The organism is Amycolatopsis sp. FBCC-B4732, assembly GCF_023008405.1.
Taxonomy (GTDB): domain Bacteria; phylum Actinomycetota; class Actinomycetes; order Mycobacteriales; family Pseudonocardiaceae; genus Amycolatopsis; species Amycolatopsis pretoriensis_A.
On sequence record NZ_CP095376.1, the window covers coordinates 6,271,200 to 6,327,840 of the forward strand.

The window sequence follows — 56,641 nt, forward strand, 5'->3', positions numbered from 1 at the left end:
AACGCTTTCTCGGCGGCGTCCTGCATCCCGCGGTCCAGCGTCGTCTCGACCGTCATGTTCCCCTGCTGGAGCCGGCCGAGCGGGAAGCCTGCCCGGTCGAGCTCGGCGAGCACCTGCTGCTTGACGTGGAATTCGTCGTAGGTCACGCGGCCCGCCCGGGTTTCCGAGGGCGGCTGGATCTCGGGGCCGGGGTACGCCATCGCCTCGCCGCTCTTGACGTACCCGCGGCCGCGGAGCTTGTCGCGCACGTACTCCCAGCGCCGCCCGGCGTGCGCGTCGCCGGACGCGGCCGGGTCGTGCACCGACGGCGACTGGATCATCCCGGCGAGGAAAGCCGCTTCGCTCCAGGTGATCGAGTCGTCGAGCTTCTTGCCGAAGTAGGCGTTCATCGCCGCCGCGGGCCCGAACGTGCCGCGGCCGAAGGAGATGATGTTGACGTAGCTCTCGAAGATCTGTTCCTTGCTCTGCTCCTGCGTGATCTTCGTGGCCAGCACGAGCTCGGCGAACTTGCGGCCGATCGTGGCGTCGTCGTCGCCGGTGGACTTCTTGATGTACTGCTGGGTGATCCCGGACCCGCCGCCGACGCCGGTGAGGAACGCGCGGCCGATGCCGGTCGGGTCGAACCCCTGGTTGTCCCAGAAGGTCGGGTCCTCGGTGGCGATGATGGCGTCCCGCAGCTTCGCCGGCACCTGCGCGTAGGGCACGAACATCCGGTCGCCGTCGGCCGGGATCACCTTCAGCAGCTCGGAACCGTCGGAGTACCGCAGCACGACGGTCTTGTCGAGCCCGGCCAGCACCTCCTGCGGGCTGCGGACGTCGAGCACGAGGTAGGCGACCCAGAACGCGATCAGCGGGACGCCGGCCAGCACGCCGAACGTCCGGTACGCGGTCCGCCGGACGCGCCGCCACCGCCGCCGTCGCGGGGTTTTGACGGCGGGTTCGTCGGTCGGCTCCTCGTTCGGCAAGGTCACGAACGGATGACGGCCGGACGGGTGAAAAGGTTCTGTGGAGAACTACCGCGGGTTGTTCGAATCCTGTCAAGACACGCCGTTAGCCGCCGGCTCGCCTCCGGGGAGCCGCCGAGCGCGGTGGCGTCGAGCGCATGTGGTCCCGGACCGGGGCCAGCAGGCCGGCGAGGGTTTCGACGTCGGCGCGGGAGAGCGGCTCGAAGAGCAGGCCGCTGACCACCTCGATGTGCCCGGGCAGCACCTGCGCGAGCCGCTCGCGCCCGGCGTCGGTGAGGGTGACCGTGGTGCTCCGCTCGTCGTCCGGCGACGGCGACCGCACCACCAGGCCGGCCTTCTCGAGCAGGCCCGCCTGGTAGGTCAGGCCGCTGCGGCTGTAGACGACGCCGTCGGCCAGGTCGGTCATGCGGTGACTGCCCGTCGGCGAGTCCCCGAGCCGGGCCAGCAGCTGGAACTGAACGTAGCTGAGCTCGCCGGCCTCGCGCAGCTGCTGCTCGACCGCGTGCCGCAGCAGGCTGGTCACCTCGACGAGGTCGAAGTAGGCGCCGAGCTGCACGGGGTCGAGCGACGGTTGCGGCATGCCCGAAGTCTACTGCTTCGAATTCGAAGGAGTCCGGTGGTGCAGACTGGCGCCATGTCGCTGTCCGAGCTGGGCGCCGCGGTCCGCCGGCTGCGCGAGCGGGCCGAGCCGCCCGCCGGGCCGCGGACCGGGCGGCGGGTCCGCGGGCTCCGCCGGGAAGAGCTCGCCGAGCTGGCCGGGGTGTCCGCGGACTACGTGCGCCGGCTGGAGCAGGGCCGCCGCCACCCGTCGGCCGGCGTGGTGACCGCGATCGCCCGCGCGCTGCGGATCAGCCGGGCGGACTACGAGCGGCTGTGCGCGCTCGCCGGGTACGCGGCCGCCGACGGGCAGGTGCCGCGCGAAGCCGGGGCGGCGGCGATCCGGCTGCTGGAGCGGTTCGGCGGCACCCCGGCGTTCCTGACCGACCGGGCGTGGAACGTCGTCGCCGTCAACGGTGCATGGCTGGCGCTCGGCGGCGGGGCGGCGACCGGGAGCGGCCGGGACTGGAACGTCGCGTGGCGCACGTTCCGCGACGCGCGCGGGGAGATCTCCCGGACCGACGAGCACCAGGCCGCGTTCCGGGCCGCGCTCGCCGCCCGGCTCCGCGACACGCACCTGCGATACCCCGCCGACCAGGGACTCGCCGGCCTCGTCGACGAGCTGCGGAGCACCAGCCGGGTGTTCGACGCGTTGTGGCGCGCCCCGGAAACGGTGTCGGCGTACGAAAACCGCGCGGTGTTCCGCACGCCGGACGGCGAGGACATCGCGCTCGACGGCAGCCTGCTCGACGTGCCAGGGGACGACCTGATGGCGGTGGTCCTCACCGCGGCGCCGTCCTCGCCCGACGCGGCCCGCCTCGCCGAGGTCGTCCGCGCCGCCCGCGGGCCGGCCGTACTCAGGGTGGGCCAAGCCGGCCCAGGCTGAGCCCGGCCGCGACCACGATCCTGAGCCGTGTGGATCAAGGGTGACCGGCACCACTTGCTTTGAATTCGAAGCAGTTGTAGCGTGGTCCGCAGTTGCTTCGAATTCGAAGCACATGGCTCTCACCGAAAGCGAGAACTCCGATGAAGGCAGTGCGTTTCCACGACTACGGCGGCCCGGAAGTCCTGCGCTACGAGGACGTGGACCTGCCGGTGCCGGGCGCGGGGCAGGTCCGGCTCCGGGTCGCCGCGACGTCGTTCAACTCCGTCGACGGCAACATCCGCGGCGGCTTCATGCGCGGCCCCATCCCCGTCGAGCTGCCCCACACCCCGGGCATCGACGTCGCCGGCACGGTCGACGCGCTCGGTGACGGCGTCGACGGCCTGGCGGTCGGCGACCGGGTCGTCGGCTTCCTGCCGATGGACGGCGCCGGCGCGGCCGCGGAGTACGTCGTCGCACCGGCCGAGGCCCTGACGGCGGCGCCCCGGGACGTCCCGCTGGCCGACGCGGCCGCGTTGCCGCTGGTCGGCCTGACCGCGCGGCAAGCACTCTTCGACCACGGCGGGCTGCGCTCGGGGCAGCGCGTGCTGATCAACGGCGCCGGCGGCGCGGTCGGCGGCTACGCCGTGCAGCTGGCCAAGGGGGCCGGCGCCCACGTCATCGCGACGGCGAGCCCGCGCAGCACCGACGCGGTCAAGGCCGCCGGCGCCGACGAAGTCGTCGAGCACACCACGACGCCGGTGACCGCGGCGGTGACCGAGCCGGTCGACCTGGTGCTCAACCTCGCCCCGGTCGACCCGGCGGAGCTGGCCGCGCTGGTCACGCTGATCCGGCCGGGCGGCGCGCTGGTGAACACGACGGTGTGGATGCCGGCGCCGTCCGACGAGGAGCGCGGCGTGCGCGGCATCGACCTGTTCGTCCGCAGCGACGCCGATCAGCTGGCGAAGCTGGTGGCCCTGGTCGACCAGGGCGAGCTGCGCGTCGACGTGGCCGAGCGGGTGCCGCTGGCCGAGCTGCCGGCGTTGCACGCACGGGCCGCCGAGGGCGCGGTGCACGGCAAGGTCGTCGTCGTCCCGGCCTGAGCGCTACCCGAGCCAACGACGGTCCGAGCGTCAGGAGAGGAAGGCGCGGAGGAGGGACGCCGTGCCTTCGATGTGCTCCGCCATCGCCTGGCGGGCGGCGGGGGCGTCGCCGGCGAGGATCGCGTCGACGATGGCCTCGTGCTGGGCGTTCGAGTGCTCGAGGTTGGGCGGCAGCAAGGGGATCCGGTCGAGCAGCTGGTTGACCCGGGTGCGGGCGTCGGCCATCGCCGTGGTCAGGGAGCCGGATGCGGTGACCTCGGCGATCGCCAGGTGCAGGCGGGAATCCTTGCGCCGGTAGTCCTCGAGGTCCGCGCCCGCGGCCTCGGCGAGCGTGCCGGTGAGGTGCTGCCGGTCGGCGGGGCTCAGCGACCGCGCCGCGGCCATCTCGGCGGCGCCGGTTTCGAGGACGTACCGGAGGCTCAGCGCGTCCTCCAGCCCGACCGCGTCGACCTTGCCGCTGGGTGACTTCTCGGAAGGTGCGGGGAGGCTCTCGTTCACGAACGTGCCGCCGTACCGACCTCGGCGTGACTCCACGTAACCGGCGTCGGAGAGCGCCCGGATGGCTTCCCGCAACGTCACGCGGCTGACCCCGAGCCGCTCGGCGAGCTCCCGTTCCGACGGCAGCCGCTCCCCCGCGCCGACCACGCCGAGCCGGATGGCCTGCAGCAGCCGCTCGACCGTCTCCTCGAAGGCGTTGCCCGTGCGAACCGGCCGGAACAGCGCTTCACCGGCATTCGCCACCGACGTCGACTCCATCCCGCGAGTCTAGGCGCCGCACGCCGGCCGCGGTCACCCTGCGTTCCCGCGCCGGTGTTCGCCGGGCGGAAAACCGGTGGATCCGGACGGCCACGGTGAGCGACGATGGGGCGACCGACACCGAACATCGACGCAGGGGGCGATCCGGTGCACTTCCTCATGGCGGAGGACTTGGTCCACGAACGGGAGAACGAGTTGCGCCACGGCGTGCGCAACCGCCCACCCGGCCGTGCGACGCCGAGACGCCGCACGGGCACGAGAAAGCAGCAATTCGGCTGGACCCTGGTCGAAGTCGGCCTGCGGCTGGCGGTCGAGCCGGAAGACGAGCCGCGCTGACCCGAAGCGGCACTTTCCCTACGAAAGTGCGGTGCCACCCCAGGTCCGCACTTTCCCTATGAAAGTGCGGCTTCGGGTCAGCACTCGATGACGTTCACCGCCAGGCCGCCGCGGGCGGTTTCCTTGTACTTGACGCTCATGTCCGCGCCCGTCTCGCGCATCGTCTTGATCGCCTTGTCCAGCGTCACCACGTGGCTGCCGTCGCCGCGCATCGCCATGCGGGCCGCGTGGATCGCCTTCGACGCGCCCACCGCGTTGCGCTCGATGCACGGGATCTGGACCAGGCCGCCGACCGGATCACAAGTGAGCCCGAGGTGGTGCTCCACGCCGATCTCCGCCGCGTTCTCCACCTGGGCCGGTGAGCCGCCGAGGACCTCCGTCAGGCCCGCCGCGGCCATCGCCGACGCCGAACCGACTTCGCCCTGGCAGCCGACTTCGGCGCCCGAGATCGAGCCCGTCTGCTTGAGGATCGAGCCGATCGCGCCCGCCGTGAGCATGAACTTGACGATGCCGTCGTCGGTCGAGTGGCGGATGAAGCGCTGGTAGTAGTGCAGCACCGCCGGGATGATCCCCGCCGCGCCGTTGGTCGGGGCCGTCACCACGCGGCCGCCCGCGGCGTTCTCCTCGTTGACCGCCAAGGCGTACAGGCTCACCCAGTCCATCGCGTACAGCGGGTCGTCCAGGCCGTCCTCGGCCAGGAGCTTCTCGTGCAACGCCTTCGCGCGCCGCGGCACCTTCAGGCCGCCCGGGAGCACGCCTTCGTGGGTGCAGCCGTTGCGGACGCACTCGGCCATGACGGCCCAGATGTCCAGGAGCCCGTCGCGCACCTCTTCGCGCGAGCGCCAGGCCAGCTCGTTCGCCAGCATGACCTCGCTGATCGGCAGCCCGGTTTCCGCGCAGTGCCCGAGCAGGTCCGCGCCCGTGCGGAACGGGTACGGCACCGGCGTCGAGTCCTCGACGAACACCGCGTCGGTCTCGTAGGACTCGTCGCGCACGAATCCGCCGCCGACCGAGTAGTACGTCCGTTCGCGCAGCAGCTCACCGGCGGCGTCGAACGCGCGGAAGACCATGCCGTTCGGGTGCGCGGGCAGCGACTTGCGGCGGTGCATGGTGAGGTCGTTGTCCTCGTCGAACGCGATCTCGTGCGTGCCGCCGACTTTCAGCCGCCCGGACTCGCGGATCTCCGCGATCTTGCCCGGCACGGTGTCGGTGTCGATCTCTTCGGGACGCTCACCGGAAAGCCCGAGCAGGACGGCTTTGTCGCTGCCGTGGCCGAAGCCGGTCGCGCCGAGCGAGCCGAACAGCTCGGCCTGCACGCGGGAAGTCCGCGCGAGGTCGTCACCGAGTCCGTCCACAAAGGTCAGTGCCGCCCGCATCGGCCCGACGGTGTGGGAGCTCGACGGGCCGATGCCGATGGAAAACAGGTCGAAGACGCTGATCGCCATTGATCCGCCCCTTCCTATCGCGCCAGCAGAGAGCTGGCTTCTTGCGCGGCCGGGCCCTGGTCGGCGAGGTGCTGCAGGTTCGACGGCAGCTCCTCCCCACGGTAACCCTTGGTCTGCGCGTAGAGCCGTCCCGCGCGGTAGGACGAGCGCACCAGGGGCCCCGCCATCACGCCCGCGAAGCCCATCGCCTCGGCAGCCTTCGAGTGCTCGACGAACTCTTCGGGCTTCACCCACCGGTCCACCGGGTGGTGGCGCGGGGAGGGCCGCAGGTACTGCGTGATCGTCAGGATCTCGCACCCCGCGTCGACCAGGTCCTGCATCGCCGGAGCCACCTCATCCGGCGTCTCACCCATGCCCAGGATCAGGTTCGACTTCGTCACCAAACCCGCCTCACGCGCGGCAGTGATGACCTCGAGCGAACGCGCGTAGCGGAAGCCCGGACGGATCCGCTTGAAGATCCGCGGCACCGTCTCCACGTTGTGCGCCAAGACTTCCGGCCGCGACCCGAACACCTCGGCCAGCTGCGCCGGATCCGCGTTGAAGTCCGGGATCAGCAACTCGACACCCGTACCCGGGTTCAACGCGTGAATCTGGCGCACGGTCTCCGCATACAGCCACGCGCCGCCATCCTCAAGGTCATCACGGGCGACGCCGGTGACCGTCGAATACCGCAAACCCATCGCCTGCACCGACTCCGCGACCTTCCGCGGCTCAGTCCGATCCAGCTCGGCGGGCTTACCCGTGTCGATCTGACAGAAGTCACACCGACGGGTGCACTGGTCCCCACCGATCAGGAACGTGGCCTCCCGGTCTTCCCAGCACTCGTAGATGTTGGGACAACCAGCCTCTTCGCACACGGTGTGCAGACCCTCACGGCGCACCAGGCCCTTGAGTTCGGTGAACTCCGGCCCCATCCGCACCCGCGTCTTGATCCACGGCGGCTTCTTCTCGATCGGCGTCTCACTGTTGCGTACCTCGAGACGCAGCAGCTTCCGGCCTTCGGGCAGCGCGCTCACCGGGACAGGTCCGCGTACAACGGGTGCTTCGCGGCCAGCGCCTCGACGCGGTCGCGCAGCTTCGAACGCAGGGCGTCGTCGAAGTCCGGCTTGAGCGCCTCGGCGATGACGTCGGCGACCTCGGTGAAGTCCTCGGCCTGGAACCCGCGGGTGGCGAGCGCCGGCGTGCCGATGCGCAAGCCCGACGTGATCATCGGCGGGCGCGGGTCGAACGGGACGGCGTTGCGGTTGACCGTGATGCCGACCTCGTGCAGCCGGTCCTCGGCCTGCTGACCGTCCAGAGTGGACTGGACGAGGTCGACCAGCACCAGGTGGACGTCGGTGCCGCCGGTCAGCACCCGCACACCGGCGTCGGCGCAGTCCGCCTGGGACAACCGCGAAGCCAGGATCCGCGAGCCTTCGAGGGTGCGCTGCTGGCGCTCCTTGAACTCCTCGCTCGCGGCGATCTTAAGCGCGACGGCCTTGGCCGCGATGACGTGTTCGAGGGGCCCGCCCTGCTGGCCGGGGAACACCGCCGAGTTGATCTTCTTCGCCAGCTCCTGCCGCGACAGGATCAGGCCGCCGCGCGGGCCGCCCAGGGTCTTGTGCGTGGTCGTGGTGACAATGTCGGCGTGCGGCACCGGCGACGGGTGCAGCCCGGCCGCGACCAGCCCGGCGAAGTGCGCCATGTCGACCATCAGCTTGGCCTCGACCAGGTCCGCGATCCGGCGGAACTCGGCGAAGTCGAGCTGACGCGGGTAGGCGGACCAGCCGGCGATGATCAGCTTCGGCTGGTGCTCGACGGCCAGGCGCTCGATCTCGGCGAGGTCGACGATGCCGGTCTCTTTGTCGACGTGGTAGGCGACGACGTTGTAGAGCTTGCCCGAGAAGTTGATCTTCATCCCGTGCGTCAGGTGCCCGCCGTGCGCCAGGTCGAGGCCGAGGATCGTGTCGCCCGGCTTGAGCACGGCGAACATCGCGGCCGCGTTGGCCTGCGCGCCCGAGTGCGGCTGGACGTTGGCGTGCTCGGCGCCGAACAGGGCCTTCGCGCGGTCGATGGCGAGCTGCTCGACGACGTCGACGTGCTCGCAGCCGCCGTAGTAGCGGCGGCCGGGGTAGCCCTCGGCGTACTTGTTGGTCAGCACCGACCCCTGCGCCTCGAGCACGCCCACCGGGGCGAAGTTCTCCGACGCGATCATTTCCAGGGTGGACTGCTGGCGGGTCAGTTCGTCGGCGACGGCCGCGGCGACCTCGGGGTCGACTTCGGACAGGTGCTGGTCGAACGTCGTCATCAGTTCTCCTGGGTGAGCGCGGCGTACGCGGCGGCGTCGAGCAGGTCCGGCACGTCCCCGGTCAGACGCACCTTCAGCAGCCAGCCTTCCGTGTACGGGTCGGAGTTGATGACCTCGGGGGTGTCGGCTGTGGTGCCGTTCACCTCGACGACCTCGCCGGAGACGGGCGCGTACAGCTCGCTGACCGACTTGGTCGACTCGACCTCGCCGAAGACCTCGCCGGCGGTGATCGCCGAGCCGGCGTCCGGCAGCTGGACGAACACGATGTCACCGAGCGACTCGGCGGCGAAGGCGGTGATGCCCACGGTGGCGACGCCGTCTTCGACGGACAGCCACTCGTGTTCCTTGGTGTACTTCAGGTTCTCGGGGATGCTCACAGCTGGGAGTCCTTTACGCGCGGGAGTAGAAGGGAAGGGCGACGACCTCGACGGGCTCGATCCTGCCCCGGATGTCGACGGAGAGCTCGGTGCCGGGCTCGGTGTACGCCCGATCGACGTACGCCATGGCGATGGGGTGACCCAGCGTCGGCGACAGCGCGCCGCTGGTGACCTCGCCGATCTCCTTGCCGTCGGCCAGGAGCTTGTAGCCGTGCCGCGGGGCGCGGCGGCCGGCGCCCTTGAGCCCGACGCGCACGCGCGAGACGTCCTGCTTGGACCGTTCCTCCAGCGCCGCGCGGCCGACGAAGTCGCCCGGCTTCTCGAACTTGACGACGCGGCCGAGCCCGGCTTCGAACGGGCTCTGGTCGAGGGTGAGCTCGTTGCCGTACAACGGCATCCCGGCTTCCAGCCGCAGCGTGTCGCGGCAGGCCAGGCCGGCCGGGACCAGGCCGTGGCCTTCGCCGGCCTCGGTCAGGATCCGCCAGACCGCCGGGGCCTCGTCGGCGTTCACGAACAGCTCGAAGCCGTCTTCGCCGGTGTAGCCGGTGCGGGCGAGCAGGACGTCGTGGCCCTTCACGACCGCCGGGACGCTGGCGTAGTACTTGAGCGCGGCCAGGTCGGCGTCGGTCACCGAGCCGAGGATCGCCGCGGCGTTCGGGCCCTGGACGGCGATCAGCGCGGTGGTCTCGCTCCGGTCGTCGACGACGGCGTCGAAGCCCGCGACCCGCTCGGCGAGGGCGTCCGCGACGACCTTCGCGTTGCCCGCGTTGGCGACGACCAGGTAGTGCTCGTCGGCGAGGCGGTAGACGACGAGGTCGTCGAGCACGCCGCCGTCGGCGTCGCAGATCATCGTGTACCGCGCGCGGCCGGGCTTGACGCCGGTCAGGTTGCCGACCAGCGCGAAGTCCAGGACGTCGGCGGCCTGCGCCCCGGTGACGTGGATTTCGGCCATGTGCGAGAGGTCGAACAGGCCGGCCGCCTCGCGGACGGCCTTGTGCTCGGCCAGCTCACTGGCGTAGCGGACCGGCATGGACCAGCCGGCGAAGTCGGTGAACAGCGCACCGAGTCCCTTGTGGACGCCGTGCAGGGAAGTTTCGCGTGACACGGATCAGCCTTCGTAAGCGTTGAGGGGCGGGCAGGAGCACACGAGGTTACGGTCGCCGCGGGCGCCGTCGATGCGACGCACCGGGGGCCAGTACTTGTTCTTGCGCGAAACACCCGCCGGGTACACGGCCAGCTCGCGGTCGTACGCCTTGTCCCACTCCCCCACCAGCGTCTCGGCGGTGTGCGGGGCGCCCCGCAGCGGCGACTCCTCGGCGCTCCAGCGACCGGCGGCGACCTCGTCGATCTCCGCGCGGATGGCGATCATCGCGGCGATGAACCGGTCGATCTCGCCGAGGTCCTCGGACTCGGTCGGCTCGACCATCAGCGTGCCGGCGACCGGGAACGACATGGTCGGCGCGTGGAAGCCGTAGTCGATGAGCCGCTTCGCGACGTCGTCGACCGTCACGCCGGTCTCCTTGGTGATCTGGCGCAGGTCGAGGATGCACTCGTGCGCGACCAGGCCGTCCTGGCCGGTGTAGAGCACCGGGTAGTGCGGGGCCAGCCGCGAAGCCACGTAGTTCGCGGCCAGCACGGCGACCTTGGTGGCGGCGGTCAGGCCGGGCGCGCCCATCATCCGGACGTAAGCCCAGGAGATCGGCAGGATCGACGCCGAGCCGTACGGCGCGCCGCTGATCGGGCCGACGCCGGTCTCGGGACCGGCCTGCGCCAGCAGCGGGTGGTTGGGCAGGAACGGCGCGAGGTGCGCGCGCACCGCGACCGGGCCGACGCCGGGGCCGCCACCGCCGTGCGGGATGCAGAAGGTCTTGTGCAGGTTCAGGTGCGAGACGTCGCCGCCGAACTCGCCGGGCTTGGCCAGGCCGAGCAGGGCGTTGAGGTTCGCGCCGTCGACGTACACCTGGCCGCCGCCGTCGTGGACGATCTTGGCCAGCTCGTCGATGTCGTGCTCGTAGACGCCGTGCGTGGACGGGTAGGTGACCATGATCGCGGCGAGCGTGTCCTGGTGCGCGTCCACCTTGGCCCGCAGGTCGGCCAGGTCGACGTTGCCCTCGTCGGTGCACTTCACGACGACCACGCGCATTCCGGCGAGCACCGCGGACGCCGCGTTGGTGCCGTGCGCGGAGGAGGGGATCAGGCAGACGTCACGGGCGTCGTCGCCGTTCGCGCGGTGGTACGCGCGGATCGCGAGGAGCCCGGCCAGCTCGCCCTGGCTGCCCGCGTTGGGCTGCAGCGATACCTTGTCGTAGCCGGTGACCTCGGCCAGCCACTCCGCGAGCTGCCCCACGAGCGTGTGGTAGCCCTCGGCGTCTTCGGCCGGCGCGAACGGGTGGATGCCGGCGAACTCGCGCCAGCTGATCGGCTCCATCTCGGTGGTGGCGTTGAGCTTCATCGTGCAGGAGCCGAGCGGGATCATGCCGCGGTCGAGCGCGTAGTCCAGATCGGACAGCTTGCGCAGGTAGCGCAGCATCGCCGTCTCGGAGCGGTGGGTGCCGAAGACCTCGTGGCCCATGAAGCCGCTCTCGCGGGCCAGGCCGTTCGGGAGCGCGACGCCGTCTTCGAGGTCGGACTCGACGCCGAACGCCTTCAGGACCTTCGCGGCGATCGCGGGGGTGCTGACCTCGTCGAAGGCGACGCGGACGTGGTCGGCGTCGACGTGCCCGAGGTTGATCCCGGCTTCGCGCGCGGCCGCGTGGACCTCGGCGGCCTGGCCGGGGACGTGCGCGACGACGGTGTCGAAGAAGGACTCGTGGACGACCTCGACGCCGGTCTTGCGGAGGGCTGCGGCGAAGCCCGCGGCGAGGCCGTGGACGCGCCGGGCGATCTTCTTCAGGCCGTCCGGGCCGTGGTAGACCGCGTACATCGCGGCCAGCACGGCCGGGAGGACCTGCGCGGTGCAGATGTTGGACGTCGCCTTCTCGCGGCGGATGTGCTGCTCACGGGTCTGCAGCGCCAGGCGGTAGGCGGAGTTGCCGTCGGCGTCGACCGAGACGCCGACCAGCCGCCCGGGCAGCGAACGCTCGAGGCCGGCGCGCACGGACATGTACCCGGCGTGCGGGCCGCCGTAGCCGAGCGGGACGCCGAAGCGCTGCGTCGAACCGGCGGCGACGTCGGCGCCGAACTCGCCGGGCGCGGTGACCAGCGTCAGGGCGAGCAGGTCGGCGGCGACGGTGAACAGCGCGCCCGCGGCCTTCGCCGACTCGGAAATCGCGTGGTAGAAGCCGCGGCCGCGCAGCACACCGGACGCGCCGGGGTACTGGGCGACGACGCCGAAGAACTCGTCCGGCAGGCCGGTGAGCAGGTCGCGGACCTCGACCTCGATGCCCAGCGCCTCGACCCGGGTGCGCACGACGGCGATGGTCTGCGGCAGGCACTCGGCGTCGAGCACGACCTTGTTGGACTTCGACTTGGACGCGCGGCGCATCAGCGTGACGGCCTCGGCGACGGCGGTCGACTCGTCCAGCAGGGACGCGTTCGCGGTGGCCAGGCCGGTCAGGTCGGCGACCATGGTCTGGAAGTTGAGGAGGGCTTCGAGCCGGCCCTGCGAGATCTCCGGCTGGTAGGGCGTGTACGCGGTGTACCAGGCGGGGTTCTCGAGGACGTTGCGGCGGATGACGCCGGGGGTGACGGTGTCGGAGTAGCCGAGGCCGATCATCTGCGTCATCGGCCGGTTGCGCGCGGCGAGCGCGCGCAGCTCCGCGGTGGCTTCCTCTTCGGACGCGGCGGGCGGGAGGCTGAGTTCCTTCGTCGCGCGGATCGCGCTCGGGACGGCGGCGCCGACGAGGGCGTCCAGGCTGCTGTAGCCGCATTCGGCCAGCATTTTCGCGCGCTCGGCCTCGGACGGGCCGATGTGGCGGGCGTCGAACTGCGTGGAGGTGATCGGGAGCTCCTCGGGCCGGGCACACAACGGTGCGCTGGGAACTCCCCCTCTGTCATGGCACCTGAGAGTTTCACCGCGTGTGAAGCGGCTTTCACCTTGGGTGAGGCGCGGGTGCGCCTGCTTTCCAGAGTGGCCTCGCGCGAAGCGGTAGCAGGTACCTGAGAGATTCCGGGGAGTTTGCTCCTTCGGTGCCCCACCGACTTCGTGAGGGCTCTCCCGCCTCGGCTCAACGGCCCGATCTGCAGTTGTGGCGGTTACGGTACCTGCCCCGTTCGAGATCCGTCCACCTCACCCGGCGAACGCCACAGTGATCCTCGACCCGTCCCCGAGCGCCGCCCCGGACGTCATGAACGAGTCGTTCACCGCGTCCGACGCCATGAACGAGTCGTTCATGGCGTTCCGGCGACGCGGTGGACCACCTGGCCGGCCAGCGCGGGTGGGCGCCGGACCCGGCCAGACGGCAGGACCAGCCGCTTCAACGGCCCGCCGAGCGGGACCGGCGGGTGGCCCGCACCCAGCAGGACCTGCTCCACGATCTGCTCGGCGTGCCAGGCCACCGCGTCGTTGAGCCGGTCCAGGGACGGGCGGTCGCCGTCGAAGACGTCCTCGTCGGCCAGCGTCACCTCGTAGTACGGGCAGCCGGGCGGGACCGCGATCGCCTCCTCGATCGCGCGGGCGCCGTCGAGGGGGTCGTCGAACCCCGCTTCGAGCAGCGCCGACCGGTAGATCCGCGCCGCCCGCGCGCGCATGCGAGGCCCGTACCGGACCACCACCGGGAGACGGCCGGTCAGGTCGGGCACGGCCAGGCCGTGCAGCAGCATGATCGGCGGCACCGAGTGCACCAGCCGCGGCGCGGGCCCGGCCAGCTCGCGGGCGGTGGTCCGGACGCGGTCGGCCATCGCGTCCGGGAGGCCGAAGTAGCGGAAGTCGACGTTGCCGAACCCGAGCCCGTCGGCGACCAGCGACGCCAGCAGCTCGCCGTACCCCCAGATCGGCGACAGCACCACGACCGGCGGCGCCGCGACGACCGGCGACGGCACGGGCGGGCGCGTCGCCTCCTGCTCCGGCACCTGGATGACCAGCCGCGGCGGCTCGTGCCAGTCGTGCACCTCCGCGACCCGCCAGTAGAGCCCGAGCGGCCGCCACAGCTCGCCGAGGACCTCGTGCTCGAGGATCCGGCGCGCCTCGGCGTCGTCGTGCGGGAAGTCCCGCGGCGGCACGACCCCGACGTAGTGGTGGTAGGTGACGCGGACCTCGTCGCCGCGGGTGGCCGAGCGGATCCGCATCTCCCAGTCGATCGGCGACGCGGCGATGAGGTTGGCCACCTGCGTGCCGGGCGAGGAGTAGACGAGCGCGGTGGCCTGCCGGAGGAACTGCCCGGCCTGGTCGATGCCTTCCCGCAACGCCTTCGCGGCTTGGGCGACGTGCACCGGCGAAGCGAGCGAGTCGGGCAGCACCCCGGCGACGCGCAGCAGCTCGGCCTCCCCGAGCCCGGTCACCTCGGCGAGCTGCGCCCAGTGGTCGAAGACGGTGACCTTCGGCGCGTGCCGGTGCTCGATCCAGCTGCGCAGGGTCGACGTCGGAACGCCGATGCGTCGGGCGGCCTCGTCCAGGGAGAGGCCCCGGGAACGGATCCCGGCCCGGACCGCTTCCGCCCATTCGTCGGCGCGCCAGTGCGTCACCTCACAAAGCTAACGAAACCCGCTAGCTTTGCGCGGGGACGAATCGCCCACGCCGGCTCGACGCTGGTCACCATGACCACCACCGTGATCGCCCTCGTCCTGATCGTCGGCACGCTGACCTTCGCCGCCGGGGCGTTCCTCGCCGCCGAGATCGCCACCCGCATCCTGCGGCGGCGCGAACGCCAGATCTCCGAAGAGCGCAAGACCCTCAACGCGGCCTGGAAGTACCTGCGGGAGGTGTACGGCGTGCGGAAACCCGGGGTGAAGACGCGCCGTTAGAGCGGGGTGACGTACGCGCCGGAGATGCCGCCGTCGACCAGGAACTGCGACGCCGTGATGAAGCTGGCGTCGTCGCTGGCCAGGAACGCCACCGCCGCCGCGATCTCCTCGGGCTCGGCGAACCGGCCGACCGGGACGTGCACCAGCCGCCGCGCCGCGCGTTCCGGGTCCTTCGCGAAGAGCTCCTTGAGCAGCGGCGTGTTCACCGGGCCCGGGCACAGCGCGTTGACGCGGATGTTCTCCCGCGCGAACTGGATGCCCAGCTCGCGGCTCATCGCGAGCACCCCGCCCTTGGACGCGGTGTAGGAGATCTGCGACGTCGCCGCGCCCATCACCGCGACGAACGACGCGGTGTTGACGATGGAACCGCGGCCCTGGCGCTGCATGTGCGGCAGGACGGCCTTGCAGCACAGGTACACCGACGTCAGGTTGACGCGCTGCACGCGTTCCCACGCCTCGATGCCGGTGGTCAGGATGGAGTCGTCCTCGGGCGGCGAAATCCCGGCGTTGTTGAAGGCGACGTCGACCGAGCCGAACTGCTCGACCGTGCTGTGGAACAGGTTCTCGACCTGCTCGGCGTCGGTGACGTCGGCCTGGATGAACGCGCCGCCGATCTCGTCGGCGACCGCCTTGCCGACGGCCGGGGTCAGGTCCGCGATGACGACCTTCGCCCCTTCGCTCGCCAGGCGGCGGGCCGAAGCCAGCCCGATGCCGCTCGCGCCGCCGGTGATGACCGCCACGCGGCCTTCGAATCGCTGGACCATTACTCCTCCGTGCTGAGAAAGACGTTCTTGGTTTCGGTGAACGCCGCCGCGGCGTCGGGGCCCAGTTCACGGCCGAGGCCGGACTGCTTGAACCCGCCGAACGGCGTCCAGTAGCGCACCGAAGAGTGCGAGTTGACCGAGAGGTTGCCGGCTTCGACACCGCGCGCCACCCGGAACGCGCGCCCGGCGTCCCGGGTCCAGATCGACCCCGAAAGGCCGTACTCGGTGGCGTTCGCCATGCGGATCGCGTCGGCCTCTTCGGCGAACGGCACGACGGCGACGACCGGGCCGAACACCTCCTCCGCCGCGGCCGGGTGCCGCAGGTCGGGCGGGGTGAGGACGGTCGGCGGGAACCAGAAGCCCGCACCCGACGGCGCGGTGCCGCGGAAGGCGACCGGCGCGTCGCCGGGCACGTAGGAAGCGACCTTCTCCCGGTGCGCGGCCGAGATCAGCGGCCCCATCTCGGTCTTCTCGTCGCCGGGGTCGCCGACGACGACGCCGTGCACGGCGGGTTCCAGCAGCTCCATGAACCGGTCGTACGCGCTCGCCTGCACCAGGATCAGCGAGCGGGCGCAGCAGTCCTGGCCCGCGTTGTCGAAGACGCCGTAGGGCGCGGTCGCGGCGGCTTTCTCCAGGTCGGAGTCGGCGAAGACGATGTTCGCGTTCTTGCCGCCCAGCTCCAGCGTCACGCGCTTCACCCGGGCCGCGCAGCCGGCCATGATCTGCTTGCCGACCTCGGTGGAGCCGGTGAAGACGACCTTGCGCACGCCCGGGTGGTCGACGAACCGCTGCCCGACCACGGATCCCTTGCCGGGCAGCACCTGGAAGACGTCGTCGGGGATGCCCGCCTCCCGCGCCAGCTCGCCCAGCCGGATCGCCGTGAGCGGAGTCAGCTCGGCGGGCTTGAGGACGACGGTGTTGCCGGCGGCGAGCGCGGGCGCGAAACCCCAGCCCGCGATCGGCATCGGGAAGTTCCACGGCACGATCACGCCGACGACGCCCAGGGGTTCCTGGAACGTGACGTTGACGCCGCCCGGTACCGGGATCTGCTTGCCGATCAGGCGTTCCGGGGCGGCGGAGTAGTAGTTGAGGACGTCGCGGACGTTGCCCGCTTCCCAGCGCGCGTTGCCGATGGTGTGCCCGGAGTTCTCGACCTCGAGCCGCGCGAGGTTCTCGAGGTCGCCCTCGACGGCGTCGGCGAAGCGGCGCAGCAGCCGCGCGCGGTCGCCGGGGGTGACGTCGCGCCAGGCCGGGAACGCCGCCTGCGCGCGGGCGATCGCCGCGTCGGTCTCCTCCGCGCTGGTCAGCGGGACGGTCCGCACCACCGCCTCGGTGGCGGGATTCAGGACGTCGAAGGTGCTCATCGGTTCTCCTCGGTCGCGTCGACGAGCGCGGCGAACAGCCGGACGTCGTCGCTGTCCTGCTCGGGGTGCCACTGCACGCCCAGCGCGAATTCGCCCGGGAGCTCGGCGGCCTCGATCGTGCCGTCGGCGGCCCAGCCGACCGGTTCGAGGCCGGCGCCGAGGCGGTCGATCGCCTGGTGGTGGTAGCACAACGTCTTGGTCTCCGACCCCAGGATCGCCGCCGCCCGGCTCCCCTCGGCCAGGGTGACGGTGCCCCGGCCGAACGTCGCGGGCGCGGGCTGGTGCTCGGTGGTCCCCCGCGCGTCCGGCAGGTGCTGGACCAGCGTTCCCCCGAGGGCGACGCTCATCACCTGCAGGCCGCGGCACACGCCGAGCACCGGCTTCCCGGCCTTCCGCGCGGCCGCGAACAGGCCGAACTCGAAGGCGTCCCGGTCCGGCCGGGTGTAGGTGGTGGGGTGCGGATCCTGGCCGTAGCGTGCCGGCTCGACGTCGGCGCCGCCGGTCAGCACCAGCCCGTCCACAGTGGACACGAGCCGGTCGTGCGCGCCGGACACCGGCGGCAGCAGCACCGGGATACCGCCCGCTGCGACGACGCAGTCGACGTAGACCCGGTGCAGCAGCGCGGCTTCGGTTTCCCAGACCAGGAACTTCGCCGGCTCGAGGTAGCTGGTGAGGCCGATGACCGGCCTAGAGTCGTTCGAAGCCACGGACGAGCTCCCAGTCGGTGACGGCGGCGTTGTAGGCGTCCACCTCGATCTTCGCCGCGTTCAGGTAGTGCTCGACGACGTCTTCGCCGAACGCGCTGCGGGCGATCTCGCTGCCGGCCAGGGCCGCGGCCGCCTCGGGCAGCGTGGTCGGCACCGTGTCCCGGCCGGAGTGGTAGGCGTTGCCGGTGAACGGTTCTTCCAGCTCCAGCTCGTTCTCGATGCCGTGCAGGCCGGCGGCGATCAGCGCGGCGACGGCCAGGTACGGGTTGACGTCCCCGCCCGGCACGCGGTTCTCGACGCGCAGCGATTCGCCGTGCCCGACCACGCGCAGCGCACACGTCCGGTTGTCGGTGCCCCAGGCGATCGCGGTCGGCGCGAAGCTGCCGGGCACGAACCGCTTGTAGGAGTTGATGTTCGGCGCGAGGAAGTACGTCAGCTCGTGCAGCGCGGCGAGCTGGCCGGCGAGGAACTGCTCCATCAGCTTCGAGAAGCCGTGCTCGCTGTCGCCCGCGAGCACCGCCCGGCCCTCGGTCGAGCGCAGGCTGATGTGGATGTGGCAGGAGTTGCCCTCGCGCTCGTTGTACTTCGCCATGAACGTGAGGCTCTTGCCCTCCTGCGCGGCGATCTCCTTGGCGCCGTTCTTGTAGACGCTGTGGTTGTCGCAGGTGGCGAGCGCGTCGGTGAAGCGGAAGGCGATCTCCTGCTGGCCGGGGTTGCACTCGCCCTTGGCGGACTCCGGGTAGAGCCCGGCGCCGGCCATGTCGTTGCGGATGCGGCGCAGCAGCGGCTCCAGGCGCGCGGTACCGAGCATCGAGTAGTCGACGTTGTACTGGTTGGCGGGCTTGAGGCCGTGGTAGTGCTTGTCCCAGGCGGCTTCGTAGGTGTCGTCGAAGACGATGAACTCGAGTTCGGTCCCGACGAAGGCGGCGAGCCCCCGCTCGGCGAGCCGGTCGAGCTGACGGCGCAGGATCTGCCGCGGCGACACCCCGACCGGGCCGCCCTGCACGCGCTCGACGTCGGCGAGCACCAGCGCGGTGCCCTCGTGCCAGGGGATCTCGCGCAGGGTTTCGAGGTCGGGGCGCAGCACGAAGTCGCCGTAGCCGCTCTCCCACGACGAAAGCGCGTAGCCGTCGACGGTGTTCATGTCGACGTCGACGGCGAGCAGGTAGTTGCAGGCTTCGGTGGCGTGCCCGACGACCTCGTCGAGGAAGTACTCGGCCGAGCAGCGCTTGCCCTGCAGCCGCCCCTGCATGTCCGTGAGCGCGACGAGCACCGTGTCGATCGTGCCCGCGTCCACGCGTGCGCGGAGTTCGTCGAGCGTGAGCATGCCTCGTCTGCGTGCCATCGGTCGCCCCAAAGGTTTGGTATGAATCCTTTGCCGGTTCTTCCTACCCGGTCAGCCCCGCCGGGTCAACCGGAACAAAGGTATTTTCCTGAACCATTGAGCGAGCTGTCGGCGACGGCGCCGGGCGCGGGCCGGATTGCGCGGTTTGCCCGGCTGAGAAGAGTCTGTGAATCTTGCGGCGTGGGAGGATTCCGGGGTACTCCCGCGTTGTACGGGGCAGGAGAGGTGAGATCGATGACCACAGCATTCACGCAGCAGAACACGATCGGACAGCAGCAGGCGCGGCCCCAGCTGCCGACCCTGCCCACCGGCTGGCCGATCGGTTCCTACGAGTCCTACGAGCAGGCGCAGCGCGCGGTCGACCATCTCGCGGGCACGGACTTCCCGGTCACCGACGTCACGATCGTGGGCGTCGAGCCGATGCTCGTCGAGCGCATCGCGGGCAAGATGTCCTGGGGCAAGGTCCTGGGCAGCGCGGCGACGTCCGGCGCGATGTTCGGTCTGTTCCTCGGCCTGGTCCTCAGCCTGCTGAACCCGGGCGCGGGCCTGGTCCCGATCGTGATCGGCCTGGTGGCCGGCCTCGGGTTCAACCTGCTGTTCGGCGCGCTGGGGTACGCGGTGAACCGCAACAAGCGCGGGTTCGTCTCGCAGAGCCAGCTGGTGGCGCGCCGCTACGACGTGCTGTCCCAGCCCCGCAACGCCGAGAAGGGCCGCGCGCTGCTGGCGGACCTCGCGGCCCGCAGCGCTTTCGGCCACTGACCCACTGACCCACTGACCCACTGACGATCGAAGGCCGCCCCCGGTGCTCCGGAGGCGGCCTTCGTCATGTCGGGAGCGGACCCCGGCCCGGTGTTCGCCGTGGTCCGGAGGTCATGAAAGAGTCGTTCACCGCGTCGGGCGAGGTGAACGACTCTTTCATGACGGTGCGGGCCGCCGGACCGGCCACCCGGAACCGTCGGCGCCCGGAACCGTCGGTGCCCGGAACCGTCGGCGCCCGAACTGTCGGTGCCCGCCGGTAGCGTGGAAAACGGGGGCTGCTCAGGTCCCCGACGACACCGCCGGGTCCGGCACCACCGCGGGATCCGGTGTCCCGGCCGGCCGTCCCGCCCGCAGCAGGTCACCCCACCGGGCCCGGTCGTACCGGGCCGCCGGGGCCGAGTCCAAGAACTCCCGCAGGACCTCGGCGAACCGCGCGGGGTCCGACCGGTGCGGGAAGTGTCCCGCGCCCTCGAACAGCACCAGCCGGCTGCCCGGCATCGCCCGGTGCGCCCGCAGCGCGTGCCCGCTCGGCACGACGCGGTCCTCGGTTCCCCACACCAGCAGCGTCGGGATCCCCTCGGTCAGGTAGCAGCGGTCCAGCATGTTGACCACCTGCCCGCGCCAGTCGACGACCGAGCGCAACGTCCGCAGGAACGCCGAGCGCGTGTCCGGCTCGACCAGCCGGAGGTAGCGGGCGAGCACGTAATCGAGGTCTTCGGAGACCCGCAGCAGCCCGGCGAGCCCGCGCAGCACCGGCAACGCCTGCCGCGCGCCCAGCAAGGGCAGCACCAGCCCCGCCCCCGGCGCCGCCGCCAGCCGCAGCAGCGGGTGGACGCCCGCCCCGACGCCGCCGGAGCCGACCAGCACCAGGCGTTCGCAGCGTTCCGGGAACTGGTAGGCGAACTGCATCGCGACCCCACCGCCGAGGGAGTGCCCGACCACCGTCACCCGGTCGACGTCGAGCGTCGTCAGCAGGTCGCGCATGCCGCACGCGTACGCCGCGACCGAGTAGTCCGCGCGCGGTTTCGCGGAGAAGCCGTGGCCGAGCAGGTCGGGCGCGATGACCGTGAAGTCGTCCGCCAGCGACGTCAGCAGCTCGAGCCACGTCGAGGAGTCGTCGCCGATCCCGTGCAGGAAGAGCACCGCCGGGCCGCGCCCGGCCATCCGGTAGGCACGCTCGTGCCCGTGGACCACCCGGGTCCGCGGGGCGAAGCTGTCCGAGAGCACCCGCCCAGCTCAGCACGCGCGCGTTCGCGGGACGTTTCCGGCGCGTTCGCATCGGGTGAACGCCGGGAGCGGGCCCCGACCCGCGCTCCCGGCGTTCGTCCCCCCGTTACTTCGTCGGCGTCGGCGTGGCCGGCGCGGACGAAGAAGTAGCGGGTGCCGGTGTGCTCGTGCCCGACGGCGGGACCGTCACCTTCGGGATCGCGGCGCTGAACGGCACGCCCGCGTCCTCGCGGCAGGCGGCGCGGTTGCCGTAGTAGCCGTTGTAGTCGCCCCGGCTGTCGGTGACGCCCTGCTCGATCTTCGGGCGCGGGAACCGGTTGTCCTCGCCGATCTTCTCCTTGGTGCCGCTCGAGCGTTCGCAGCCGTAGCGGGTCAGCGCGAGCGGCCGGCCCCGCTCGTCGTAGAGGTAGACCTCCGTCAGCGGCTTGCCCTCGGCGTCGAACGCGTAGACGTTCTCGACCTCCTCGCCGCCGTAGGTGAGCTGCTGGTTGCCGTACCGGTCGGACGACGAGGGGTAGTACGACGACTGCTGCGAGGGGTAGTACCGGTTCGAGATGAGGTCGACCGCGGCACCGAACCCGCCGAGCGCCCCGCCGACGACGAACGCCGAAACCGGCACGACCAGCCACAGCAGCCGCCGGTCGCCGCGCACCCGCGGGCCGGCCCACACGATCCCGGCCGCGGCCACGAGCAGGAACGGCAGCAGCAGCACGGCGCTGCGCTGGCGCATCATCAGCAGGACCCCGAAGCCGAGCAGCACCACGGCGCACAGCACCCACCACGCCGGCTTCATCGAGCCCAGCCAGCGCAGCACCCGCCCGGTGTCGTCCTGCTCGCGCCCCTTCGCCAGCGCGCCCCGCAGCCAGCTCACCTCCGGGAGCGCCAGCACCGGCCCGGCCCCGCCGCGCAGCAGCAGCGCGAGGCTGATCAGGAACACCGGCAGGAACAGCAGCGTCCCCAGCAGCACGTCGGCGTGGATGCTGATCGCGGCGCCGAACGCCAGCAGCGCCAGCGCGACCGCGCAGAGCACCAGGCCCCACAGGGCGATCCGCGGCTTCGCCAGGCTGGGCGCGGCCGCCGTCGCGAGCACCTGCGTCGCGCCCTCCCCGGCCGGCGGGTACCCCCCGGACGCCCGCAGCTCGGCGGCGTAGCTCTCGGGCGTCCCGAGCCGTTCGATGAGTGCCTCGACGCGGGCGCCCTCCCCGAGTTCGGCTTCCAGCTCCGCCAGGTGCGGGCGGACGTCCTCGAGGATCTCTTCGATCTCGCTCGCGGGCAGGTCGGCGAGCGCGGTGCGGACCCGCGCCAGGTACACCCGCACGGCGGTCGGCTTGTCGCTCATGCTGCCTCTCCCAAAAGCACGTTCATCGTCAGTGCGAAGCTCTGCCAGGTCTTGCCCGACTCCGCGAGCCGCGCCCGGCCCGGCTCGTTCAGGCTGTAGTACTTGCGGTGCGGGCCCTCTTCACTGGGAACCACGTACGAAGTGAGCAGGCCGGCCTTGTACAGCCGGCGCAGCGTCCCGTACACGGAGGCATCCCCCACCTCGTCCAGTCCCGCGGTCCTGAGTCTTCGCAGGACGTCGTACCCGTAGCCGTCTTCGTCGCGGAGCACCGCGAGAACGGCGAGATCGAGCACCCCTTTGAGCAGCTGACTGATCTCCACTGCACCCTCCAGTCTTACGCATGGGAAGGTACCACGCATTGCACAGTAGTGCGCACGGCGGAGGGCCCGACGGGCGCGGCATACGCCTGCGTCGTGTGCGGCTGCGTGCCTATCGTGGGGATTCCATTCGAAGGGGTGACCGATGGATCTGATCAAGACCGAGTTCGAAGTGCTGGACGAGCGGTTCAAGCGCGTCAACGGCGACGAGTGGACGCAGCGCCTGCACACCGGCTGCCGGTGGACCGAGGGTCCGGCGTACTTCCCGGCCGGGCGCTACCTCGTGTTCAGCGACATCCCGAACGACCGCACCCTGCGCTGGGACGAGACGACGGGCCGGGTCGGCGTCTTCCGCCAGCCGTCGAACTACGCGAACGGGCACACCGTCGACCGCCACGGACGGTTGATCAGCTGCGAGCAGGGCCTCCGCCGCGTCACGCGCACCGAGCACGACGGCTCGATCACGGTGCTGGCGTCGGAGTTCGAGGGGAAGCGGCTGAACAGCCCGAACGATGTCGTCGAGCACTCGGACGGGTCAATCTGGTTCACCGACCCGAGTTACGGCATCGACAGCGACTACGAGGGGTACCAGGCGGAAAGCGAAATCGGCGGCTGCCACGTCTACCGCGTCGACCCGTCGGGCGAGGTCCGGATCGTCGCGGACGACTTCTCGCGCCCGAACGGGCTGGCGTTTTCGGCGGACGAGTCGCTGCTGTACATCGCGGACACCCGCCAGGACCCCAGCCACATCAGGGTGTTCGGAGTCGGCGAGAACGGGAAGCTGACCGGCGGCGAGATCTTCGCGACGAGCGACAGCGGAGGGTTCGACGGGCTGCGCGTGGACAGCGACGCCCGCGTCTGGGCGGCGGCGCACGACGGCCTGCACTGCTTCGACCCGGACGGCACGCGGATCGGCAAGCTGCGCCTCCCGGAGATCTGCTCGAACTTCACGTTCGGCGGCGCACGCGGGAACGAACTGTTCATCACGGCTTCGAGTTCGGTGTACACGCTGAGGGTGACGGTGAACGGAGCCCGCTACCCCCGCTGACGGCCCCGCCCCGATCCGCTAGCCGAGTGCGGCCTCGCGGAGCCGGGCCACCACCGCGTCGCGTTGCCAGGCTCGGCTCACCTGGACCAGCCACGCCGCCTCGGCCGCGACGTCCGCCTCCGCGTCGGGCTGGTCGTCCGGTGCCGCCTTCGCCGGGTCGAAGCGGCGGCCGGCCCGGCCCGCTTCGATCGCCGCCGCGAGGGTGATCGCCTCGATCGTGGCGGGGAGGTCCGCTTCGCTCACGCCCTCGTCGCGGGCCGCCTTCTCGGCTCGGGCGGGGAGGTCCGGGTCGAAGTGGGCGCGCAGGGCGAGGTGGCCGTCGCGGATTTCGATGACGCGGCGGTACAGCGCGAACTCCGGGCCGCCCGCCAGTTCGCGGCCCGGGTCCAGGACGATGCCCGGAACCGCCGTGCGCAGGGCCGTCCACAGTGGCTCGATGCGGCGGTACGCCCGGTAGGCCCGGACCCGGCCGATCACCGACGAGACCGCCGGCGACCACGCGCTGAGGGTCGCGCCCGCCGTCACGAAACCGACCGTCGCCGCCGCGAGGACCGAGGACGGCAGGTCCTCGCGGGCGCCGATGCGCGCTGTCTGGGCGAGCCGCCGGACGTCGTCGACGTCCCAGAACGTCCACGCGAACGCCGCGCCGACGCCGACGACCAGCAGCCACAGCCCGGCGCGCAGCGGTCCCGGCTCCGCGTGGCGCGCGCTGCGGACGAACACCGCGAACAGCAGCCCGAGGCTGATCAGGCTGTAGAGCAGGAACACCACCTTGTCGGCGAGCGCGAACGGCAGCGTCGCGGGCGAGAACACCGTGTCGTCGCCGGCGCGTTGCGGCCGCGACAGCGTGAAGCACACCGCGAGCAGCGCCATCGTCGTGCCGGTGAACAGCGCGTGCGGCGCCAGGCGCGCGCCTTCGCCGCGCCACACGGACTGCGTGAAGGCGACGGCGAACCCGATCGCGCCCAGCTTCAGCTCGTCGCCGGCCAGGCTGAGGACCCACTCGCCGACCGGGCCCGGGCCGACGAAGGCCGCCATCGCCGGCGTCAGCACCATGATGCCGGTGGCGATGCAGATGCCGAACCCGGCGAGGAACCACATCGTCCGCACCGGCTGGCTGCGGCGCGCCTCGACGAGCTTGTAGCCGAAGCCCGCGAAGCCCACCACGCACAGCAGGTAGGCCAGGGTCTCGATCACGGCGAACGGCGGCGCGCGCGGCCGAAGAGCGAGTCGAAGCGCTGCACGCCTTCGGGCACGTCGGCGGCCGGCTCGCGCCGCTCCTCGGGCCGCACGACGCGCTGGGCGAGCAGGCTCGCGACCAGTTCGGCTTCGCGTTCCTCGACCTCGCTGTAGGTGGTCCGGCCGAGCACCCGCCGCACCAGCTCGGGCGAAAGGTGCGGCATCAGCTGCCGCCCGGCGGCGGCGTCGATGGCGACGCCGTCGGCACCGGCGTCGGAACCCGTGTGACCGCACAGCAGGTGCCCGACCTCGTGCAGCAGGATGTGCCGCCGGTGCAGCGCGGTGGTGTCGGTCGGGTAGAGGATGTAGTCGGCGCGTTCGGTGCTCATCAGCAGGCCGCACGGCGCGCCTTCGGGAGCGCTGACCGGCATCAGCTCGATGGGCCGCCCCCGCTCGGCGGCCAGCCCGGCGACGAACGCCGCGGCATCGAACGGCTCCGGCAGGCTGACCCTGTCGGCGACCCGCCGCGCCCGCCGCCACAACGCACGGGACGGCCGTCGCAAGGAAGGTCGCCGCACCATCAGGCCTCCTCCACCCCACCCACCCCGCACGAACGGCCCCGGCCGGTTCAACGCGGCGAACCCCGCGGGGATACGCGGCCGGAGCACCTTCGGACGCTCAGGTCCCGGATGGGGTTCCGCGGAAGCGAATCGGACACCCGGACGGCCCAGCCACGCCAGGTCGACGCTATCCCACCACCGGATGCCGGCGATCGGGGGCCGGGTCGGCCTCGCGGGCGCAGGGGTGGCGGGGCGGCTCGGGGTTCTGAGCGGGAGGCGCGCTTGCCCGCGGGGCCTCGCGAGCGGCACCGCCGCCGCCGAGCCGATCGACCGGCGACGGAAGTCGTCCCGCAGGCCCGACATCACGAGCGGAAAGACACCTGCACGGCCCGGGGCGGCAACCGGAGGCCGGTACCGCCCGGCGAGCGGGCGGGTGTCAGTGCGACTTGGGTCGCTGGGCGGGAAGAGGCCTGGCCGGCTGAACGGGCGGGGCAGCGCTGACTCGGTCGAGGAGCCCACACCGGCAACCCGACCTCACGAGCGGAGCAGCGCCGACTCGGTCGAAGCGCCCGGCAACGGCGGCCCGACCGCGCGAGCGGGGCGCCGCCCGGGCGACTCACGGCTGCGACCGGGACCTGCTCGACCTCCTGAGCGGGACAAAGCCCGTCCGCGTGGGGGCGCAAGAAGCCGGCACTGCGAACAGCGGCACCTCAGTTCTCCCTCTTCGGAGCCCCGCGGCCCGCCTCCCTTCGGGCGATCGCGTCGATCATGTCGCTGATCGTGTCGAGGCCGTCGGCCGACAGGGTCACCGCTCGGAGGGCCAGGTCGCGGACGCCCGCGTCGCGCAGTGCGCCCAGCAGGGCCAGCTCCTCGGCGATCTTCTTGCTCTGCTCGTCGTCGAAGAAGTACGCCGGGGGGACGCCGAAGAAGCGGGCCAGTGCTTCCAGGTGGCGCTTGGTCGGGTTGTCGCGGCGGCCGGTGCGCAGCTGCCACAAGTACGTCGTCGAAAAGCTTTCGCCCGTGGCCTCGCGGCAGGCCTTCGCGACCTCTTCGTTGCTGTACGGCTCCCGATCGGGCCTGCGGACCACGTGGAACAGCCGGTCGATCTTGTCGGCCAGCGTCGACTTTCCGGGCTCCTTGACCACGATGCACTCCCTCAGCTGCCAGGCGTATTCATCCTAGCTGAAAGGCAAACACCATTTATCTACCCAAGTTTGACCCGGGGCCGGGGCTGGCAGCGGGGGCAGGAGAACGACGAGCGGTTCATGAAAGGCTCCCGCCGGATCGCCGCGCCGCAGCGGTGGCACGGCAGGCCTTCCTGGCCGTACGCGTCCAAGGACCGGTCGAAGTAGCCGGATTGCCCGTTCACGTTCACGTACAGCGCGTCGAACGACGTGCCGCCCGCGCCCAGTGCCGCGTTCATCACGTCCGACGCCGCCGACAGGAGCTCGCGGCCCTTCGCCATCGTCAGCTTCTCGGTCGGCCGCGCCCAGTGCAGCTTCGCGCGCCACAGGGCTTCGTCCGCGTAGATGTTGCCGATGCCCGAAACCAGCGTCTGGTCCAGCAGCGCGCGCTTGACCTCGGTGCGCCGCGAACGCAGCGCGCGCACCGCCGCGTCGAGGTCGAACGCCGGGTCCATCGGGTCGCGGGCGATGTGCGCGATCGTGTCCGGGAGCAGCACGTCATTGAGGTCGTCGAGGGCCAGGCCGCCGAACGTGCGCTGGTCGACGAAGCGCAGCTCCGGGCCGTCGTCGTCGAAGCGCAGGCGGACCCGCAGGTGCTTCTCGTCCGGCGCGCCCCCGGGCTGGACGAGCATCTGCCCGCTCATCCCGAGGTGCGCCAGCAGCGCCTCCTTGTCCGAGAGCTCGAGCCACAGGTACTTGCCGCGGCGCCGCGCCGCCTCGACGCGGGTGCCGCTCAGCCGCTGCGTGAAGTCCTCCGCACCCAGCGCGTGCCGCCGGATGGCGCGCGGGTGCAGGACCTCCGCCTCGCGGATGGTCCGGCCCGCCACGTGCGCCTGCAGGCCCAGGCGGACGACTTCGACCTCGGGGAGTTCGGGCATGCCTTCATTGTGCCCGGCGGGTACGACAGTTTTTGAAAAGGCACTACGGAGCGGCCGGTCCGACGTCGGCTTTCGTGAGGGGAACGCGGGTCGCACCGGACGCGAGGTACTCGTCGGCGCCGACGTCGTAGGCGCCGACGCGGGCCTGCAGGTCGAAGTCCTTCGCCGCGAACGGGTACGAGCCCACCCCGGCGTCGATCGCCGGGCTCCCGGCGGCCAGCCGGTACAGCCCCGCCGCGTCCTTGACCAGCTTCGGGTCGACCGAGCGCGACGGGATGCCCGCGGTGCCGCCGAAGGTGATGTTGCCCTCGTACTTGACGGTCGACCCGCTCGGCAGCGTCACCAGCGTGCCGGACGTCCCCTTCACGACGTTGTCCGCGACCACGCAGTCCTTCGGCTTGAAGTCACCGCCGTCGCCGTCGATGACGCTGTTCGACCCCAGCACCGTGTTGTACGCGACGGTCACCCGATCGGGGCGGTCGTGGAGCTTGCTCGTCGGCCCGCTGTCGGCCTCGTCGCCGGAGCCGAACACGATCGCGCGGTCACCGGCATCGGCCACGTAGTTGTTCACGATCTTGTGGTCGTTGCCGTGGAACCGGATGCCCGACCCGAACAGCAGGTTGCCCTCGACGACGCTGCGGTTGCCGTGGCGCAGCACGATGTAGCCCTTGCTGTCGCGGATCGTGTTGTAGCGCACGACGTTGTCGGACGACTTGACCGAAATGGCTTCGCTGTCGCCGTCGGCCTTCTCGAAGAGGTTGTTCTCGATCAGCGCGTTCGCCGAGTACGACTGGCGGTCGCTGAGGCCGAGCCGGATCGACTCGCCGCCGTTCGTCCCGCCGAACTGGTGGTTGTAGAAGTAGTTGTGGTGCACGTGGACGTGCTTCGCCATGCCGCCGGACGGCCCGAGGACCTGCAGGAACACACCCTGGCTGGTGCGGTTCTGGAAGACGTTGCGGTCGAGCACGGTGTCGTCGCCGCTGACCGTCACCCAGTTGCCGCCGGTCGTGAGCTGGAAGTCGTTGCGGGTCAAGCGGTTGTTCGACGCGCCGGCCGGCACCGTCAGCGCGGCGCCGTTGCGGAACTTGAACCCGCGCAGCACCACGTTCGAGACGCCGCTCGCGAAGGCGAACGTCTTCGAGCCGGTGATGGTGGCCTGGCCGGTGTGCTCGGCGGCGACGGTCACCGGCGCGGAACCCGTGCCGGACCGCTTGATCGACAGCGTCGAGCCCGCGGAATAGGAACCGTCGGCGAGCGCGATCGTGTCGCCGGGATTGGCCTTGTCGAGCGCGGACTGCAACGCCGACAGCGAAGTGACCCGGATCGTCGCGGCCGAAGCCGCCGGGCCGGGGACGACGACGAGCGCCGCCGCGATCAGGGGAACGAAGAAAAGACGCATCCGCCCTACCTCTCAGTGGTTTCCAGCGCGGCGGATGATCATCACGCTACTGAGGGGCGGGCGGAACCGTCAACGGAAGTTCCCGGTGATCAGGACTCCGGTTCGTCCTTCTTCTGGGCCTCGAGTTCGGCGGAGAGCGAACGCCAAGCCGTCTCGGCGGCCTTCTGCTCCGCTTCCTTCTTCGTCGACCCGGAACCGTCGCCGAGCGGACGCGAAGCGACCAGCACCGTGGCCGTGAACTCCTTGCGGTGGTCCGGCCCGGTGTCCTCGACCCGGTACTCGGGCACGCCGAGACCGGCCGACGCCGTCAGCTCCTGCAGGCTCGTCTTCCAGTCGAGCCCGGCCCCGCGCAACGGCGCTTCGGCGAGCAGACCGTCGAAGAGGTGGTGCACGAGCTTGCGGGCGATCTCGATGCCGTGCGCGAGGTACGTCGCACCGATCACCGCCTCCAGGCCGTCGGCGAGGATACTCGCCTTGTCCCGGCCGCCGGTGAGCTCTTCGCCCTTGCCGAGCAGCAGGTGCGCCCCGAGCCCGCCCTCGCCGAGCCCGCGCGCGACCCGGGCCAGCGCGTGCATGTTGACGACGCTGGCGCGGAGCTTCGCGAGCTGGCCCTCGGGCAGGTCGGGATGCGTGGTGTACAGGTGATCGGTGACGACCAGGCCGAGCACGGCGTCACCGAGGAACTCCAGCCGCTCGTTCGGCGGCAGGCCCCCGTTCTCGTACGCGTACGAGCGGTGGGTCAGCGACAGCCCGAGCAGCTCGGGGTCGAGTGTGACCCCGAGCGCCTCGAGCAACGGCGCCGGATCGGCTGGTGGTCCCCCGGGCGTCTTGCCCCCCATGTCGGCTGTCCGATCAGGCGGGCTCGACGACCTGGCGGCCGTTGTGCTGGCCGCACGACGGGCACGCGATGTGCTGGAGCTTCGGCTGCTTGCAGGCGCGGTTGGAGCAGGGCACCAGCTGCACCGGAGCCGCCTTCCACTGGCTGCGGCGGGAGCGCGTGTTGGATCGCGACATCTTCCGCTTCGGGACGGCCACGAGTAGATCTCCTTAAGACGGTCTGCTCGCGGTCGTGCGAGCGAACTTTCTCACCGGATCGAGCTGGACGCTCGTCAGGTTCTGCTTTTCAGTGGGGCCCGGGCATTTCGCCCGCGTTCTCGTCGAAGCGCTCGACGAGTGCGGCCCACCGAGGATCTATCTTCTCATGCCCGTGTCCGGGCTCGAGATCGGCCCACTTGACGCCGCAGTCGATGCAGAGCCCGGCGCAGTCTTCGGTGCACAGCGGGGCCAGCGGCAGAGCCAGCACGATCGCGTCGCGGACGGTGGGTTCGAGGTCGATCCGGTCGTCGACCAGCCGGGGGATCTCGTCCTCGTCGGTGGTCTCCTCCGTGGCCGACCCCGGGTAGGCGAACAGCTCCTGGACCTCGACCTCGACCTCTTCGGTCAGCGGGTCGAGGCAGCGGGCGCAGGCGCCCTTGGCGATCGCCGTGGCGGTGCCGCTGACCAGGACGCCTTCGACGACGGATTCGAGCATCAGGTCGAGCTCGAGCTCGGAGCCCGCCTCGATGGTGATGACGTCGGGGACGCCGAGCGGCGTCTCCACCGGCACGCTGCGCTGGACGGCGCGGCTGAGGCCGGCGTGACGGCCGAGCTCACGGGTGTCGATCACCCAGGGGCTTCGGTCGTCGAGCTGGGGGGTCTTGTTCTCGGACATCCAGTCCAGGGTACGCAGTGGCCGCCAGTGGTTCGGGCCCGGGACGGTGCAGGCCGGGCCGGCGGGGGTGCGCGAAGGGTCGCGAGCGCGTGGCTGAGAAGCTCGTCACACCTGGTAGTCGTACAGCGTGGGCCGGCCGCCGCCGCTCGGGAGGTTGGCCGGGGAACGCAGGTGGTTGCGGCCCGAATCCACCGTTCGCAGCGTCGTCGCCAGCAGCTCCGAGAACTCCGCCAGCTTGCCGTCCACGTACGCGTCGCAGTCCTGGCGCTGGCGGTCGGCCTCCGCGTGGGCCTCGTCGACGATGCGGGCCGACTCGGCGTGGGCCGCCTGGACGACCTCCGTCTGGGCGACCAGCCTGGACTGCTCCGCGCGGCCGTCCTCGATGGCGCGGTCGTAGGCGTCGCGGCCGGCCTGGACCATGCGCTCGGACTCCGCGCGGGAGCGGTCGGTGAGGTTCTGGTACTCGGCCTGGCCCGCCGCGACCGTGCGGTCGGCCTGGTCGTGGGCGTCGGCGAGCATCGCTTCCGCGCGGGCGCGCGCGTCGGCCAGGATGCGCTCGGCCTCGTCGGTCGCCTCGGCGATCGTCCGCTCGGCCTCGGCGTTCGCGCCCGCCACCGCTTCGCCCGCTTCCTTGCGGGCGGCGTGGATCAGGTCGTCGCGCTTGTCGAGGACGTCCTGGGCGTCGTCGACCTCCGCCGGCAGTGCGTCGCGGACGTCGTCCAGGAGTTCCAGCACGTCGCCGCGCGGCACCACGCAGCTGGACGTCATCGGGACGCCGCGCGCCTCCTCGACGATGGTGACGAGCTCGTCGAGCGCCTCGAAAACCCGGTACACGGCAACTCCAATCCCCTGTCGCTGTGACCAGTCTGCCCGCTGCCCGCGCCGAACCGGTGAAGGCGCACGGCGCCGGGCGTGTCCTCCCCCGGCGCCGCGGCCGGAGATCAGGAGTTCAGGTCGACGCGCTTGAACGTGGCGTAGTGGTCGGGGGTGTAGGCCAGCTCGCCCGCCCCGCCCGAGATCACCCGGTCGTTCGTGCCCACCGCGAACAGCTTGTAGTAGCCGGACGCGCAGGCCGGGAGCACGCCTTCGCGGTTCTCGTACGTCGTCCCCGCCGAGGTGCCGTTCCGGGCGCTGTCCACGACCGCGCGGGCCGCCGCCGAGAGCTGCGAGTAGCCGATCTTCGCCAGGCCGGACAGGTCGCCGCACGCGTGGGTGGTGCCGCCGCCGACGTCGATCACCTGGAACGTCGCGTAGTGGTCGCCCGTGTAGAAGTACTCGCCGCCCGAGCCGGTCACGATGCGGCGCGTGCCGCGGGTGCTCGAACCCGGGGTCGGCACCGTGTACTCGTGGTAGTAGCCCGACGTGCAGGACGGGAGGATGCCTTCCCGGTTGTCGAAGACGACTCCGTCGTTCTTCGGGTACGGGAACGGGCCCCCCTTCTGGATCAGGTTGTACGTCGTCGTCGCCTCCGCCGGCAGCGACGAAAGCGCCTTGTGCGTGAAGCCCGACAGGTCCCCGCAGGAGTTCTGCTCCGCGACGGCGGGCGAACTCGTCACCGCTTCGGCGGCGGTGACCCCCGTGAACAACGTGGCCAGGAGCGCGAAGAGAACCGCGACCAGGCGTGATCGGTAGTTGGTCATTTTCGGACCGTAACCCGATCGGATGATCGTCAGAAGACGGGAACGTGAACTCCGCCACCCCGGGCGGCAAGTTCCGACGAACGTAGGGGGCCGAACGACGGGAACCGGGCGTCCCGGGTTGCGGGAAGTCCCTTGTGGAGGGTCAGGCCCCGAGCTTCGGGAACTTCTCCGTGAGGCGCTCGTAGACGATCGGCGGCACCAGGTGCTCGATGTCGCCGCCGAGCGCGGCGACCTCCTTGACCAGCGAGCTGGACACGAACCCGTACGCCGGGTTGTTCGCCATCAGCAGCGTCTCGACGCCGGTGAGCTCGCGGTTCATCTGCGCCATCTGCAGCTCGTAGTCGAAGTCGCTGACCGAGCGCAGGCCCTTGGCGATCGCCACGATGCCGTTGTCGCGGCAGTAGTCGACCAGCAGGCCTTCCCACGAGTCGATCCGCACGTTGCCGAGCTTCGCGGTGATCTCGCGGAGCATCTCGAGCCGCTCGGGGACCTCGAAGAGCCCCTTCTTCGACCGGTTCACCCCCACCGCGACGACGACCTCGTCGAACAGCTGGGCCGCCCGCTCGATGATGTCGAGGTGCCCGTTGGTGGCCGGATCGTAGGAACCGGGACAGACCGCACGCCGCATGGCGCGGACGCTACCGTGCCGCACCCCGTTTCCGCCGCGTGGCTCACGCCACAGGCGTGTACTCGGCCCAGAAGACCGCCGTGTCGCCGTACTTCTTCGCGCGCGAGGGCGCGAAGCCGGGCGGCCAGTCCGGCTCGCCGTCGCGAGCCGCGCGCTCGACCACCACCAGCGCGGCCCGGCCCAGCCAGCCGCCCGCGGCCAGCGCCGCCAGCACGGACCCGAGCGCCGCCGCGTCCACGGCGTAGGGCGGGTCGGCCAGCACCAGGTCGTAGGAAGCGGGCGCGGGCGCGGCGACGACGGCCTCGACCTGCCCGGCCCGGACGGTGCCGCCCAGGCCCAGCGCCGCGACGTTGCCGCGCAGCACCTCCACCGCGCGCCGGTCGGACTCCACGAACAGCGCGTCCGACGCGCCGCGCGAAAGCGCTTCGAGGCCGAGCGCCCCGGAGCCCGCGTAGAGGTCGAGAACGCGGGCGCCGTCCAGCTCCCCCGCCGTCTCCAGCGCGTTGAACAGGGCTTCCCGCACGCGTTCCGACGTCGGCCGGGTGCCCTTGGGCGGCACCTTGAGCCGCCGTCCGCCCGCCGTTCCGGCCACGATCCTGGTCACCCCCCGATTGTGCGGCAGCGCCTTGCGGGGCCGCGCCCCGCACCCCACGCCGGGGGCTCCGCCACCCGGACCCCCGCCGGCATTCGATGACACGGGGCACTGATGGCCGGGACATCGGTGTGCGGGCGGAAGCCGACGCGTAGAGTCGTTCTTCGCCCTCGGAGGCGATCCAGAGCTGTCAAGGAGCCATGCGTGTCGGAACCTCGGGTCAGACGGGCCGAGATCGCCATCGAACAAGCCCACGTCGATCGCGTGTACACCCGTCTGGACGAACTGCGTGCCCAAGCCGAGGCGATGCGCACGAAGGGCTACGAGATCGGCCAGGGCGCGCAGCGCGAGGCGATCTTCGAACAGGCGTCGATGCTGTTCGAGCGGGACATGATGGTCTACCACGCCAATCAGACGCTCCAGACGCTCGACGCCGAGTACGAGGGGCTCGTCTTCGGCAGGCTCGACCACCTCGACGACGCCGAACGCACCTACGTCGGCAGGCTCGGCATCCGCGACGCCGAGTTCGACAACCTCGTCACGGACTGGCGCGCGCCGGCCGCGGCCGCGTTCTACCAGGCCACGGCCGAGGAGCCGATGGACGTCGTGCGGCGGCGGGTGATCCGCTGCTCCGGCCAGAACGTCCTCGACGTCGACGACGACGTGCTGATCGCCGACGCCGTGCCCGAGGACATGCAGATCGTCGGCGAAGGCGCGCTGATGGCCGCGCTGGGGCGTTCGCGCGGCGAACGCATGCGCGACATCGTCGCGACCATCCAGAAGGAGCAGGACGAGGTCATCCGGGCGCCGTGGCGCGGCGTCACCGAGATCACCGGCGGGCCGGGCACCGGCAAGACCGCCGTCGCGCTGCACCGCGCGGCCTACCTCCTCTACCGCTACCGCCGCCAGCTCGGCGGGGCCGGCGTGCTCGTGATCGGGCCGTCCGGCGTGTTCACCAGCTACATCTCGCGCGTCCTCCCCTCGATGGGGGAGACGAACGTCGAACTGCGCGCGCTCGGCGAGGTCCTCGACGGCCTGGAGGCGACGCGGCAGGACGCGGCGCCGCTCGCCGCGGTCAAGGGGTCGCTGCGGATGCGGAAGATCCTGCTGCGGGCGCTGCGGGACACCCCGCCGGAGGCGCCCGACGAGATGCGGATCGTCTACCGCGGCGAAGTCCTGAAGCTGAACGCGCGCGACCTGGAGAAGGTGCGCCGCAAGGCCCACACGCAGGGCGCGCCGCCGAACCGGTCGCGGATCCGGGCCGCCGAGCTGCTGCTCGACGCGCTGGCGGCGAAGGCCGAGGAGTACGCGAAGGCCGACGGCAAGCCGTTCGAGCGGGCCGACCTGATCACCGAACTGGGCGAGCGGATCGACTTCCACCGGTTCCTGGTCGTGTGGTGGCCGGTGCTGTACCCGGCGCAGATCCTCAAGTGGCTGGGCGAGGAGAAGCGGCTCGCGGCGGCGTCGAAGGGCATCCTGAACCGCGGCGAGATCTCGATGCTGGCCGCGGACCTCGCGGACCGGTCGCGGGGCTGGTCGATCGCCGACGTGGCGCTGCTGGACGAGCTGCGCGTGCTGATCGGGCCGCCGCCGAAGCGCAAGCGCCGCCAGGTGATCGAGGTGGAGCCGCAGCGCTCCGGCGGGACACCGACGCGGCCCGAGCACTACGACGAGTACTCGCACGTGGTCGTGGACGAGTCGCAGGACCTCTCGCCGATGCAGTGGCGGATGGTCGGGCGGCGCGGCAAGTACGCGAGCTGGACCGTCGTCGGCGACCCGGTGCAGAGCTCCTGGCCGGACCCGGCGGAGGCGGCTCAGGCGCGCGACCAGGCGTTCGGCGTCAAGACCGCCCGGCGGCGGTTCACGCTGCGCACGAACTACCGGAACTCGGCGGAGATCTTCGACCTGGCGGCGAAGGTGGTGGCCGGGCACGCGGAGTCGGGCGAGCTGCCGGTGGCCGTGCGCAAGACGGGCGTGGAGCCGGAGGTCCGCCCGGTGGAGGCCACCGGCCTGGCGTCGGCGACGCAGGCGGCGGTTAAGGAGCTGCTGGGCGGGGTCGAGGGCACGGTCGGCGTCATCACGGCCATGGACCGGGTGCCGGAGGTCGCGGGCTGGCTGCCGGGGCAGGCGGACGAGCGGCTGAAGGTCGTCGGCAGCCTGGATTCGAAGGGCCTGGAGTACGACGCGGTGGTGCTCGTGGAGCCGAACGACCTGATCACCGAGTCGACGACCGGGCGGCGGGTGCTGTACGTGGCGCTGACCCGGGCGACGCAGCAGCTGATCGTGCTGGCCTCGAACCCGGACTGGCTGCCGCCGGCCTGACGCGACGTCATGGACGAGTCGTTCACCTCGCCAGACGTCAGGGCTCCGGCAAAGTCGTGGCCGCGCGGTGTGCGCGGCGTCGCGGCGATGTCATGAAAGGGTCTTTCATGTCGTCTGACGAGGTGAACGACCCTTTCATGACGTGTGGGCGACCGGATCTGCTGCGCTGACCTGACTTTGCCGGGGCCCTGTCACCAGATGTGGTGAAAGGGTCGTTCACGACGTCCCGGCCCGGGCGCCTGACCTTCGCCCAGGGACGCTGAAGGGCCCCTTCGAGGGGCGGGAGGCGGGGGTTCCCGTGCCCTTGAAGGGGCCCTTCAGACCCCCGGTGAAATGAACGTCTCGGGGACGTTTCCGTCCGAGGGCATGTCTAGCCGATCCGCGTTGTTCGGTGTCCGCGCGGCGCCACCGAACAACAACGCCGAACAACGTCAGGGGCAGGGCGGGGCGTAGTCGAGGCCCGGCAGGCTCGCCGTCCACTCGGCTTCGCTGATCCGGGGGGCCGCCACCGCGCAGATCCGCTCGGCCGCGCGGCCGGGATCGGTTTCCCACAGCCGCACCGTGCCGTCCGCGCCCGCTCCCGCCAGTGTGTGCCCGTCGGGCGCGTACTGCACGGCGTAGACGCGATCCCGTTCTTCGGGCAGCACCGCCGCCGGGGCCGCGGTGGCGACGTCCCACAGCCGGACCGACCGGTCGTAGCTGCCGGTGGCGAGCGTCCGGCCGTCGCCGCTGAAGGACACCGACATGACGATGTCGGTGTGCCCGGCCAGCACCGTGGCGACCGGCGCGGGGGTCGTGACGTCCCACAGCCGGACCGTGCGGTCGGCGCTCGCGGTCGCGACGCGCTTGCCGTCGGGGCTGAAGGCGACCGAGAAGATCGTGTCGGTGTGGCCGTCGAGCTTCGCCAGCGTCCGCGGGGCCCGCGGCGCGGAGACGTCCCAGAGCCGCGCGGTGTGGTCCCAGCCGGCGGTGGCGAGCGTGCGGCCGTCGGGGCTGAACGCGAGCGTGTGGACGTCATCCTCGTGCCCCTCCAGTTTGGCGATCTCCACCGGGTGGAGGCGGTCGGCGAGGTCCCACAGCCGCGCGGTGTGGCCGTCGCCCGCCGTCGCGAGGAACCGGCCGTCCGGGCTGAAGGCGACCGCGTCGATGTCGTCGTGGTAGCGGTTGAACACCGTCGGCGGGCCCGGGTGCGCCGGGTCGGTGATGTCCCGCACCGCCATCGTGTGGTCCCAGCTGCCGGTGGCCAGCGTGCGGCCGTCCGGGCTGATCGCGACGCCGCAGACCGCGTTGCCGAAGCCCCCGATCGTGGCGAGGAGCCGGGGCGCGGCCGGGTCCGCGCGGTCGTACAGCCGGACGGCTTCGTCGTAGCCGCTCGTGGCGAGCAGCGTGCCGTCGCGGCCGAAGGCGACGTGGCAGGCCTGGGCCGTGTGCGCCGGGATGCCGGGGCCGGGCAGGTCCCAGAGCCGGGCGGTCTGGTCGTCGCTGGCCGTGGCGAGGGTGCGGCCGTCGCGGGTGAACACCGCGGAGCCGACCACGCCGATGTGCCCGGGCAGGGCCAGCCGCTCGCGAGGCTGCTTCGGGTCGGTGACGTCCCACAACCGCGCGGTGCGGTCGAAGCCGGTGGTGGCGAGGGTGCGCCCGTCGGCGGTGAACGCGACCGAGCGCACGGTCGCCTTGTGCGCGGTGAGCGACGCCAGCTGCGCGGGCCGGGCCGGATCGGTGACGTCCCACAGCCGCGCGGTCTGGTCCTGGCTCGCCGTGGCGAGGGTGTGCCCGCCGGGGCTGAACGCCACCGAGTGCACGACGTCGGTGTGCCCGGTGGCGACGCCGAGCTGCGTCCGCGAAGCGACGTCCCAGAGCCGCGCGGTCTTGTCGGCCGACGCGGAGGCGAGCAGCTTGCCGTCGGCGCTGAAGGCGAGGTTGTTGACGTAAGAGGTGTGCCCGGTCAGCTCGCCGAGCGGGCGCGGGCGGGCCGGGTCGGTGGTGTCGTAGAGCCGGAGCGTGCCGGTGACGTCGGCGGTCGCCAGCAGCGGCCCGGCCGGGCTGAAGGCGACGGCGTAGGCCTTGCCTTCGTGCTTCTCGATCACGGTGCCGGGGCCGGGGCGCGCCGGGTCGGAGACGTCCCAGACGCGGACGGTGCCGTCGAAGCTCGCGGTGGCGGCGGTCCGGCCGTCGGCGGCGAAGGCGACGTTGTTGACGTTGGCGGTGTGCCCGCCGAGGGTGCCCAGCGGCACCGGGTGGTGCGGGTCGGCGATGTCCCACAGCCGCGCGGTGTTGTCCCAGCTGGCGGTCGCCATGACCCGGCCGTCCGGGCGGAGGGCGACGGTGTTGACGCGGCCGGTGTGCCCGGTGAGCCGGGTCGAGTACGGCGTCGCGAACATGCCGAGGACGCTGCTGCGCTCGTCGGCGCCCGGGTCGAGGCGGTACGCGGCGAGCGCGAGCTGCGCGGCCAGCGCGGGGTTGGTCGCGCGCATGGCCAGCGCCTGGCTCGCGACCTTCTGGGCGAGCGCGTTGTTGCGCTGGTCGGTGGCCGTCGACTCGGCGCGCACGGCGTAGACGGTGGCGCCGACCGCGAAGACGAGCAGCACCGCGAGCAGCGCGACCAGCTGCCGCAGCCGCCGGGTGCGACGGCGGTCGCGCTCCCGCTCGGCGTGCTCGACGGCGAGGCTCGCGTCGAGGAACCGCCGTTCCCGCCGGGACAGCGCGGCGTCCTGGCGCGCGGCCCACTCCCGCGCGACGGCCAGCCGGGTGCCGCGGTAGAGCCAGCCGGGGTCTTCGTCGACGGACTCCCACGCGTCGGTCGCCTCGGTGAGCTGCCGGTGCACGCGCAGGCCTTCGCGGTCCTGCGTGAGCCACTCGCGCAGCCGTGGCCAGCCGCGGATGAGGGCTTCGTGGGCGATTTCGATGCCGGTGTCGTCGAGGGCGACCAGCCGGGCCGAAGCCAGCTCGCCGAGGACGACGGCTGTGTCTTCGTCGTCGGTGTCCAGCTCGGCGCGGCTGATCCGGCGCTTGGTGTCTTCGGTGCCTTCGCCGAGCGCGGTCATCCGGAGGAAGATCTGCCGGGCCAGCCGCTGCTGGCGGCCCGAGAGCTTCCCGTAGGTGCCTTCGGACGTCTGCGCGATGGCCCGCTCGATACCGCCGGTCGACTCGTAGCCGGCCAGGGTGAGCGTGGTGCCGCGGCGCCGCCGCCAGGTCTCCAGCAGGGCGTGCGAGAGCAGCGGCAGCACGCCGGGCTGACCGGTGGCGTCCGCGACCAGCCGGGACACCAGCGCGTTCTCGACGCGGTGACCGGTGTCGACGGCGGGCCGCGAGATCGCCTGCCGGAGCTCCTCGGTGGTCATCGGGCCGACCAGGACCTGGGCGTCCTGCATCGCCTCGGCGAGCACCGCGTGCCGCGCGCAGTGGGTGTAGAAGTCGGTGCGGATGCCGAGCACCACGCGCGTCCGGCTGTCCGGGCCGGCGGTGGCGGCGACCAGCGCGTCGAGGAAGCGGGCGCGCTCCTGCTCGTCCTGGCAGAGCGTGAAGACCTCTTCGAACTGGTCGACGACGAGCACGACGTCCTCGGCGCCGTCGTCGGTCAGCTGGCGGGCGGCGAGGCCGAGGTTGCGCGGGTGCGCGGCGAAGTCGTCGAGCAGCGCGCCGGCCGGGACGCCGAGCGCGGCCGCGAACTTGACCGCGCACTCCTGCAGTGGCCGGGCGCCCGGGGTGAGCAGCACCACCGGGCCCTTGACGGCGGGCAGGAGGCCGGCGCGCAGCAGCGAGGACTTGCCCGAGCCGGAGGCGCCGAGCACGGCGAGAAAACGTTGTCCCGCCAGCCGCGCGACGAGCTTTTCGATCAGCTTGTCCCGGCCGAAGAATCGCCGCGCATCAGCTGAGGTGAATGCGGACAGGCCGACGTAAGGCGGGATTTCCCCGGATTCGGGCTCGGGCGGTGAATCGGCACCGTCCCGGCGCGACTCTTCGGCGACGGCGTGCCACCGCTCTTCCCATTCCCCGGGGGCCCCGCCGCAGGCCCGGACGTAGGCCAGAGTGACGGCCAAGCTGGGGAGTTTCCGCCCACCGGCGGCTTCGGACATCGTGCCGGCCGAGTAGTGCGCGCGCCGGCCGAGCTCGCGATAAGTGGGGTTCCCGGCGCTCTCGCGCAAACGCCGGAGATCGGCGGCGAATTCGGTCAGCAGATCGTCCCCGGGATCCAGGGGTCGCTCCGGACGCGGCACCCGTCCTCCTGTTTCTCTTTTTCCGGTTCGGCCACCGTATCCCCATTGCGGCCCGGCCCGTGGCCGTTCGGCGCGAACGGCGTGAAGATCGTCACCGGCGGCCGGGAAGCAATGCGGGCACCGGGGCGTTGGACCCGGTTGTGAGCTCACTGCCTGACGTGCCGCTGTCCGTGCTCGACCTGTCCCCCGTGTCGGAGGGGAACACCGTCGGCGAGACGCTGCGCAACACCCTGGACCTCGCCCGCGCCGCGGAACGGCTGGGCTTCAACCGCTACTGGCTGGCCGAGCACCACAACATGCCCGGCATCGCCAGCTCGGCGACGTCGGTGCTGATCGGCCACGTCGCCGACGCGACCGAGCGCATCCGCGTCGGCTCGGGCGGCGTGATGCTGCCCAACCACGCGCCCCTGGTGGTCGCCGAGCAGTTCGGCACGCTGGAGGCGTTCCACCCGGGCCGCATCGACCTCGGCATCGGCCGCGCCCCGGGCACCGACCAGCGCACGGCGCTCGCTCTGCGCGGCCCCGGCGGGCTGTCGGCGGACAACTTCCCCGAGCACCTGCAGGAGCTGATCGGCTACTTCACCCACTCGGAGGCCCGCGGCGTCAACGCGGTGGTCGCCGAGGGCAACCAGCCGCCGGTGTGGCTGCTGGGTTCGAGCGGCTTCAGCGCCCAGCTCGCGGGGCGTCTCGGGCTGCCGTTCTCGTTCGCGCACCACTTCGCGGCGGAGAACACGATCCCGGCTGTCCAGCTGTACCGGGAGAACTTCCAGCCTTCTCCGGTTCTTTCCGAGCCGTACGTGATGCTCGGCGTGTCCGTGGTCGCGGCGGAGACGGACGAGCGCGCGCAGTTCCTGGCGGGCCCGTCGGGGCTGACGTTCCTGAGCCTGCGCCGCGGGCGGCCGATCGCGCTGCCGACGCCGGAGGAAGCCGCGGAGTACCCGTACACGGAGATGGACCGGGCGTTCCTGGCCGAGCGGTTCGGGTCGAGCATCGTCGGCTCGCCGGAGACGGTCCGGAAGGGGTTCGAGCAGCTGCTCGGCGACACGGGCGCGGACGAGCTGATGATCACGACGATGGTGCACGGGCACGCGGACCGGGTCCGGTCGTACGAGCTGGTGGCCGGCCTCAAGTCCTGAGTGCCGGCTCGCGCGTCTTCCCGGCCTGACACGGCCCGGCGGCCGCTGAGCCGACGCGAGACGTCATGAACGACCCTTTCACCTCGCCAGACGCAGTGAAAGAGTCGTTCATGACATCCCAGCCCCCGGCAGAGCCCGGACCCGAACGTCGCGAATGACCCATTCGAGACCACCAACGCCCCCAGTGAGTCATCCGCGGCAGCGGGGCCGAGGCGCAACTCTGGACGTGCGGCACACGGGGACCTACCCTCCCCGGCGTGGCCGTCCAGCCCAGCGTTCCGGTGAGCGGGAATGGTCACGACCGTGCAGGTCCTCTCCGCTCACCCACCCCGCAGCGCGTTTTTCTTTCCCTCCGCTGACAACAAGATCCGATCCGTTTGTCAGTACTCGACAAGAAATGCGCGGTTACCAGCCCGTGACCGCGTGATCCTGCTCAAGTTCTTGTCTCCCAGCAGGGCCGTCGTTAGCGTACCGACCAGTAGGAAACGGCACGGCGTCCCCCGAGACCGTGAATGGCCGACAATTGTTACCCCGTTCGGACCATTTCCCTTTGCTCACCTCGGGTGTATTCGGCGTGCCGCCGAAACCGCTGGGGAGGCACACGAATGGCCGAACGGACGACGACGACGTCGTTCCCCGGGGCCACCGCGCTGCGGCAGACCGGACGGCTCTACGGGCTGGGGCTCGACGTCGTCCGGCTGACGTTCCGCCGCCCGTTCCAGGTGCGTGAGCTGATCCAGCAGTTCTGGTTCATCGCGAGCGTCTCGATCCTGCCGACCGCGCTGGTCTCCATCCCGTTCGGCGCGGTGATCGCGCTGCACATCGGGTCGCTGACCACGCAGATCGGCGCGCAGTCGTTCACCGGCGCGGCGAGCGTGCTCGCGATCATCCAGCAGGCCAGCCCGATCGTCACCGCGCTGCTCATCGCCGGCGCCGGCGGCAGCGCGATGTGCGCCGACCTCGGGTCGCGGACCATCCGCGAAGAGATCGACGCCATGGAGGTCCTCGGGGTCTCGCCCGTGCAGCGGCTGATCGTGCCGCGGGTGCTGGCCGCGATGGGGGTCGCGATCTTCCTCAACGGCATGGTCAGCGTCGTCGGCGTGCTCGGCGGCTACTTCTTCAACGTGATCATGCAGCACGGGACGCCGGGCGCGTACCTGGCGAGCTTCTCCGCGCTGGCCCAGCTGCCCGACCTGTGGATCAGCGAGATCAAGGCGCTGATCTTCGGCTTCGTCGCCGGGGTCGTGGCCGCCTACCGCGGGCTGAACCCCAAGGGCGGGCCGAAGGGCGTCGGCGACGCGGTGAACCAGTCCGTGGTCATCACGTTCCTGCTGCTGTTCGTGCTGAACCTGGTGCTCACCACCGTGTACCTGCAGCTCGTGCCGCCGAAGGGGAGCTGACCGATGGTGACCACCACGCCGGCCGCCAGGGTCCGCGAAGCCGTCGACCGCCGGTTCGGCTTCCTCGACACCCTCGGCGACCAGATCCTCTTCTTCCTGCGCGCGATCGCCTGGATCCCGCGGGCGATCCGCCGGTACCTGCGCGAGATCGTGCGCCTGCTCGCCGAAGTCAGCTTCGGCAGCGGGGCGCTGGCCGTCATCGGCGGCACGATCGGCGTGATGATCGGGATGACCGTCGCCACCGGCACGGTCGTCGGCCTGCAGGGCTACTCCGCGCTCAACCAGGTCGGGACGTCGGCGTTCGCCGGGTTCGTCTCCGCCTACTTCAACACCCGCGAGATCGCGCCGCTGGTCTCCGGCCTCGCCCTGTCCGCCACCGTCGGCTGCGGCTTCACCGCGCAGCTCGGCGCGATGCGGATCTCCGAGGAGATCGACGCCCTCGAAGTCATGGGTATCCCCAGCGTCCCGTACCTGGTGACGACGCGGGTGATCGCCGGCTTCCTCGCCGTCATCCCGCTCTACGCCATCGGGCTGCTCTCGAGCTACCTCGCCTCGCGGCAGATCACGGTGTGGTTCTTCGGCCAGTCCGCGGGCACCTACGACCACTACTTCCTGCTGTTCCTGCCCCCCGGCGACGTCTTGTGGTCGTTCGGGAAGGTGCTGGTGTTCAGCGTCGTCGTGGTCCTGGCGCACTGCTACTACGGCTTCCGCGCGAGCGGCGGCCCGGCCGGTGTCGGTGTCGCGGTGGGCCGCGCGGTCCGCACCGCGATCGTCGCGATCAGCGTGCTCGACTTCTTCCTGTCACTGGCCATCTGGGGCGCGACGACGACCGTGCAGGTGGCCGGATGAGACGGGACACCCGCCGCAAGGCCGGGATCCGCACCGCGGGCGTGCTGTTCCTGGTGGTGATGGGCGTGCTCGTCACGCTCTCCATCAAGATCTACGACAAGGACTTCGTCAGCACGGTCCCGGTGACGCTCAAGACGAGCCGCATCGGCAACCAGCTGTCCGCGGGCGGGCAGGTCAAGGCCCGTGGCGTGCTCGTCGGGGAGATCCGCGACGTCCGGGCGACGCCGCAGGGCGCCGAGATAGCGCTTGCCCTGGAGCCGGGCAAGGTGGACATGCTGCCGCGCACCGTTTCCGCGTTGCTCGTGCCGAAGACGCTGTTCGGCGAGCGGTACGTCCAGCTGTCCATCCCGGACGGTGCCCGCGCCCCGCACCTGACCGCCGGCGACACGATCGAACAGGACCGCTCGGCGAACGCGATCGAGCTGGAACGCGTCTTCGACAACCTCCTCCCGGTGCTGCAAGCCGTCCAGCCGCAGAAGCTCGCGACCACGCTGACCGCGGTTTCCACGGCGCTGCAGGGCCGTGGCGAGCAGCTCGGGCAGACGATCGGCACCGCCGACGCCTACTTGAAGAACTTCAACCCGGACCTCCCGCAGCTGACGTCGGACATCCGCGACCTCGCCACCGTCTCGAACCTCTACGGCGACATCGCGCCCGACCTCCTCGACGCGCTCACCTCTTCCGCCGTAACGCTCAACACCGTCAAGGAGAAGCAGAGCGAGCTGGCCGGGGTCTACCAGCAGGTGACGTCGTCCTCGCAGGAGGTCGCGGCCTTCCTGGCGAACAACCGCGACAACCTCATCTCCCTGGCCGCCGACAGCCGCGCGCCGCTGGAGGTCGCCGCGAAGTACTCCCCCAGCTTCGTCTGCACCCTCGCTTCGCTGAACGCACTGAGGAAATCCATGGACCAGGTGCTCGGCGCCGGCACCGGCCAGCCAGGCCTGCACGCCGACGTCGCGATCACCGCCGACAGCGGCAAGTACCTGCCCGGCAAGGACGACCCGCGCTACACCGCGGGCGGCGAGCCGCGCTGCTACCCCTCCGGCGTGGCCCCGACGACCGGCACCGCCGCCGCGGCGCCGGGCTCCACCGGGCACCCGCTGCTGACCGGCGGCCAGGGCGACCTCGGCGTCGCCAACTCACCGCAGGAGGAACAGCTGCTGGCCACCCTGGTCGCGCCCTCGATCGGGGTGCCGTCCGCCGACGTCCCGGCGTGGAGCAGCGTGCTCGTCGGCCCGCTCTACCGCGGCACGGAGGTGAAGCTCAAGTGAGGAACATCGCCTCCCCGCTGATCAAGAGCCTGATCTTCATCGCCGTCACCGCGCTCGCGACGGCGCTGCTGGCCGTGTCCATCACGAACACCGGCGTCGGCGCCGGCGAGCGCTACACGGCGAAGTTCCTCGACGCGACCTCGCTCAACGTCGGCGACGACGTCCGCATCTCCGGCGTCCGCGTCGGCCAGGTCGAATCCCTCGACATCAGCGACCGCAACCGGGCGCTGATCGCCTTTTCCCTCGACCAGGGGCGGCGGCTGCCCGCCGACGTGAAGGCGGTCATCAAGTACCGCAACATGGTCGGCCAGCGCTACATCGCGCTGGAGCGCGGGAGCACCGGGACCCGGGAGCAGCTGCCCGAGGGCGGGGAGATTCCGCTGTCGCGCACCACCCCGGCACTCGACCTCACCGATCTCTTCAACGGGTTCAAGCCGCTGTTCCAGGCGCTCTCGCCGAACGACGTCAACGAGCTGTCCGGCGAGATCGTCCAGGTACTGCAGGGCGAAGGCGGCACCGTCGAAAGCCTGCTGGCCCACACCGGCTCGCTGACCACCACCCTCGCCGGGCGCGACAAGGTGATCGGCGAGGTGATCGGGAACCTCAACTCGGTGCTGAAGACGGTCAACGGCAAGGGTGACGCGCTCGCGAACCTCGTGTCCACGCTGCGGCAGCTGGTGTCCGGGCTGGCCGGCGACCGCGCCGCGATCGGTGACGCGATCAGCGGCATCGGCGATCTCACGCAGTCCACCGCCGGGTTGTTCGAGCAGGCCCGGCCGCCGCTGAAGGACAGCATCGCCGGACTGAAGGGCCTCGCCGGCAACCTGGTCCAGAACCAGTCCGATGTGGACAGCTTCCTGACCAACCTCCCGGTGAAGTTCACCGAAATCGGCCGGGTCGCCTCCTACGGCTCGTGGATGAACTTCTTCCTCTGCACCGGCGTCCTGGAAACCTCGCCCCCGCGTGGCGTGCTCGTCCCCACCGCGAGGTGCTCGTCGTGAAGTCCTTCAAGGAACGCAATCCCCTCGTCCTCGGCGTGCTGGGCAGCGTCGCGCTGGCCGCGCTGCTGACCGTCACGTTCAACTACGACAACCTGCCGATCGTCGGCGGCGGCACGACCTACGAGGCCGAGTTCTCCGAAGCCGCCGGGCTGCAAGCGGACGACGAGGTCCGGGTCGCCGGCATCAAGGTCGGTGAGGTCCGGGACGTCGAGCTGGCCGACGACCACGTCCTCGTCTCCTTCCGGGTCAAGAACGCCTGGATCGGCGACCGCACGTCGGCCGAGATCAAGATCAAGACGTTGCTGGGCCGCAAGTTCCTCGCGCTGAACCCGACCGGCGACGACGTCCAGGACCCGGACCGGCCGATCCCGCGGACCCGGACGGTCACGCCCTACGACGTCACCGACGCCTTCAACGGCCTCGCCGACACCGTCGGCGCGATCGACACCAAGCAGCTCGCGGACAGCTTCACCACGCTGTCGGACACCTTCCGCAACTCCCCCGAGCACGTCCGCAGCGCGCTCGACGGGCTTTCCCAGCTCTCGCAGACGGTGTCCAACCGCGACGGCCAGATCGCCGAACTCCTCGCGAACGCGCGGCAGCTGACCACGACGCTGGCGAACTCGAACGACGACTTCGAGAAGCTCATCGACGACGGGAACCTCTTGCTCACCGAGCTCAACCGGCGCCGCGACGCGATCCACGACCTGCTCACCGGCTCGGCGCGCCTCGCCGAGCAGCTCAGCGGGCTCGTAAAGGACAACGCCGGTCAGCTCAAGCCCGCGCTGCAGGCGCTGAACCAGGTGACCGACCTGCTCAAGCGGCAGAACGACAACCTGACCAAGGGCCTGCAGCTGGCCGGGCCGTACTTCCGGGTGGTCACCAACACGACCGGCAACGGCCGCTGGATCGACGCCTACCTCTGCGGCCTGATCCCCGAGAACCACGACCCGTGCACCGTGCCGAAGAACCCGGGAGGCACGAAGTGAGCGCGCTGACCACCACCCGCGCCGGCGTCCTGACGAGCCGGTTCATCGCCGCCGCCCTGCTGCTCGCCCTCGTCGTGACCGCGGGGCTGTGGTGGGTGTTCGCCGGCAGCGGGCAGCACCACGTGACCGCCTTCTTCACCCGCGCGGTCGGCGTCTACCCCGGCTCCGACGTCCGGGTGCTCGGCGTCCGGATCGGCCAGGTCGACGCGGTCACCCCGCGCGGCGAGCAGGTGCAGGTGGACATGTCCGTCGACGGCTCGGTCGGGGTCGCCGAGGACACCACGGTCCTGGTGATCGCGCCCAGCGTCGTCGCCGACCGGTACGTCCAGTTCGCCAAGCCGGCCCGCGGCGGGCCGCGACTGCCCGACGGCGCGTCGATCCCGGTGCAGCGCACCGCGACCCCGGTGGAACTGGACCAGCTCTACGCCAGCCTCGACTCGCTGTCGAAGGCGCTCGGCCCGGACGGCGCCAACTCCCAGGGCGCGCTGTCGGACCTGCTCAAGACCGGCGCGCAGAACCTGCAGGGCAACGGCCGCGCGTTCAACGACAGCGTGCGCAACTTCGCGCAGCTGGCGCGCACGCTGGCCGGGAACTCGGGCGACCTGTTCGGCACGGTCGACGAGCTCCAGCGGTTCACCACCATGCTGGCCACGAACGACCAGCAGGTAGGCAGCGTGAACCAGCAGCTCTCGCAGATCTCCGGCACGCTGGCCGCCAACAGCGGCGAGCTGGCGCGGGCCCTCGACGGCCTCGGCCGCGCGCTCGCCGACGTCCAGGGGTTCATCCGGGACAACCGCGGCGCGCTCAAGTCCAATGTGGACAATTTGGTGACGACCACCCGGACGCTCGTCGAACAGCGCGCCTCGCTGGCCGGCACGATCGACGCCGTCCCGCTGGCCGTGACGAACGTGCTGAACGCGGTCGATCCGGCCACCGGGCGGCTGCGCGGCCGCGAAAACATCGACTACTACCTCGAGCCGCTGCCGCTGCCGGTCACCGGCGACGTCTACACCAACGGGGGTGGCCGGTGAAGCGGATCCTCGCCACCGCGGCCGCCGGGTGCCTGCTGCTCGCGGGCTGCTCGTCCGGTGAGTTCAAGGGTGTCTACGACCTGCCGCTGCCCGGCGGCGCCGACGTCGGCGACCACCCGTACTCGGTGACCGTGCAGTTCGCCGACGTGCTCGACCTGGTGCCGCAGGCCGCGGTGAAGGTCGGCGACGTCCCGGTCGGGCGGGTGCGGGAGGTCCGGCTCGGCGGCGACGGCTGGACGGCCGAAACCGTGCTGGAGGTCAACGGCGACGTCGTGCTGCCCGCCAACGCGATCGCGCGGCTGCGCCAGTCCAGCCTGCTCGGCGAGAAGTTCGTCGAGCTGGCCGCCCCGGACGGCGCGTCGTCCGGTCCCGGGGTCGCGCGGCTGGCGGACAAGGCCACGATCACCGTGGACCGCACCAACCGCAACCCCGAGTTCGAAGAGATCTTCGGCGCCCTTTCGCTGCTGCTCAACGGCGGCGGCATCGGGCAGCTGCAGACGATCAACCGCGAGCTGTCGAAGGTGATGGACGGCAACGAGGGGCAGATCCGCTCGTTCCTGTCCGGGGTGAACACCCTGATGACCGACCTGGACGCGCACCGCTCGGACATCACCGAGGCCCTCGACGGGATGAACCGGCTGTCGGCGACGCTCGCGAACCGCCACAGCCAGGTCTCCGGCGCGCTGACCGACCTGACGCCCGGACTGCAATCGCTCACCGACCAGCGCACCCAGCTCGTCTCGATGCTGCAGGCGCTCGACCGGCTCTCGACCGTGGCCACCGACGTCGTCGACCGCAGCCGCGACGACATGGTCGCGGACCTGCGCGCGCTCGCGCCGATCCTGGGTCAGCTGGCCGCGGCCGGGGAGAACCTGCCGCAGTCGCTGCAGCTGCTCCCGACGTTCCCCTTTCCGGATTCGGTGCTGCCCGCGGTGAAGGGCGACTACATCAACGCGTTCGCTTCGATGATCCCGGCGCCCGGCGTGCCGCTGCCCGCGCCCGGCGAGGGCGTGCCGCCGGGCTTGCCGCCGCTCCCGCTCACCTCGGGAGGTCAGTGATGCTCACGCGCAGAGTGCGGGTCCAGGTCGTCCTGTTCGTCGTGATCGCGCTGGCCACGACGGCGTTCGTCGGCGCGAACTACGCCGGTCTCGGCCGGCTGTTCGGCTCCGGCAGCTACACGGTCAAGCTGGAGCTGGCCGAGGGCGGCGGGCTGTTCACCAACGGCGAGGTGACCTACCGCGGCGTCGCCGTCGGCCGGGTCGGCGAGCTGCGGCTCACCCTGACCGGGACCGAAGCCGACCTGCTCATCGACGACGGCGCCCCGCCCATCCCGGCGGACTCCCGCGCGGTGGTGGCGAACCGGTCGGCGGTCGGCGAGCAGTACGTCGATCTGCAGCCGCGCACCTCGGGCGGGCCCTTCCTAAGCGGGGACTCGGTCATCCGGCGCGAGTCGACCACGCTGCCGCTGCCGGTCAACAGCCTGCTGACCGACCTGGACTCGTTCACGGCGTCGGTGCCGACGCAGGACCTGCGCACGGTGGTGAACGAGCTCGACGACGCCCTGCGCGGCGCCGGCCCGGACCTGCAGACGCTGCTGGACTCGGCGACGGCGTTCACCCAGCAGGCGAGCGCGCACCTGCCTCAGACGTCGAAACTGATCGGCGACGGCGCGACCGTGCTGCGCACCCAGGTCGGCTCCTCGGCGGAGTGGCGCTCGTTCAGCGGCAACGCCCGCGTGTTCGCCCAGCAGCTGGCCAGGTCCGACGGCGACCTGCGGCGCCTGATCGCGACCGCGCCCCCGGCGGCGACGGAGCTTTCGTCGCTGCTGAAGGAGAACGACCCGGGCCTGCCGATCGTGCTGGCCAACCTCCTGACGACGGCGCGGGTGTTCGGCACCCGCACGGCGGCGGAGGAGACGCTGCTGGCGAACGTCCCCCGCGCGGTGGCGGCAGTCGGCTCGGCCATCGACGAGCAGCACCACGAGCTGCGGATGGGGCTGGTGCTGAACTTCGACAACCCGCCTTCGTGCCTGGCGGGCTACGAGGACACCCCGCACCGGTCGAGCAGGGACCTTTCGCCGTTGCCGCTGAACACCGACGCGGCGTGCACGCTGCCGTACGGCAACGAGAGCTCGGTGCGCGGCACGCAGAACGCGCCGCACCCGCCGGTCCCGGACGCGGTGCCGGTGGGCCCGCTGACGATCGGCACGCAGGCGACGAAGACGAGCCTCGAGGAGATGCTGTGGCTGCGCTGAAACGGGGAGCGGCAGCGATCACCCTGGCCGCGGCGGTCTTCGCGGGCTGGTCGGGCTGGTCCTGGTACGCGTCGGCCCACGAACCGGCGGTGACCTACGGTGCCGCGCGGGACGAGGCCCTGGCGAGCGGCCGGACACTGGTGGCGGAGCTGAACAGCCTGGACTACCACGACGTCGAGGGCGGCCTGGGACGCTGGCTGTCGGCGTCGACGGGCCCGCTGCACGACCAGCTGGCCCGGACGGACGCGCGGACGAAGCAGGCGCTGTCGGCGAACTCGACGGTGTCGACGGGGCGGGTCCTGGACGCCGCGCTGAGCGAGCTGGACGAGCACGCGGGGACGGCGAAGATGCTGGCCTCGGTGGAGATCACGATGGCGAAGCAGGGAGTGGCTCCCGCGGTGAAGCGGAACCGTTTCGCCGCGGCACTGAGCCGGACGCCGGACGGGTGGAAGCTGAGCGCGCTCGACCAGCTGGCGGTGGGGTCCCGATGAACCGGGCGAAGACGGTGGCCGAGGCGGGCGCCGAGCTGCGTGGCCCGCGTGAGGCCGTCGCGACCGCCGAGGCAGGTGACCCCACCACCCCAGCCTCCATCGCGCCCGCCACGTCGAGCGGCGAAGGCGAGGAGCAGGCCTCACCTACCACGACCGGCAGCGAAGCCGAGCCGAGCGACCTGGCCGCCGAGGGCGAGCCGAGCGCCGCATCGGGCGGCGAACGCGAGCCGGACGGCTCGGTGCCCGAGAGCGCCGAAGCCGAACCGGGCGCTGTTGCTGCGGAGGAGCCGGCCGCTCCCACCACCGCTACCGGCGGTGAGCCGAGCGACCCGGTCGCCGAAGGCGAGCCGAGCGCCGCATCGGGCCGCGAACGCGAGCCGGACGGCTCGGTGCCCGAGAGCGCCGAAGCCGAACCGGGCGCCGTGGCCGCCGACGAGCCGGCCGCTCCCACCACCGCTACCGGCGGTGACCTGGGCGACCCGGCGGCCGAGGGTGAGCCTGAAGCCGAGACCTCCCTCGCCAAGCCCCGGCCGGTCTGGCTCCAGCTGCCCGCCCTCCTCCTCGCCGCCGCCCTCGTTCTCGCCGGGGCCGGGGTCTGGTTCACCGTCGAAGCCCGCTCCGCCGCCGGCACCTCCGCCGGTGCCAACCTCGCTCTCACCGATGTCGGGGCGACCGCCGAGGTCACCTCCGCGATCACCGTCGCCGTGAACCGGGTCTTCTCCTATTCCTACGATCGGACCGACGTCACCGAAAAGGCCGCCGCCGCGGTGCTCCGGGGCGCCGCCAAGGATTCGTACGACAAGCTCTTCGCCCAAGTGCGGGCGAAAGCACCCGAACAGAAACTCGTCCTCACTTCGCGCGTTTCGGCGATAGCAGTACAAGAACTCCGCGACAATCACGCGCGGTTACTCGTCTTTCTCGATCAATCAGCCGTACGGGCCGACAACAATGCGACCGACAACGCCGCGGCGCAGCTTTCCGTGACCGCGGAACGCGCCGACGGCACCTGGGTCATCACCGCACTCGAACCGCGCTGAACCACCGCAGAACCACCAGCACTTCACCGTTTCCGGGAGCACCCGGGACGGCCGGGAAAACGCAAAGGGAGAAGAACTATGTCCGTGGCAACGCACCTGAGGAGACTGGCCGTCCTCACGTCGACGGCGGCTCTCGTGCTCACCGGGGTCGCCGTGACCCCGGCGTCGGCCGACGTCATCCCGATCCCCGTGTCCTACAAGGTCACCGGCAGCACCACGGTGAAGAAGACCGGCAGCGCCCTGAAGCTCGGCCCCGGTTCGCTCAAGGGCAACCTGCTCATCGACGACCAGACCGGGTCGGTCGGGCTCAGCGCGGACCTCGCGCTGCCGCCGTCGCAGGCCGACATTTCCCTGCTGTCGGGCATCTTCCGGATCAAGGCCAAGGTCCGGGTGATCCCACTCGGGCCGGCCACCGGCACGATCGCCGACGGCAACCTGGTCACGAAGGCCAAGGCCAACATGGAGATCTACGACATCTGGGCCGGCCCGATCGTGCCGGTCATCCCGCTGCCGACCGTGCCGGGCAGCTGCAAGACCAAGACCCCGCTCGACCTGACGCTGTCCGCACAGGACATCGACATCACCGCCCCGGCCATCACGGTCAAGGGCACCTACACCATCCCCGAGTTCAGCAACTGCTTCATCGCCGACATCGCGCTCGGCGCCCTGATTTCGGGGCCGGGCAACACCATCACACTCGACCTGGCCAGCGACGCCACCTGAGCACGACCCGGGTGGCGGGCCGCGAAGGCCCGCCACCCGGGGGTTCAGCAAGCCGCGGCCGGGTCTTCCTTCAGCGCGAAGCTGTCGTTGTCCCCGGCCGAAACGGCGAACACCGGCCCGCACGAGATGGGCGCCGACTCGCCGACGAAGTTCGAGCCCCAGACGACGATGTCGCCGTTGGTCTTGTAGGCCACGTTGTGGTTGAACCCGGCGTCGACACCGGCCACGTCGGACAGTGCTTCCGGCGGCACCTCGATCTGGTGGAAGTTGTCGCGGCCCCACGCGTAAACCCGCCCGGCCTTCAGCGCCAGGCTGTGGTTGAACCCCGCGGAAACCGCCGTGACACCGGAAGAAAGCCCGGCCGGCACGGTCGTCTGGCCGTAGGTGTTGCTCCCCCAGGCCAGCACGCCGCCGTTCTTGAGCGCCAGGTTGTGGTCGCCACCGGCGGAAATCGCGGTGACGCCGGTGGTCGCCGACGCCGGCACGTCGGTCCGCGTCCCCCAGCTCACCACCAGCCCGCCCTGCTTCAGCGCCAGGCTGTGCATGTTGGACGCGGAAATCGCGAGCACGCCGCTCGACACGGACGCGGGCAGGTTCGTCTGGCCGTACCAGTTGTTGCCCCAGGCGATGACCTTGCCGTTCTTCAGCGCCAGTTCGTGGCCCCAGCCCGACGCGATCTGGCTGACCCCGGAGGTCGCCGCGGCGGGGATCTGGTTGGCGCCCCAGTTGTTCGCGCCCCACGCGAGGACCGCGCCGCCCTTCAGCGCCAGCGCCGTCGTGCTGCCCGCCGACACGGCGCTGACGCCGGTCAGCGCGTCCGGCGGCGGGATCGTGACGTCGTAATCCGGTTTGCCCCAGGCGATCACGCCGCCGACCGTGGCCGCGGACGCGGGCTGGGCGAGCGACGAGACGGCCAGCGCCGCCGTCAACGCGAATGCGGCCCGCTTGAATGACACCCGTCCACAACGTGAAGAACCCGGCACGATAGCCTCATTTCTCCGGTTACGTTATCCGTGCTTGCCCCCGCAAGATCACAAATGGTAGACCGTAGCCTCCGGCGGATCTCCGCCGCGGGCGTTCTTTGTCACGATCCGCCAAATCCGGCGGTGCCCCTGCGCGGCTTCGCACAAGAATTCCGCGGCCCCCTCCCCCGGGTCACCCCTGCGGGGCCGGAACTCTTGTTCCGTAGTGAACTGGCGAGTAGCCTCGATTTCGGCAGATGGACCTCCACCTCGCACGCCGGTGAATCGCGTCCCGCCGCCCGGGGCAATCGGGGCGGGTGAAGCGATGGGGGATCAACGGCAGCGGGCAATCGATCAGCCAAAGCCGAGACTGAACTGAATCAAAGGAGATGACAGGCATGTCCCGACTCAGCAGACTGTCCGCCGGTATCGCCACGACCGCGACCGCCATCGGTGCCATCGCGGTGCTGACCGCGGGCACCGCGGCCGCCGCCACGATCACCTACACCGCCGGCGGCACGGCGGGCATCACCTACAACTGCACCTTCCCCGGTATTTCGCCGCAGCCGGTCGCGATCACCGCGCACCTGGACGCGCCGAACTCCGTCGTGCACAGCACTTCCGTCACGCCGAGCAACGTCGGCGGCACGGCGACGATCAGCGCGACCGTCCACTCGCTGCTGACCGCGGTCGGCTACGACGGCATCCGGGGCACCGCGACGGTGCCGGTGACGGTGTCGGCCGGCACGCTGTCGCAGCCGTCGGCCACCGGGCTCAACATCCCGCAGGTCATCTACCCGACCGGCGGGCCGATCACGGTGAACATCTCGCAGGTCGCGACGTCCAGCATCCCGACCTACACCGCCCCGGCCACCGCGGGCACCGCCACCCTGTCGCTGACCAGCGGGCTGTCGGCGAACCTGGAGTTCCACAAGAAGTCGACCAACACCTGGTCGCCGTGGACGATGAACTGCACCCTCAAGGTGACCAGCCCGGCGCAGAACACCGCGTTCACCCCGAGCATCACCATCAGCTGACCGGGTTCCCGGTGCGGGCGGGCGCCCGCCCGCACCGGGACCACCCCGCCGCTTCCGCACGCACCCAGGGAAACCGATGCCACGTCGAGTCCGGCCCCGCACCCTCACGATCTCCGCGCTGGCAGGCGTCGGCCTGCTCTCCGCGGTGAACGGCGCGCTCACGGGAGTCGGCTCGGCCGCACCCGCGCCCGCGGTCCCGCCGGACACGAAGGCGGTGACGTCGGTTTCGGTGACGTGCCCGTTCGCGGACCCGCTCGGCGCCCGCGCGCTCACCGCCGAGACGTCGGCCACGCTGCCCGCCCAGGCGCGGACCGGGGCTTCGCTGAAGCTCGGCGGCTTTTCCACGAAGCTCACCCTCCCCCGCGACGTCGCGCTGTCCTACCTCCCGGCCGGCACCACCGCCGGTTCGCTGGCGGGTGAGGTGCGGTTCGACCTCGCCGTGCACAAGGACGACCGCGCGGACAAGGTCCCCGTCACCCTCGCCGTGCCGGCCACCCCGCTGCCGGAGACCGGCGACGTCACCCTGACGGCCACCGGCACGGTGCCCGAGATCGCGCTGAACACCGTCGGGGCCGTCACCTTCGACGTCACCGCGCCGTCGCTCGCGCTCGCCGCCGTCCCGCCGCCCGCGGATCCCGCCGCGAAGCCGGTCGCGTGCGCGCTGGACGCCGGGCAGCCGACGACGCTGGGCAAGGTGATGGTGCTGCCCAAGGTCACGCCGGGCACGAAGGCGCAGCAGCAGGCCGCGGCCGCTGACGCACCCGGCCCCGGCGATCCCCCGACCGAAGACGAGTTCGCCGTCCCGCTGAGCCTGGTGACGATCCAGACCAAGTCGACGGTCCGGAAGCTCGGCGCGACCGTCATCGCCGATCCCGCGTTCCTGTTCAACGGGTTGTTCATCCTCAACCTGGTCGACGGCAGCTCGCGGGTCACCGGCTCGACGACGTTCAACCCGGCGACGGCGACGTTCCTCGGCTTCGGGTTCGTGCCGGTGACCGCGACCGTCGAGTTCCTGCCGGTGGACTGGCGCAACAGCAAGCTCATCGAGTTCGCCGGCGCGATCACGACCGACCCGGACACCGGAGCCACCTACCTGAACACGACGCTGCAGGTGATGGCGAAGCTGAGCAACGCGAAGGTCAACGGAGTCCCGCTGGACCTCGGGCCGGGGTGCGTGTCCGGCAAGCCGGTGACGCTGACCCTGAACGGCCCGTACGAGGCGTTCGGCGTCGGCCACATCCGCACCGACCCGGAGAAGGGCTTCGACCTCCCGGCGTTCACCGGCTGCGGTGCCGCCGGCCAGGACCTGAACCCGCTGCTGACCGGGATGAGCTCGGGCGGCGGCAACCAGGCGTTCGTCGACACCTACAACCTGATCGTGTGCACCGATCCGGACCAGACCCAGTGCCCGGACGGCTCCACCGGGCCTCCGACGGGCTCCGCCGCGGCGAAGAAGGCGGCGGCCAAGAAACCGAACTGAGGGGATCACATGAGGATCGGACCGGCCACCGCGGCAGCGCTGCTCGTCACCGGCCTGACGGCGGGCACGGCGAACGCGACAGTCACGACGAACACGGGCGCGCTGACGTACACCTGCACGTTCCCGGGCGTCGCACCCCAGCCCACGACGCTCATGGCGCACCTGGACGTCACCGATCCCCACCCCGGCCAGCCGTTCACGGTCACGCCCTACGCCACGGTGGTGTACTCGGCCGCGGTGAAGTCGTTGCTGGGTGCGCTCGGCTACGACCAGGTGCGCGGCTCGATCAGCACGACGTTCAGCGTGAGCGACGCGACCCCGGCGGCTGGCGTGCTCTCGGGCGCTTTCCCCGCGAACCCGTTCACGAGCGGCTCGGTGATCGGTTCGCCCCAGGTGTTCACCGCCGGCGCGGCGGGCTCCGTCGGCTTCGCGATGGGCACGGGCATCAGCGAATCCCTGGAGCTCCACAAGAAGTCGACCGGGACGTGGACGCCCTGGTCGTCGAGTTGCACCCTCAAGGTGACGAGCCCGGCGCAGAACACGGCGTTCAGCCCGAGCATCGCGATCTCATGAGGACCGGGGCCGCCCTCGCGGCAGCACTCCTCCTCACCGGCCTGACCGCGGTGCCGGCCCACGCCGGGACGACGACCGCCCGGACCGGCACGCTCACCTACAGCTGCACGTACCCGGGCGTCGCCCCGCTGACGTCGACGTTCGCCGGCTCGCTCACGGCCCCCGACCCGGTTTCGTCCGGGTACCCCTTCACGGTCAGCGGGATCCAGCTGAGCCACGTGCTGAGCCCGGCGGTCCGCTCGCTCTTCGTCGCGGCCGGCTACGACCGGGTGCGAGGCTCCTTCGCGGCCACGATCACCGCGACGAACGCGAACCCGGCCGCGGCGCCGATCACCGGCAGCGTCCCCGAGCAGTCCATCACGAACAGCGGCTCGCTCACCTTCACCGAGCAGGCCCCCGACGTCACGTTCACCGCGGGCACCCCGGGCTCGATCGTGTTCGGGCTGGGCACGCCGATCACCGAATCCCTGCAGTTCCACAAGAAGACGGCCGACGCGTGGCTACCGATGCAGTCGGTCTGCACACCGCGGTCCCCGGGCACCGCCTTCCAGCCGGGGATCACCGTCCTCTGAGCGGAGGAGCCGTGAGAGCACACCGC

The 56,641-nt window shown here is 71.3% G+C and carries 54 protein-coding genes and 1 riboswitch (1 of these 55 running past the window's edge); of the genes, 23 read left to right on the forward strand and 31 right to left on the reverse strand.

From position 1 onward, the window contains the following. Both MUY14_RS27365 and MUY14_RS27370 read right to left on the reverse strand, forming a co-directional pair. On the reverse strand, positions 1-971 hold the 5' portion of the coding sequence (locus tag MUY14_RS27365) for a transglycosylase domain-containing protein (protein WP_396126591.1). It extends 919 nt beyond the left edge of the window; only the first 971 of its 1,890 coding nucleotides appear in the window; its start codon is at positions 969-971; its stop codon lies beyond the left edge, outside the window. Between the two features lie 79 nt (positions 972-1,050). Further along, positions 1,051-1,545: a MarR family winged helix-turn-helix transcriptional regulator gene (locus MUY14_RS27370; RefSeq protein WP_247013240.1), complete on the reverse strand. Its 495-nt coding sequence runs from the start codon at positions 1,543-1,545 to the stop codon at positions 1,051-1,053. Between the two features lie 39 nt (positions 1,546-1,584). On the opposite strand from MUY14_RS27370, the gene MUY14_RS27375 reads away from it, so the two are divergent. Next, positions 1,585-2,448 carry a helix-turn-helix domain-containing protein gene (locus tag MUY14_RS27375; RefSeq protein ID WP_247013242.1) on the forward strand — a complete coding sequence of 288 codons (864 nt, stop codon included), beginning with the start codon at positions 1,585-1,587 and terminating at the stop codon, positions 2,446-2,448. 140 nt (positions 2,449-2,588) lie between these two features. Then, on the forward strand, positions 2,589-3,527 hold the full coding sequence (locus MUY14_RS27380; RefSeq protein ID WP_247013244.1) for an NADP-dependent oxidoreductase: 939 nt from the start codon (positions 2,589-2,591) through the stop codon (positions 3,525-3,527). A 30-nt stretch (positions 3,528-3,557) separates the two neighbouring features. Here the strand turns inward: MUY14_RS27380 and MUY14_RS27385 are convergent, their stop codons facing one another. Further along, positions 3,558-4,283, reverse strand: coding sequence for a FadR/GntR family transcriptional regulator (locus MUY14_RS27385; RefSeq protein WP_247013246.1), 726 nt, complete (start codon positions 4,281-4,283; stop codon positions 3,558-3,560). Between the two features lie 105 nt (positions 4,284-4,388). Between MUY14_RS27385 and MUY14_RS27390 the strand changes: the two genes are divergently transcribed. Continuing rightward, on the forward strand, positions 4,389-4,619 hold the full coding sequence (locus MUY14_RS27390; protein ID WP_247013248.1) for a hypothetical protein: 231 nt from the start codon (positions 4,389-4,391) through the stop codon (positions 4,617-4,619). Between the two features lie 77 nt (positions 4,620-4,696). Here MUY14_RS27390 and MUY14_RS27395 read toward each other — a convergent pair whose 3' ends face one another. From MUY14_RS27395 to MUY14_RS27425, 7 genes are all read right to left on the reverse strand, one after another. Further along, on the reverse strand, positions 4,697-6,064 hold the full coding sequence (locus MUY14_RS27395) for an L-serine ammonia-lyase (RefSeq protein WP_247013250.1): 1,368 nt from the start codon (positions 6,062-6,064) through the stop codon (positions 4,697-4,699). 14 nt (positions 6,065-6,078) lie between these two features. Continuing rightward, positions 6,079-7,080, reverse strand: a complete 1,002-nt coding sequence (gene lipA, locus MUY14_RS27400; RefSeq protein ID WP_247013252.1) for a lipoyl synthase — start codon at positions 7,078-7,080, stop codon at positions 6,079-6,081. After that, positions 7,077-8,351, reverse strand: coding sequence for a serine hydroxymethyltransferase (gene glyA / locus MUY14_RS27405; protein ID WP_247013254.1), 1,275 nt, complete (start codon positions 8,349-8,351; stop codon positions 7,077-7,079). Before glyA ends, lipA begins: the two co-directional genes overlap by 4 nt. After that, on the reverse strand, positions 8,351-8,728 hold the full coding sequence (gene gcvH, locus MUY14_RS27410) for a glycine cleavage system protein GcvH (RefSeq protein WP_247013255.1): 378 nt from the start codon (positions 8,726-8,728) through the stop codon (positions 8,351-8,353). The genes glyA and gcvH overlap by 1 nt, the downstream gene beginning before the upstream one ends. Before the next feature lie 13 nt (positions 8,729-8,741). After that, positions 8,742-9,833 carry a glycine cleavage system aminomethyltransferase GcvT gene (gene gcvT, locus MUY14_RS27415; RefSeq protein ID WP_247013257.1) on the reverse strand — a complete coding sequence of 364 codons (1,092 nt, stop codon included), beginning with the start codon at positions 9,831-9,833 and terminating at the stop codon, positions 8,742-8,744. A gap of 3 nt (positions 9,834-9,836) precedes the next feature. Further along, a complete protein-coding gene (gene gcvP / locus MUY14_RS27420) occupies positions 9,837-12,668 on the reverse strand; it encodes an aminomethyl-transferring glycine dehydrogenase (RefSeq protein WP_247025260.1) in 2,832 nt (943 codons plus the stop codon). Between the two features lie 39 nt (positions 12,669-12,707). Further along, a riboswitch (glycine riboswitch) is annotated at positions 12,708-12,806 on the reverse strand. A 251-nt stretch (positions 12,807-13,057) separates the two neighbouring features. Then, a complete protein-coding gene (locus MUY14_RS27425) occupies positions 13,058-14,350 on the reverse strand; it encodes a helix-turn-helix transcriptional regulator (protein WP_247013259.1) in 1,293 nt (430 codons plus the stop codon). 72 nt (positions 14,351-14,422) lie between these two features. Here MUY14_RS27425 and MUY14_RS27430 point away from each other — a divergent pair, with 72 nt between their 5' ends. Continuing rightward, entirely contained in the window at positions 14,423-14,629 is a 207-nt protein-coding gene (locus MUY14_RS27430) for a hypothetical protein (protein ID WP_247013261.1), read from the forward strand. Here MUY14_RS27430 and MUY14_RS27435 read toward each other — a convergent pair. Genes MUY14_RS27435 through MUY14_RS27450 form a run of 4 tightly spaced genes read right to left on the reverse strand, consistent with a single transcriptional unit; the run spans position 14,626 to position 18,809 of the window. Further along, the gene (locus MUY14_RS27435) at positions 14,626-15,393 is read right to left on the reverse strand and encodes a 3-oxoacyl-ACP reductase (RefSeq protein ID WP_247013263.1); all 768 of its coding nucleotides are present in this window, start codon (positions 15,391-15,393) and stop codon (positions 14,626-14,628) included. The genes MUY14_RS27430 and MUY14_RS27435 overlap by 4 nt on opposite strands. Beyond that, positions 15,393-16,757 carry an aldehyde dehydrogenase gene (locus tag MUY14_RS27440; RefSeq protein ID WP_247013265.1) on the reverse strand — a complete coding sequence of 455 codons (1,365 nt, stop codon included), beginning with the start codon at positions 16,755-16,757 and terminating at the stop codon, positions 15,393-15,395. The genes MUY14_RS27435 and MUY14_RS27440 overlap by 1 nt, the downstream gene beginning before the upstream one ends. Then, the gene (locus MUY14_RS27445) at positions 16,754-17,464 is read right to left on the reverse strand and encodes a gamma-glutamyl-gamma-aminobutyrate hydrolase family protein (RefSeq protein WP_247013267.1); all 711 of its coding nucleotides are present in this window, start codon (positions 17,462-17,464) and stop codon (positions 16,754-16,756) included. The genes MUY14_RS27440 and MUY14_RS27445 overlap by 4 nt, the downstream gene beginning before the upstream one ends. Then, entirely contained in the window at positions 17,445-18,809 is a 1,365-nt protein-coding gene (locus MUY14_RS27450; protein WP_247013269.1) for a glutamine synthetase family protein, read from the reverse strand. The genes MUY14_RS27445 and MUY14_RS27450 overlap by 20 nt, the downstream gene beginning before the upstream one ends. A 234-nt stretch (positions 18,810-19,043) precedes the next feature. Between MUY14_RS27450 and MUY14_RS27455 the strand changes: the two genes are divergently transcribed. Continuing rightward, positions 19,044-19,568, forward strand: a complete 525-nt coding sequence (locus MUY14_RS27455) for a general stress protein (RefSeq protein WP_247013271.1) — start codon at positions 19,044-19,046, stop codon at positions 19,566-19,568. Between the two features lie 279 nt (positions 19,569-19,847). On the opposite strand, the gene MUY14_RS27460 is transcribed toward MUY14_RS27455, so the two are convergent. The 3 genes from MUY14_RS27460 to MUY14_RS27470 all read right to left on the reverse strand — a co-directional run bounded on the left by MUY14_RS27460 (position 19,848) and on the right by MUY14_RS27470 (position 22,454). Continuing rightward, positions 19,848-20,732 carry an alpha/beta fold hydrolase gene (locus tag MUY14_RS27460; RefSeq protein WP_396126869.1) on the reverse strand — a complete coding sequence of 295 codons (885 nt, stop codon included), beginning with the start codon at positions 20,730-20,732 and terminating at the stop codon, positions 19,848-19,850. 169 nt (positions 20,733-20,901) lie between these two features. After that, positions 20,902-22,134, reverse strand: a complete 1,233-nt coding sequence (locus MUY14_RS27465) for a DUF1700 domain-containing protein (RefSeq protein ID WP_247013275.1) — start codon at positions 22,132-22,134, stop codon at positions 20,902-20,904. Next, complete coding sequence (locus MUY14_RS27470; RefSeq protein ID WP_160697098.1) at positions 22,131-22,454, reverse strand: PadR family transcriptional regulator; 324 nt, start codon at positions 22,452-22,454, stop codon at positions 22,131-22,133. Before MUY14_RS27470 ends, MUY14_RS27465 begins: the two co-directional genes overlap by 4 nt. A gap of 142 nt (positions 22,455-22,596) precedes the next feature. Here MUY14_RS27470 and MUY14_RS27475 point away from each other — a divergent pair, with 142 nt between their 5' ends. After that, positions 22,597-23,499 carry an SMP-30/gluconolactonase/LRE family protein gene (locus MUY14_RS27475; protein ID WP_247013277.1) on the forward strand — a complete coding sequence of 301 codons (903 nt, stop codon included), beginning with the start codon at positions 22,597-22,599 and terminating at the stop codon, positions 23,497-23,499. Positions 23,500-23,517: 18 nt separating this feature from the next. Here MUY14_RS27475 and MUY14_RS27480 read toward each other — a convergent pair whose 3' ends face one another. The 12 genes from MUY14_RS27480 to rsmD all read right to left on the reverse strand — a co-directional run bounded on the left by MUY14_RS27480 (position 23,518) and on the right by rsmD (position 33,282). Beyond that, positions 23,518-24,696 carry an MAB_1171c family putative transporter gene (locus MUY14_RS27480; RefSeq protein WP_247013279.1) on the reverse strand — a complete coding sequence of 393 codons (1,179 nt, stop codon included), beginning with the start codon at positions 24,694-24,696 and terminating at the stop codon, positions 23,518-23,520. Continuing rightward, positions 24,693-25,259 (reverse strand): hypothetical protein, encoded by a 567-nt coding sequence (locus MUY14_RS27485; protein WP_247013281.1) that lies wholly within the window; start codon positions 25,257-25,259, stop codon positions 24,693-24,695. The genes MUY14_RS27480 and MUY14_RS27485 overlap by 4 nt, the downstream gene beginning before the upstream one ends. Positions 25,260-25,948: 689 nt before the next feature. Next, complete coding sequence (locus tag MUY14_RS27490) at positions 25,949-26,383, reverse strand: helix-turn-helix domain-containing protein (RefSeq protein ID WP_247013283.1); 435 nt, start codon at positions 26,381-26,383, stop codon at positions 25,949-25,951. A 59-nt stretch (positions 26,384-26,442) separates the two neighbouring features. Beyond that, the gene (gene mutM / locus MUY14_RS27495; protein WP_247013285.1) at positions 26,443-27,300 is read right to left on the reverse strand and encodes a bifunctional DNA-formamidopyrimidine glycosylase/DNA-(apurinic or apyrimidinic site) lyase; all 858 of its coding nucleotides are present in this window, start codon (positions 27,298-27,300) and stop codon (positions 26,443-26,445) included. 43 nt (positions 27,301-27,343) lie between these two features. Beyond that, entirely contained in the window at positions 27,344-28,699 is a 1,356-nt protein-coding gene (locus MUY14_RS27500) for a polysaccharide lyase 6 family protein (RefSeq protein WP_247013287.1), read from the reverse strand. Positions 28,700-28,788: 89 nt separating this feature from the next. Beyond that, positions 28,789-29,538: a ribonuclease III gene (rnc, locus tag MUY14_RS27505; protein WP_247013289.1), complete on the reverse strand. Its 750-nt coding sequence runs from the start codon at positions 29,536-29,538 to the stop codon at positions 28,789-28,791. Positions 29,539-29,551: 13 nt separating this feature from the next. Next, positions 29,552-29,734 (reverse strand): 50S ribosomal protein L32, encoded by a 183-nt coding sequence (rpmF, locus tag MUY14_RS27510; protein WP_013223689.1) that lies wholly within the window; start codon positions 29,732-29,734, stop codon positions 29,552-29,554. An 88-nt stretch (positions 29,735-29,822) separates the two neighbouring features. Then, on the reverse strand, positions 29,823-30,410 hold the full coding sequence (locus tag MUY14_RS27515) for a DUF177 domain-containing protein (protein ID WP_247013291.1): 588 nt from the start codon (positions 30,408-30,410) through the stop codon (positions 29,823-29,825). Between the two features lie 105 nt (positions 30,411-30,515). After that, positions 30,516-31,244, reverse strand: coding sequence for a DivIVA domain-containing protein (locus tag MUY14_RS27520; protein WP_247013293.1), 729 nt, complete (start codon positions 31,242-31,244; stop codon positions 30,516-30,518). A gap of 107 nt (positions 31,245-31,351) precedes the next feature. Continuing rightward, positions 31,352-32,050, reverse strand: a complete 699-nt coding sequence (locus MUY14_RS27525; RefSeq protein WP_247013295.1) for a ribonuclease domain-containing protein — start codon at positions 32,048-32,050, stop codon at positions 31,352-31,354. A gap of 142 nt (positions 32,051-32,192) precedes the next feature. After that, entirely contained in the window at positions 32,193-32,678 is a 486-nt protein-coding gene (coaD, locus tag MUY14_RS27530; protein ID WP_247013297.1) for a pantetheine-phosphate adenylyltransferase, read from the reverse strand. A 43-nt stretch (positions 32,679-32,721) separates the two neighbouring features. Next, positions 32,722-33,282 carry a 16S rRNA (guanine(966)-N(2))-methyltransferase RsmD gene (gene rsmD, locus MUY14_RS27535; protein WP_247013299.1) on the reverse strand — a complete coding sequence of 187 codons (561 nt, stop codon included), beginning with the start codon at positions 33,280-33,282 and terminating at the stop codon, positions 32,722-32,724. A 192-nt stretch (positions 33,283-33,474) separates the two neighbouring features. On the opposite strand from rsmD, the gene MUY14_RS27540 reads away from it, so the two are divergent. Next, entirely contained in the window at positions 33,475-35,592 is a 2,118-nt protein-coding gene (locus tag MUY14_RS27540; protein ID WP_247013301.1) for an ATP-binding domain-containing protein, read from the forward strand. A 431-nt stretch (positions 35,593-36,023) separates the two neighbouring features. Here the strand turns inward: MUY14_RS27540 and MUY14_RS27545 are convergent, their stop codons facing one another. Beyond that, positions 36,024-39,788, reverse strand: a complete 3,765-nt coding sequence (locus tag MUY14_RS27545) for a hypothetical protein (protein WP_247025262.1) — start codon at positions 39,786-39,788, stop codon at positions 36,024-36,026. Positions 39,789-39,949: 161 nt separating this feature from the next. Between MUY14_RS27545 and MUY14_RS27550 the strand changes: the two genes are divergently transcribed. From MUY14_RS27550 to MUY14_RS27605, 12 genes are all read left to right on the forward strand, one after another. Further along, positions 39,950-40,945, forward strand: coding sequence for an LLM class flavin-dependent oxidoreductase (locus MUY14_RS27550; protein ID WP_247013302.1), 996 nt, complete (start codon positions 39,950-39,952; stop codon positions 40,943-40,945). A 605-nt stretch (positions 40,946-41,550) separates the two neighbouring features. After that, a complete protein-coding gene (locus MUY14_RS27555) occupies positions 41,551-42,345 on the forward strand; it encodes an ABC transporter permease (protein WP_247013304.1) in 795 nt (264 codons plus the stop codon). Between the two features lie 3 nt (positions 42,346-42,348). Continuing rightward, positions 42,349-43,194, forward strand: a complete 846-nt coding sequence (locus MUY14_RS27560; protein ID WP_247013306.1) for an ABC transporter permease — start codon at positions 42,349-42,351, stop codon at positions 43,192-43,194. Beyond that, positions 43,191-44,465, forward strand: coding sequence for an MCE family protein (locus MUY14_RS27565; RefSeq protein ID WP_247013308.1), 1,275 nt, complete (start codon positions 43,191-43,193; stop codon positions 44,463-44,465). The genes MUY14_RS27560 and MUY14_RS27565 overlap by 4 nt, the downstream gene beginning before the upstream one ends. Then, positions 44,462-45,466 (forward strand): MCE family protein, encoded by a 1,005-nt coding sequence (locus MUY14_RS27570; protein WP_247013310.1) that lies wholly within the window; start codon positions 44,462-44,464, stop codon positions 45,464-45,466. The genes MUY14_RS27565 and MUY14_RS27570 overlap by 4 nt, the downstream gene beginning before the upstream one ends. Continuing rightward, positions 45,463-46,455, forward strand: a complete 993-nt coding sequence (locus tag MUY14_RS27575; RefSeq protein WP_247013312.1) for an MCE family protein — start codon at positions 45,463-45,465, stop codon at positions 46,453-46,455. Before MUY14_RS27570 ends, MUY14_RS27575 begins: the two co-directional genes overlap by 4 nt. Beyond that, a complete protein-coding gene (locus MUY14_RS27580) occupies positions 46,452-47,486 on the forward strand; it encodes an MCE family protein (RefSeq protein WP_247013314.1) in 1,035 nt (344 codons plus the stop codon). The genes MUY14_RS27575 and MUY14_RS27580 overlap by 4 nt, the downstream gene beginning before the upstream one ends. Beyond that, a complete protein-coding gene (locus MUY14_RS27585) occupies positions 47,483-48,544 on the forward strand; it encodes an MCE family protein (RefSeq protein WP_396126592.1) in 1,062 nt (353 codons plus the stop codon). Before MUY14_RS27580 ends, MUY14_RS27585 begins: the two co-directional genes overlap by 4 nt. Next, complete coding sequence (locus tag MUY14_RS27590) at positions 48,544-49,740, forward strand: MCE family protein (RefSeq protein ID WP_247013316.1); 1,197 nt, start codon at positions 48,544-48,546, stop codon at positions 49,738-49,740. The genes MUY14_RS27585 and MUY14_RS27590 overlap by 1 nt, the downstream gene beginning before the upstream one ends. Beyond that, positions 49,728-50,231 (forward strand): hypothetical protein, encoded by a 504-nt coding sequence (locus MUY14_RS27595; RefSeq protein ID WP_247013318.1) that lies wholly within the window; start codon positions 49,728-49,730, stop codon positions 50,229-50,231. The genes MUY14_RS27590 and MUY14_RS27595 overlap by 13 nt, the downstream gene beginning before the upstream one ends. Before the next feature lie 14 nt (positions 50,232-50,245). After that, positions 50,246-51,268, forward strand: a complete 1,023-nt coding sequence (locus tag MUY14_RS27600) for a hypothetical protein (protein ID WP_247013320.1) — start codon at positions 50,246-50,248, stop codon at positions 51,266-51,268. 78 nt (positions 51,269-51,346) lie between these two features. Further along, positions 51,347-51,991 (forward strand): hypothetical protein, encoded by a 645-nt coding sequence (locus tag MUY14_RS27605; RefSeq protein WP_247013322.1) that lies wholly within the window; start codon positions 51,347-51,349, stop codon positions 51,989-51,991. A gap of 44 nt (positions 51,992-52,035) precedes the next feature. Here the strand turns inward: MUY14_RS27605 and MUY14_RS27610 are convergent, their stop codons facing one another. Continuing rightward, the gene (locus tag MUY14_RS27610; RefSeq protein ID WP_247013324.1) at positions 52,036-52,947 is read right to left on the reverse strand and encodes a hypothetical protein; all 912 of its coding nucleotides are present in this window, start codon (positions 52,945-52,947) and stop codon (positions 52,036-52,038) included. A 404-nt stretch (positions 52,948-53,351) separates the two neighbouring features. Between MUY14_RS27610 and MUY14_RS27615 the strand changes: the two genes are divergently transcribed. The 4 genes from MUY14_RS27615 to MUY14_RS27630 all read left to right on the forward strand — a co-directional run bounded on the left by MUY14_RS27615 (position 53,352) and on the right by MUY14_RS27630 (position 56,615). After that, positions 53,352-53,990 (forward strand): DUF6801 domain-containing protein, encoded by a 639-nt coding sequence (locus tag MUY14_RS27615; RefSeq protein ID WP_247013326.1) that lies wholly within the window; start codon positions 53,352-53,354, stop codon positions 53,988-53,990. A gap of 76 nt (positions 53,991-54,066) precedes the next feature. Then, entirely contained in the window at positions 54,067-55,470 is a 1,404-nt protein-coding gene (locus tag MUY14_RS27620) for a DUF6801 domain-containing protein (RefSeq protein WP_247013328.1), read from the forward strand. Between the two features lie 9 nt (positions 55,471-55,479). Further along, complete coding sequence (locus tag MUY14_RS27625) at positions 55,480-56,043, forward strand: hypothetical protein (protein ID WP_247013330.1); 564 nt, start codon at positions 55,480-55,482, stop codon at positions 56,041-56,043. Further along, entirely contained in the window at positions 56,040-56,615 is a 576-nt protein-coding gene (locus tag MUY14_RS27630; protein ID WP_247013332.1) for a DUF6801 domain-containing protein, read from the forward strand. The genes MUY14_RS27625 and MUY14_RS27630 overlap by 4 nt, the downstream gene beginning before the upstream one ends. The last annotated feature ends 26 nt before the right edge of the window (positions 56,616-56,641 follow it).

Bases quoted from the DNA above. Each gene is read 5' to 3' on its own strand.
- MUY14_RS27620 (WP_247013328.1), top strand. From the start codon at position 54,067: ATGCCACGTCGAGTCCGGCCCCGCACCCTCACGATCTCCGCGCTGGCA.
- MUY14_RS27455 (WP_247013271.1), top strand. From the start codon at position 19,044: ATGACCACAGCATTCACGCAGCAGAACACGATCGGACAGCAGCAGGCG.
- MUY14_RS27430 (WP_247013261.1), top strand. From the start codon at position 14,423: ATGACCACCACCGTGATCGCCCTCGTCCTGATCGTCGGCACGCTGACC.
- MUY14_RS27565 (WP_247013308.1), top strand. From the start codon at position 43,191: ATGAGACGGGACACCCGCCGCAAGGCCGGGATCCGCACCGCGGGCGTG.
- MUY14_RS27615 (WP_247013326.1), top strand. From the start codon at position 53,352: ATGTCCCGACTCAGCAGACTGTCCGCCGGTATCGCCACGACCGCGACC.
- MUY14_RS27625 (WP_247013330.1), top strand. From the start codon at position 55,480: ATGAGGATCGGACCGGCCACCGCGGCAGCGCTGCTCGTCACCGGCCTG.
- coaD (WP_247013297.1), bottom strand. From the start codon at position 32,678: ATGCGGCGTGCGGTCTGTCCCGGTTCCTACGATCCGGCCACCAACGGG.
- MUY14_RS27370 (WP_247013240.1), bottom strand. From the start codon at position 1,545: ATGCCGCAACCGTCGCTCGACCCCGTGCAGCTCGGCGCCTACTTCGAC.
- glyA (WP_247013254.1), bottom strand. From the start codon at position 8,351: ATGACGACGTTCGACCAGCACCTGTCCGAAGTCGACCCCGAGGTCGCC.
- MUY14_RS27385 (WP_247013246.1), bottom strand. From the start codon at position 4,283: ATGGAGTCGACGTCGGTGGCGAATGCCGGTGAAGCGCTGTTCCGGCCG.
- MUY14_RS27590 (WP_247013316.1), top strand. From the start codon at position 48,544: ATGCTCACGCGCAGAGTGCGGGTCCAGGTCGTCCTGTTCGTCGTGATC.
- MUY14_RS27460 (WP_396126869.1), bottom strand. From the start codon at position 20,732: ATGGCCGGGCGCGGCCCGGCGGTGCTCTTCCTGCACGGGATCGGCGAC.
- MUY14_RS27500 (WP_247013287.1), bottom strand. From the start codon at position 28,699: ATGCGTCTTTTCTTCGTTCCCCTGATCGCGGCGGCGCTCGTCGTCGTC.
- MUY14_RS27465 (WP_247013275.1), bottom strand. From the start codon at position 22,134: ATGAGCGACAAGCCGACCGCCGTGCGGGTGTACCTGGCGCGGGTCCGC.
- MUY14_RS27450 (WP_247013269.1), bottom strand. From the start codon at position 18,809: ATGGCACGCAGACGAGGCATGCTCACGCTCGACGAACTCCGCGCACGC.
- MUY14_RS27475 (WP_247013277.1), top strand. From the start codon at position 22,597: ATGGATCTGATCAAGACCGAGTTCGAAGTGCTGGACGAGCGGTTCAAG.
- MUY14_RS27630 (WP_247013332.1), top strand. From the start codon at position 56,040: ATGAGGACCGGGGCCGCCCTCGCGGCAGCACTCCTCCTCACCGGCCTG.
- rnc (WP_247013289.1), bottom strand. From the start codon at position 29,538: ATGGGGGGCAAGACGCCCGGGGGACCACCAGCCGATCCGGCGCCGTTG.
- MUY14_RS27380 (WP_247013244.1), top strand. From the start codon at position 2,589: ATGAAGGCAGTGCGTTTCCACGACTACGGCGGCCCGGAAGTCCTGCGC.
- MUY14_RS27485 (WP_247013281.1), bottom strand. From the start codon at position 25,259: ATGGTGCGGCGACCTTCCTTGCGACGGCCGTCCCGTGCGTTGTGGCGG.
- MUY14_RS27560 (WP_247013306.1), top strand. From the start codon at position 42,349: ATGGTGACCACCACGCCGGCCGCCAGGGTCCGCGAAGCCGTCGACCGC.
- MUY14_RS27515 (WP_247013291.1), bottom strand. From the start codon at position 30,410: ATGTCCGAGAACAAGACCCCCCAGCTCGACGACCGAAGCCCCTGGGTG.
- MUY14_RS27440 (WP_247013265.1), bottom strand. From the start codon at position 16,757: ATGAGCACCTTCGACGTCCTGAATCCCGCCACCGAGGCGGTGGTGCGG.
- MUY14_RS27555 (WP_247013304.1), top strand. From the start codon at position 41,551: ATGGCCGAACGGACGACGACGACGTCGTTCCCCGGGGCCACCGCGCTG.
- MUY14_RS27435 (WP_247013263.1), bottom strand. From the start codon at position 15,393: ATGGTCCAGCGATTCGAAGGCCGCGTGGCGGTCATCACCGGCGGCGCG.
- MUY14_RS27395 (WP_247013250.1), bottom strand. From the start codon at position 6,064: ATGGCGATCAGCGTCTTCGACCTGTTTTCCATCGGCATCGGCCCGTCG.
- mutM (WP_247013285.1), bottom strand. From the start codon at position 27,300: ATGCCCGAACTCCCCGAGGTCGAAGTCGTCCGCCTGGGCCTGCAGGCG.
- MUY14_RS27605 (WP_247013322.1), top strand. From the start codon at position 51,347: ATGTCCGTGGCAACGCACCTGAGGAGACTGGCCGTCCTCACGTCGACG.
- MUY14_RS27390 (WP_247013248.1), top strand. From the start codon at position 4,389: ATGGGGCGACCGACACCGAACATCGACGCAGGGGGCGATCCGGTGCAC.
- MUY14_RS27525 (WP_247013295.1), bottom strand. From the start codon at position 32,050: ATGACCAACTACCGATCACGCCTGGTCGCGGTTCTCTTCGCGCTCCTG.